The 53,940-nt window shown below is 65.8% G+C and carries 56 protein-coding genes and 1 tRNA gene (1 of these 57 only partly in view); 20 read left to right on the plus strand and 37 right to left on the minus strand.

Features of this window, described 5'->3' with window-relative positions; translation table 11 throughout:
- Nucleotides 1-268: 268 nt before the first annotated feature.
- Nucleotides 269-1,111, minus strand: a complete 843-nt coding sequence (locus ACFOHJ_RS07865) for a ferredoxin--NADP reductase (RefSeq protein ID WP_378219940.1) — start codon at nucleotides 1,109-1,111, stop codon at nucleotides 269-271.
- Nucleotides 1,112-1,480: 369 nt separating this feature from the next.
- Between ACFOHJ_RS07865 and mscL the strand changes: the two genes are divergently transcribed.
- Entirely contained in the window at nucleotides 1,481-1,903 is a 423-nt protein-coding gene (gene mscL, locus ACFOHJ_RS07870) for a large conductance mechanosensitive channel protein MscL (protein WP_378219941.1), read from the plus strand.
- 98 nt (nucleotides 1,904-2,001) lie between these two features.
- Nucleotides 2,002-3,168 carry a pyridoxal phosphate-dependent aminotransferase gene (locus tag ACFOHJ_RS07875; RefSeq protein ID WP_378219942.1) on the plus strand — a complete coding sequence of 389 codons (1,167 nt, stop codon included), beginning with the start codon at nucleotides 2,002-2,004 and terminating at the stop codon, nucleotides 3,166-3,168.
- 11 nt (nucleotides 3,169-3,179) lie between these two features.
- On the opposite strand, the gene ACFOHJ_RS07880 is transcribed toward ACFOHJ_RS07875, so the two are convergent.
- Entirely contained in the window at nucleotides 3,180-3,614 is a 435-nt protein-coding gene (locus ACFOHJ_RS07880) for a hypothetical protein (RefSeq protein ID WP_378219943.1), read from the minus strand.
- 110 nt (nucleotides 3,615-3,724) lie between these two features.
- Between ACFOHJ_RS07880 and ACFOHJ_RS07885 the strand changes: the two genes are divergently transcribed.
- Both ACFOHJ_RS07885 and ACFOHJ_RS07890 read left to right on the plus strand, forming a co-directional pair.
- The gene (locus ACFOHJ_RS07885) at nucleotides 3,725-4,075 is read left to right on the plus strand and encodes a DUF952 domain-containing protein (RefSeq protein ID WP_378219944.1); all 351 of its coding nucleotides are present in this window, start codon (nucleotides 3,725-3,727) and stop codon (nucleotides 4,073-4,075) included.
- Nucleotides 4,072-5,145 carry a quinone-dependent dihydroorotate dehydrogenase gene (locus ACFOHJ_RS07890; protein ID WP_378219945.1) on the plus strand — a complete coding sequence of 358 codons (1,074 nt, stop codon included), beginning with the start codon at nucleotides 4,072-4,074 and terminating at the stop codon, nucleotides 5,143-5,145. Before ACFOHJ_RS07885 ends, ACFOHJ_RS07890 begins: the two co-directional genes overlap by 4 nt.
- Here the strand turns inward: ACFOHJ_RS07890 and ACFOHJ_RS07895 are convergent.
- Nucleotides 5,142-6,464, minus strand: coding sequence for an MATE family efflux transporter (locus ACFOHJ_RS07895; protein WP_378219946.1), 1,323 nt, complete (start codon nucleotides 6,462-6,464; stop codon nucleotides 5,142-5,144). The two genes, ACFOHJ_RS07890 and ACFOHJ_RS07895, sit on opposite strands and share 4 nt — an antisense overlap.
- Before the next feature lie 131 nt (nucleotides 6,465-6,595).
- On the minus strand, nucleotides 6,596-6,859 hold the full coding sequence (locus tag ACFOHJ_RS07900) for a DUF6460 domain-containing protein (protein ID WP_378219947.1): 264 nt from the start codon (nucleotides 6,857-6,859) through the stop codon (nucleotides 6,596-6,598).
- A gap of 115 nt (nucleotides 6,860-6,974) precedes the next feature.
- Here ACFOHJ_RS07900 and ACFOHJ_RS07905 point away from each other — a divergent pair.
- Nucleotides 6,975-7,048 (plus strand) — tRNA-Gly (locus ACFOHJ_RS07905).
- Nucleotides 7,049-7,141: 93 nt separating this feature from the next.
- Nucleotides 7,142-7,861, plus strand: a complete 720-nt coding sequence (locus ACFOHJ_RS07910; protein WP_378219948.1) for a pyrimidine 5'-nucleotidase — start codon at nucleotides 7,142-7,144, stop codon at nucleotides 7,859-7,861.
- 12 nt (nucleotides 7,862-7,873) lie between these two features.
- Here the strand turns inward: ACFOHJ_RS07910 and ACFOHJ_RS07915 are convergent, their stop codons facing one another.
- Nucleotides 7,874-8,713, minus strand: coding sequence for an LOG family protein (locus tag ACFOHJ_RS07915; RefSeq protein ID WP_378219949.1), 840 nt, complete (start codon nucleotides 8,711-8,713; stop codon nucleotides 7,874-7,876).
- A 139-nt stretch (nucleotides 8,714-8,852) separates the two neighbouring features.
- Here ACFOHJ_RS07915 and dapD point away from each other — a divergent pair, with 139 nt between their 5' ends.
- From dapD to ACFOHJ_RS07935, 4 genes are all read left to right on the plus strand, one after another.
- Complete coding sequence (gene dapD, locus ACFOHJ_RS07920; protein WP_378219950.1) at nucleotides 8,853-9,707, plus strand: 2,3,4,5-tetrahydropyridine-2,6-dicarboxylate N-succinyltransferase; 855 nt, start codon at nucleotides 8,853-8,855, stop codon at nucleotides 9,705-9,707.
- A 68-nt stretch (nucleotides 9,708-9,775) separates the two neighbouring features.
- Entirely contained in the window at nucleotides 9,776-10,162 is a 387-nt protein-coding gene (locus ACFOHJ_RS07925; protein WP_378219951.1) for a DUF805 domain-containing protein, read from the plus strand.
- Between the two features lie 72 nt (nucleotides 10,163-10,234).
- Nucleotides 10,235-11,428 carry a succinyl-diaminopimelate desuccinylase gene (gene dapE, locus ACFOHJ_RS07930; RefSeq protein ID WP_378219952.1) on the plus strand — a complete coding sequence of 398 codons (1,194 nt, stop codon included), beginning with the start codon at nucleotides 10,235-10,237 and terminating at the stop codon, nucleotides 11,426-11,428.
- 13 nt (nucleotides 11,429-11,441) lie between these two features.
- On the plus strand, nucleotides 11,442-12,053 hold the full coding sequence (locus ACFOHJ_RS07935) for a transporter (RefSeq protein WP_378220222.1): 612 nt from the start codon (nucleotides 11,442-11,444) through the stop codon (nucleotides 12,051-12,053).
- On the opposite strand, the gene truA is transcribed toward ACFOHJ_RS07935, so the two are convergent.
- The 5 genes from truA to ACFOHJ_RS07960 all read right to left on the minus strand — a co-directional run bounded on the left by truA (nucleotide 12,038) and on the right by ACFOHJ_RS07960 (nucleotide 15,685).
- Nucleotides 12,038-12,790 (minus strand): tRNA pseudouridine(38-40) synthase TruA, encoded by a 753-nt coding sequence (truA, locus tag ACFOHJ_RS07940; protein ID WP_378219953.1) that lies wholly within the window; start codon nucleotides 12,788-12,790, stop codon nucleotides 12,038-12,040. The genes ACFOHJ_RS07935 and truA overlap by 16 nt on opposite strands.
- Nucleotides 12,791-12,805: 15 nt before the next feature.
- Nucleotides 12,806-13,312, minus strand: a complete 507-nt coding sequence (locus ACFOHJ_RS07945) for a GNAT family N-acetyltransferase (RefSeq protein WP_378219954.1) — start codon at nucleotides 13,310-13,312, stop codon at nucleotides 12,806-12,808.
- Nucleotides 13,309-14,244, minus strand: coding sequence for a methionyl-tRNA formyltransferase (fmt, locus tag ACFOHJ_RS07950; RefSeq protein WP_378219955.1), 936 nt, complete (start codon nucleotides 14,242-14,244; stop codon nucleotides 13,309-13,311). The genes ACFOHJ_RS07945 and fmt overlap by 4 nt, the downstream gene beginning before the upstream one ends.
- 6 nt (nucleotides 14,245-14,250) lie before the next feature.
- Complete coding sequence (gene def, locus ACFOHJ_RS07955; RefSeq protein ID WP_378219956.1) at nucleotides 14,251-14,781, minus strand: peptide deformylase; 531 nt, start codon at nucleotides 14,779-14,781, stop codon at nucleotides 14,251-14,253.
- A 112-nt stretch (nucleotides 14,782-14,893) separates the two neighbouring features.
- Complete coding sequence (locus tag ACFOHJ_RS07960; RefSeq protein WP_378219957.1) at nucleotides 14,894-15,685, minus strand: glutathione S-transferase family protein; 792 nt, start codon at nucleotides 15,683-15,685, stop codon at nucleotides 14,894-14,896.
- A 155-nt stretch (nucleotides 15,686-15,840) separates the two neighbouring features.
- Here ACFOHJ_RS07960 and ACFOHJ_RS07965 point away from each other — a divergent pair, with 155 nt between their 5' ends.
- Both ACFOHJ_RS07965 and ACFOHJ_RS07970 read left to right on the plus strand, forming a co-directional pair.
- Nucleotides 15,841-17,091: a DNA recombination protein RmuC gene (locus tag ACFOHJ_RS07965; RefSeq protein ID WP_378219958.1), complete on the plus strand. Its 1,251-nt coding sequence runs from the start codon at nucleotides 15,841-15,843 to the stop codon at nucleotides 17,089-17,091.
- Between the two features lie 148 nt (nucleotides 17,092-17,239).
- On the plus strand, nucleotides 17,240-17,668 hold the full coding sequence (locus tag ACFOHJ_RS07970) for a DUF6481 family protein (RefSeq protein ID WP_378219959.1): 429 nt from the start codon (nucleotides 17,240-17,242) through the stop codon (nucleotides 17,666-17,668).
- Between the two features lie 126 nt (nucleotides 17,669-17,794).
- Here ACFOHJ_RS07970 and sugE read toward each other — a convergent pair whose 3' ends face one another.
- The 12 genes from sugE to ilvD form a co-directional block, all read right to left on the minus strand.
- A complete protein-coding gene (gene sugE, locus ACFOHJ_RS07975) occupies nucleotides 17,795-18,109 on the minus strand; it encodes a quaternary ammonium compound efflux SMR transporter SugE (RefSeq protein ID WP_378219960.1) in 315 nt (104 codons plus the stop codon).
- Nucleotides 18,110-18,290: 181 nt separating this feature from the next.
- Nucleotides 18,291-18,419, minus strand: a complete 129-nt coding sequence (locus ACFOHJ_RS07980; protein WP_378219961.1) for a hypothetical protein — start codon at nucleotides 18,417-18,419, stop codon at nucleotides 18,291-18,293.
- Nucleotides 18,420-18,585: 166 nt separating this feature from the next.
- The gene (locus ACFOHJ_RS07985; protein ID WP_378219962.1) at nucleotides 18,586-20,013 is read right to left on the minus strand and encodes a gamma-aminobutyraldehyde dehydrogenase; all 1,428 of its coding nucleotides are present in this window, start codon (nucleotides 20,011-20,013) and stop codon (nucleotides 18,586-18,588) included.
- Between the two features lie 11 nt (nucleotides 20,014-20,024).
- A complete protein-coding gene (locus ACFOHJ_RS07990; RefSeq protein ID WP_378219963.1) occupies nucleotides 20,025-20,840 on the minus strand; it encodes an ABC transporter permease in 816 nt (271 codons plus the stop codon).
- Nucleotides 20,830-21,798: an ABC transporter permease gene (locus ACFOHJ_RS07995; RefSeq protein WP_378219964.1), complete on the minus strand. Its 969-nt coding sequence runs from the start codon at nucleotides 21,796-21,798 to the stop codon at nucleotides 20,830-20,832. The genes ACFOHJ_RS07990 and ACFOHJ_RS07995 overlap by 11 nt, the downstream gene beginning before the upstream one ends.
- Nucleotides 21,798-22,796: an ABC transporter ATP-binding protein gene (locus ACFOHJ_RS08000; protein WP_378219965.1), complete on the minus strand. Its 999-nt coding sequence runs from the start codon at nucleotides 22,794-22,796 to the stop codon at nucleotides 21,798-21,800. The genes ACFOHJ_RS07995 and ACFOHJ_RS08000 overlap by 1 nt, the downstream gene beginning before the upstream one ends.
- A 164-nt stretch (nucleotides 22,797-22,960) precedes the next feature.
- Entirely contained in the window at nucleotides 22,961-24,121 is a 1,161-nt protein-coding gene (locus tag ACFOHJ_RS08005; protein WP_378219966.1) for an ABC transporter substrate-binding protein, read from the minus strand.
- Nucleotides 24,122-24,232: 111 nt separating this feature from the next.
- Complete coding sequence (locus ACFOHJ_RS08010; RefSeq protein WP_378219967.1) at nucleotides 24,233-25,162, minus strand: LysR substrate-binding domain-containing protein; 930 nt, start codon at nucleotides 25,160-25,162, stop codon at nucleotides 24,233-24,235.
- A gap of 73 nt (nucleotides 25,163-25,235) precedes the next feature.
- Nucleotides 25,236-26,150 carry a DMT family transporter gene (locus ACFOHJ_RS08015; protein WP_378219968.1) on the minus strand — a complete coding sequence of 305 codons (915 nt, stop codon included), beginning with the start codon at nucleotides 26,148-26,150 and terminating at the stop codon, nucleotides 25,236-25,238.
- Between the two features lie 114 nt (nucleotides 26,151-26,264).
- Entirely contained in the window at nucleotides 26,265-26,534 is a 270-nt protein-coding gene (locus ACFOHJ_RS08020) for a hypothetical protein (RefSeq protein ID WP_378219969.1), read from the minus strand.
- An 82-nt stretch (nucleotides 26,535-26,616) separates the two neighbouring features.
- Nucleotides 26,617-27,894: an amidohydrolase family protein gene (locus ACFOHJ_RS08025; RefSeq protein ID WP_378219970.1), complete on the minus strand. Its 1,278-nt coding sequence runs from the start codon at nucleotides 27,892-27,894 to the stop codon at nucleotides 26,617-26,619.
- Between the two features lie 181 nt (nucleotides 27,895-28,075).
- Entirely contained in the window at nucleotides 28,076-29,911 is a 1,836-nt protein-coding gene (ilvD, locus tag ACFOHJ_RS08030; RefSeq protein ID WP_378219971.1) for a dihydroxy-acid dehydratase, read from the minus strand.
- A gap of 197 nt (nucleotides 29,912-30,108) precedes the next feature.
- On the opposite strand from ilvD, the gene ACFOHJ_RS08035 reads away from it, so the two are divergent.
- Nucleotides 30,109-30,582: a VOC family protein gene (locus ACFOHJ_RS08035; protein ID WP_378219972.1), complete on the plus strand. Its 474-nt coding sequence runs from the start codon at nucleotides 30,109-30,111 to the stop codon at nucleotides 30,580-30,582.
- A 78-nt stretch (nucleotides 30,583-30,660) separates the two neighbouring features.
- Here ACFOHJ_RS08035 and ACFOHJ_RS08040 read toward each other — a convergent pair whose 3' ends face one another.
- Entirely contained in the window at nucleotides 30,661-33,744 is a 3,084-nt protein-coding gene (locus ACFOHJ_RS08040; RefSeq protein WP_378219973.1) for an efflux RND transporter permease subunit, read from the minus strand.
- Nucleotides 33,741-34,976, minus strand: a complete 1,236-nt coding sequence (locus ACFOHJ_RS08045; RefSeq protein WP_378219974.1) for an efflux RND transporter periplasmic adaptor subunit — start codon at nucleotides 34,974-34,976, stop codon at nucleotides 33,741-33,743. Before ACFOHJ_RS08045 ends, ACFOHJ_RS08040 begins: the two co-directional genes overlap by 4 nt.
- Nucleotides 34,977-35,123: 147 nt before the next feature.
- On the opposite strand from ACFOHJ_RS08045, the gene ACFOHJ_RS08050 reads away from it, so the two are divergent.
- On the plus strand, nucleotides 35,124-35,702 hold the full coding sequence (locus ACFOHJ_RS08050; protein ID WP_378219975.1) for a TetR/AcrR family transcriptional regulator: 579 nt from the start codon (nucleotides 35,124-35,126) through the stop codon (nucleotides 35,700-35,702).
- Here the strand turns inward: ACFOHJ_RS08050 and ACFOHJ_RS08055 are convergent.
- Complete coding sequence (locus tag ACFOHJ_RS08055) at nucleotides 35,690-36,571, minus strand: D-alanyl-D-alanine carboxypeptidase family protein (RefSeq protein ID WP_378219976.1); 882 nt, start codon at nucleotides 36,569-36,571, stop codon at nucleotides 35,690-35,692. The genes ACFOHJ_RS08050 and ACFOHJ_RS08055 overlap by 13 nt on opposite strands.
- 168 nt (nucleotides 36,572-36,739) lie before the next feature.
- On the opposite strand from ACFOHJ_RS08055, the gene ACFOHJ_RS08060 reads away from it, so the two are divergent.
- Nucleotides 36,740-37,825 (plus strand): hypothetical protein, encoded by a 1,086-nt coding sequence (locus ACFOHJ_RS08060; protein ID WP_378219977.1) that lies wholly within the window; start codon nucleotides 36,740-36,742, stop codon nucleotides 37,823-37,825.
- Nucleotides 37,826-37,901: 76 nt separating this feature from the next.
- A complete protein-coding gene (locus ACFOHJ_RS08065; protein WP_378219978.1) occupies nucleotides 37,902-38,522 on the plus strand; it encodes a nucleoside triphosphate hydrolase in 621 nt (206 codons plus the stop codon).
- Between the two features lie 3 nt (nucleotides 38,523-38,525).
- Here ACFOHJ_RS08065 and ACFOHJ_RS08070 read toward each other — a convergent pair whose 3' ends face one another.
- The 4 genes from ACFOHJ_RS08070 to ACFOHJ_RS08085 all read right to left on the minus strand — a co-directional run bounded on the left by ACFOHJ_RS08070 (nucleotide 38,526) and on the right by ACFOHJ_RS08085 (nucleotide 41,613).
- Nucleotides 38,526-39,230, minus strand: a complete 705-nt coding sequence (locus ACFOHJ_RS08070; RefSeq protein WP_378219979.1) for a glutathione S-transferase N-terminal domain-containing protein — start codon at nucleotides 39,228-39,230, stop codon at nucleotides 38,526-38,528.
- A gap of 190 nt (nucleotides 39,231-39,420) precedes the next feature.
- Complete coding sequence (locus ACFOHJ_RS08075; RefSeq protein WP_378219980.1) at nucleotides 39,421-40,629, minus strand: beta-ketoacyl-[acyl-carrier-protein] synthase family protein; 1,209 nt, start codon at nucleotides 40,627-40,629, stop codon at nucleotides 39,421-39,423.
- A gap of 11 nt (nucleotides 40,630-40,640) precedes the next feature.
- The gene (locus ACFOHJ_RS08080; RefSeq protein WP_378219981.1) at nucleotides 40,641-40,895 is read right to left on the minus strand and encodes an acyl carrier protein; all 255 of its coding nucleotides are present in this window, start codon (nucleotides 40,893-40,895) and stop codon (nucleotides 40,641-40,643) included.
- A gap of 232 nt (nucleotides 40,896-41,127) precedes the next feature.
- Nucleotides 41,128-41,613 (minus strand): hypothetical protein, encoded by a 486-nt coding sequence (locus ACFOHJ_RS08085; protein WP_378219982.1) that lies wholly within the window; start codon nucleotides 41,611-41,613, stop codon nucleotides 41,128-41,130.
- 162 nt (nucleotides 41,614-41,775) lie between these two features.
- On the opposite strand from ACFOHJ_RS08085, the gene ACFOHJ_RS08090 reads away from it, so the two are divergent.
- Nucleotides 41,776-42,375, plus strand: a complete 600-nt coding sequence (locus ACFOHJ_RS08090) for a hypothetical protein (protein WP_378219983.1) — start codon at nucleotides 41,776-41,778, stop codon at nucleotides 42,373-42,375.
- A gap of 75 nt (nucleotides 42,376-42,450) precedes the next feature.
- The gene (locus ACFOHJ_RS08095) at nucleotides 42,451-43,218 is read left to right on the plus strand and encodes a class II aldolase and adducin N-terminal domain-containing protein (protein WP_378219984.1); all 768 of its coding nucleotides are present in this window, start codon (nucleotides 42,451-42,453) and stop codon (nucleotides 43,216-43,218) included.
- Here ACFOHJ_RS08095 and hisG read toward each other — a convergent pair.
- The 4 genes from hisG to ACFOHJ_RS08115 form a co-directional block, all read right to left on the minus strand.
- Complete coding sequence (hisG, locus tag ACFOHJ_RS08100) at nucleotides 43,215-43,919, minus strand: ATP phosphoribosyltransferase (RefSeq protein ID WP_378219985.1); 705 nt, start codon at nucleotides 43,917-43,919, stop codon at nucleotides 43,215-43,217. The genes ACFOHJ_RS08095 and hisG overlap by 4 nt on opposite strands.
- A gap of 139 nt (nucleotides 43,920-44,058) precedes the next feature.
- The gene (locus ACFOHJ_RS08105; RefSeq protein WP_378219986.1) at nucleotides 44,059-45,165 is read right to left on the minus strand and encodes an ATP phosphoribosyltransferase regulatory subunit; all 1,107 of its coding nucleotides are present in this window, start codon (nucleotides 45,163-45,165) and stop codon (nucleotides 44,059-44,061) included.
- On the minus strand, nucleotides 45,162-46,745 hold the full coding sequence (gene hisS / locus ACFOHJ_RS08110) for a histidine--tRNA ligase (protein ID WP_378219987.1): 1,584 nt from the start codon (nucleotides 46,743-46,745) through the stop codon (nucleotides 45,162-45,164). The genes ACFOHJ_RS08105 and hisS overlap by 4 nt, the downstream gene beginning before the upstream one ends.
- Before the next feature lie 107 nt (nucleotides 46,746-46,852).
- Nucleotides 46,853-47,491: a DNA-3-methyladenine glycosylase I gene (locus tag ACFOHJ_RS08115; protein WP_378219988.1), complete on the minus strand. Its 639-nt coding sequence runs from the start codon at nucleotides 47,489-47,491 to the stop codon at nucleotides 46,853-46,855.
- 236 nt (nucleotides 47,492-47,727) lie between these two features.
- Between ACFOHJ_RS08115 and ACFOHJ_RS08120 the strand changes: the two genes are divergently transcribed.
- Nucleotides 47,728-48,486 carry a L,D-transpeptidase gene (locus ACFOHJ_RS08120; protein ID WP_378219989.1) on the plus strand — a complete coding sequence of 253 codons (759 nt, stop codon included), beginning with the start codon at nucleotides 47,728-47,730 and terminating at the stop codon, nucleotides 48,484-48,486.
- A gap of 215 nt (nucleotides 48,487-48,701) precedes the next feature.
- Nucleotides 48,702-49,607: a bifunctional 5,10-methylenetetrahydrofolate dehydrogenase/5,10-methenyltetrahydrofolate cyclohydrolase gene (locus ACFOHJ_RS08125; RefSeq protein WP_378220223.1), complete on the plus strand. Its 906-nt coding sequence runs from the start codon at nucleotides 48,702-48,704 to the stop codon at nucleotides 49,605-49,607.
- A gap of 143 nt (nucleotides 49,608-49,750) precedes the next feature.
- On the opposite strand, the gene glcF is transcribed toward ACFOHJ_RS08125, so the two are convergent.
- From glcF to ACFOHJ_RS08145, 4 genes are all read right to left on the minus strand, one after another.
- Nucleotides 49,751-51,055, minus strand: coding sequence for a glycolate oxidase subunit GlcF (glcF, locus tag ACFOHJ_RS08130; protein WP_378219990.1), 1,305 nt, complete (start codon nucleotides 51,053-51,055; stop codon nucleotides 49,751-49,753).
- A 9-nt stretch (nucleotides 51,056-51,064) separates the two neighbouring features.
- Nucleotides 51,065-52,267: an FAD-binding protein gene (locus tag ACFOHJ_RS08135; RefSeq protein ID WP_378219991.1), complete on the minus strand. Its 1,203-nt coding sequence runs from the start codon at nucleotides 52,265-52,267 to the stop codon at nucleotides 51,065-51,067.
- A 76-nt stretch (nucleotides 52,268-52,343) separates the two neighbouring features.
- Nucleotides 52,344-52,772: an endonuclease domain-containing protein gene (locus ACFOHJ_RS08140; RefSeq protein WP_378219992.1), complete on the minus strand. Its 429-nt coding sequence runs from the start codon at nucleotides 52,770-52,772 to the stop codon at nucleotides 52,344-52,346.
- 79 nt (nucleotides 52,773-52,851) lie between these two features.
- On the minus strand, nucleotides 52,852-53,940 hold the 3' portion of the coding sequence (locus ACFOHJ_RS08145) for an FAD-linked oxidase C-terminal domain-containing protein (RefSeq protein ID WP_378219993.1). 408 nt of this gene lie beyond the right edge of the window; 1,089 of the gene's 1,497 nt are visible here — the last part of the coding sequence; its start codon lies beyond the right edge, outside the window; it ends in the stop codon at nucleotides 52,852-52,854.

Here is a 53,940-nt window from a genome sequence, read left to right on the forward strand (position 1 = left end):
CGTCCGCATCGAGAAGGCCGGGCTTCTCCGACCCCGGCTCGCCAAAACGCAACAGTTTCATCAGAGTCCTCCCAGAGCATTTCCCGCAAAAGTGTGAAACGGTTCTCCGTCCGGAAATGCGGCTAAACCAAAGAGATGGAGCGGTTCTCCTGATTCCGTGGAAACCAGAACCGCTCCAGGTGCGGCGCACCGTACGTAAAGACCGCGCAAAGGCAAGCGGCGAAAACCGCCACAGCCCGCGGCCCTCGCAAAATTTCAGACTATGCGATCAGCCGACGAAGGCGCGCTCGACCACGTAGCTTGCCGGGTTCGCGAGCGACCCTTCCTCGAAGCCGAGGCTTTCGGCCAGTTCCTTCACGTCCTTGAGCATGTGCATCGAGCCGCAGATCATGATGCGGTCGGTCTCGGGATCGAGCTTTTCGATGCCTAGATCGGCGTAGAACCTGCCGGATCCGATGAGCGCGGTGATGCGGCCCATGCGCTCCGTCTGCTCGCGCGTGGTCGAATTGTAGAGCGTGACCCGGCCCTCGGTCATCTCGCCGATCAGCGGATCGTCCTTCAGGGCCGCGACCAGTTCCTGGCCATAGAGCAGTTCGGCGCTGTCGCGGCAGGTGTGGGTCAGCACCACGCGCTCGAATTTCTCGTAGGTGTCGGGATCGCGCAGGACGCTGGCAAAGGGCGCGATGCCGGTGCCGGTGGAGATCATGAACAGGCGGCGCGCCGGTGTCAGCGCGTCGAGCACCAGTGTGCCGGTCGGCTTGGGGCGCACCAGCACGGTGTCGCCCGGCGCGATCTTCTGCAGATGCGAGGTCAGCGGCCCGTCCGGTACCTTGATCGAGAAGAATTCCAGTTCGTCGTCCCAGTTCGGGCTGGCGACGGAATAGGCGCGGTAGACCGGCTTTTCCGCGTTGGGCAGGCCGATCATCACGAACTCGCCGGAGCGGAAGCGCAGCGACTGCGGCCGCGTGATGCGGAAGGAAAACAGCCGGTCGGTGTAGTGCCTGACCGACACCACGGTTTCGGCGTGGACATTGGCCGGAATCGGGAAGCGCGGCGTCTCGCCCGCGACCGCCTCGCCCGCAACCGCCTCGATTGCCGAACTGTGCTGCATGAACCGTTCCTCGTCGTGCCGGCGAACAGTCTTTCGCCGCGTGCCGTCGAACCAAACCGCCAAGCCCCGCCCTGAGCGCGAAGGACGCCTTGTCCGGCGCGCGGGTCAGAATCCGTTTTTGGAGGAGCCTTGCCTGCCCAGTTAGTAGTCCAAAGGGGACAATTGGGTCAAGTTCGCTGACCAAACGCCTTGCGGGAGCCAGTTTTCCGCAGGCCTGCCCATGGTGCCTCCCTCCTACGAAAGCAGCACGGGACAAGGCGGAGGCGCATTTATTTTCCGCATGATGCAACCTCAAGTTTTTGTTATGGTCCGCGCGTTCCGCACGGGGAATCAAGCGGCTTCGCAACCGGCCACGACAAGGAGAGGCTGATGCTGAAAGAATTTCAGGAATTCATTTCCAAGGGCAACGTCATGGACCTGGCGGTCGGCGTCATTATCGGCGCGGCCTTCGGCAAGATCGTCGATTCGCTGGTCAACGACATCATCATGCCGATCGTGGGCGCCATTTTCGGCGGCCTCGACTTCAACAACTATTTCATCGGCCTGTCTTCCGCCGTCACCGCGCCGTCGCTCGAGGCGGCAAAACAGCAAGGCGCCGTGTTCGCCTATGGCAGCTTCATCACCGTGGTGCTGAACTTCCTCATCCTGGCCTGGATCATCTTCCTGATGGTCAAGGGCGTGAACAACATCCGCAGGCGCCTCGAGAGCGAGAAGCCGGCGCCGGCCGCCGCGCCGCCGCCCGCCGACGTGGCGCTGCTCACCGAAATCCGCGACCTGCTTGCGAAAAAGTAGAAACCGCCGATATATCAACCGAAATCCCCGGCCGGTTTCGGCCGGGGATTTTCGTTTCCGGCCCGACAAACGCGGCCGACCGTAGAAATGGACCTTCCATGAACCTGATCGAGACCCTGCGGACCGAAGCACGGGCGGCCCCCGAGAGCGGCATCGTCGAACTGGCCAATCATGGCCGCGACCGAAAAGGGCTGATCCCGCTCTGGGTCGGCGAAGGCGACATGCCGACGCCTTCCTTCATCACCGATGCCGCGACGGCCGCCCTTGCCGGCGGCGAGACCTTCTACACCCGGCAAAAGGGCATTACGGAACTGCGGCAGGCGCTCTCGCGCTACTACCAGCGGCATTTCGGCAGGCAGTTCCGCGAGGAGGAGTTCATCGTCACCGGCTCCGGCATGCACGCCATCCAGCTGGCGCTGGCCGCCCTCGCCGGCAAGGGCGAGGAAGTCGTCTACCTGTCGCCGGCCTGGCCCAATTTCGCCGCCGCCGCCGAGGTCGCCGGCGCTAGGGCGGTGCCGGTCGTGCTCGATCATTCGGACAACGGCTGGTCCTGCGACGTCGACAAGATCAGTGCGGCCGTCACCGAGCGGACACGGGCGATCTTCGTCAACACGCCGTCCAATCCGACCGGCTGGACCGCCGACCGGCAGACGCTGCAGGCGATCCTCGACCTGGCGCGCAGCAAGGGGCTGTGGATCATCGCCGACGAGATCTACTCGCTCTTCCACTACGGCCACGGCCGGGCGCCGTCCTTCCTCGACATCGCGCAGGACGACGACCGCATCCTGTTCGTCAACAGCTTTTCGAAGAACTGGGCGATGACCGGCTGGCGGGTCGGCTGGATGAAGGTCCACCCCTCGCTGCAGCAAGTATTCGAGAACCTGATCCAGTATTCCACCTCGGGCGTCGCCCAGTTCATGCAGCGCGGTGCCGTCGCCGCCCTCGACCAGGGCGACGGCTTCATCGCCGAGCAGGTGGAGCGTGCGAGGAAGGCGCGCGACCTTCTGTGTGCGACCCTCGCCGATACCGGGCGGGCGCGCTTCTCCGCGCCGCCCGGGGCGTTCTACCTGTTCTTCTCGGTCGACAGGATCAGCGATTCGCGCGCGGCCGCCTTCGACATCGTCGACCACGCCAATGTCGGGCTGGCGCCCGGAACCGCCTTCGGCCCCGGCGGCGAAGCCTGTTTCAGGCTGTGCTTCCATCGCCGCCTCGACCAGGTCGAGGAGGCCGCGCACCGGCTGGCGAAATGGATCCGGACGACCTGACCGGCGTCAGGTCACGTCCGTTGCGGCAGGGGCTTGGCCGTGTCGGGCTCGTCCTTGTTCATGTCCCGCACGATATCCATGAAGCCGCGGAAGAAGCGCTCCATGTAGCCCATGGTCTTGTTGAACTCTTCCTCGGACGGAAGCTTCGATTCCAGCCGTGCCGAAAGCGAGTTCTCCAGCCTGTCCACGCGCTGGTTGAGCGCGCTGACCGACACCTGCAACCGGTCGACCTCGTCCTGGAATGCCGTGCGTTCGTCCGCCGCCATGCGGCAGACAAGCTGCCCGTCCATGTCCCGGCATTTCGACATCGCGCCGGTCTGGGTGTCCATGCGGACATAGCCGTCCGGGGTTTTCTCCAGCCGGTAGCGGCCGGTGTCCTCGGCCGAGGCCGATGTCGTCGCGAGGCAGGCAAGCAGGGCGGGAACAGCGATATGCTTGAAGCGCATGGTTTCCTCCATCAGCCGTCATGCTTCCCTTATCGCATGTTTGCGCCTGAAATGGGGACGAACACGGCCTTGGCCTTTTACCCGCCCTCTATTGGGACTATAGCGCAGCCATGGCACGAACCATCTACAAGATCTGCCCGCAGGAACTTTGGCGCGAAGCCGAGCAAAACGGCCGCTTTACCGGCGCGCCAGTCGACCTTGCCGACGGCTTCATCCATTTCTCCACCGCCGCGCAGGCGCGCGAGACGGCAGGGAAGCATTTTGCCGGACAGGCGGACCTGCTTCTGATCGGCGTCGACGCCGGCAGGCTGGGCGAGGCGCTGAAATACGAGGTCTCGCGCGGCGGCGCGCTGTTCCCGCACCTCTACGGCCCGCTCGAACTCGATGCGGTGACTTCGGTCCAGCCGCTGCCGCTCGGTGCGGACGGCGTGCATATCTTTCCTGAAATGGACAGCCAATGAGCGTATTCGACCGGCTCGGCCAGAAATTCCTGTTCTGCCTCGATCCCGAGGTCGCCCACGGCCTGTCGATCAAGGCGCTGAAAAGCGGCCTCGTCCCGGCTGTCGCTCCGCGTACCGACAAGCGCCTGAAGGTGCAGCTGTGCGGGCTCGACTTTCCCAACCCGCTCGGCATGGCAGCCGGCTACGACAAGAACGCGGAAGTGCCGGACGCCCTTCTTGGCCTCGGCTTCGGCTTTGCCGAGGTCGGCACGGTGACGCCGCTGGCGCAGCCCGGCAATCCCCGGCCGCGCATCTTCCGCCTCACCGGGGACGAGGCGGTGATCAACCGGCTCGGCTTCAACAACGAGGGCCATGAGGCCGCCGAGCGCGGCCTTGCGGCCCGCACCAGCCGCGGCGGCATCGTCGGCGTCAACATCGGCGCCAACAAGGACAGCGCCGACCGCACCCACGACTACGAGCTCGGCGTTCGCCGCTTCGCCGCCCTTGCCTCCTATCTCACCGTCAACATCTCCTCGCCCAACACGCCCGGCCTGCGTTCGATGCAGGCGCGCGACCAATTGGCCGAACTGCTGTCGCGCGTCGTCGCCGCCCGTGCCGAAGCGGCTGCGAAGCCGCCGATCTTCCTCAAGATCGCGCCGGACCTTGCCGAATCCGAACTGGAGGACATCGCCGCCGAGGTCAGCGAAAAGCGGATCGACGGCCTCATCGTCTCCAACACCACGCTCTCGCGGCAAGGGCTGCGCGACGGCAATTCGGGCGAGGCCGGCGGGCTGTCGGGCAAGCCGCTGTTCGAGCGTTCGACCATCGTCCTCGCCAAGATGCGCAAGCTGCTGGGGCCGGATGCGGTTATCATCGGTGTCGGCGGCGTCAATTCGGCCGAAACCGCGCTCGACAAGATCCGGGCGGGGGCCGATCTCGTCCAGCTCTACACCGGCATGATCTATGCCGGGCCGGGCCTGCCGGCGCGCATCGTCTCGGGCATGATCGACTTCGTCGGCCGCGAGGGCCTGCCTTCGATCCGCGACCTGCGCGACAGCGACCTGTACCTCTGGGCGGCCAAGCCTCTTTAGAGCCGGAACGCCGTCTGCATCCGCAGGCGCAGAAGCGCGAAAAGGCTGAAACCGCGCACCAGCAGAAAGACGTGCAGCGCCGCCCACAGGCCATGGTTGCCGAGCGGCGCCAGTACCGTCATGGCCGCCACGAAAGCTGCCAGCGCCAGGAGCATCATGTTGCGCATGTCGCGCGACCAGGTTGCGCCGATGAACACGCCGTCCATCTGGAAGGCAAGGACGCCGCTGATGGCCGTGAAGGCTGCCCATGGCAGGTAGCTCGCGGCGATCGCCCGGACATCCGGTGCGGTGGTGATGAGGTCGATCAGACGGTCGCCGAACAGAAGAACCACCAGCGTGGCCGTGGCCGCGAGCCCGAAACCCCACAGCACGGTGAGCGAGACCGCCCGGCGGAAAGCCGCCTTGGCGTTGGCGCCGACCGCCCTTCCCGCCAGTTGCTCGGCTGCCGTGGCAAAGCCGTCGAGAAAGAAGGCCGAGGCCATGAAGAAGTTCATGAGCACGGCGTTGGCCGCCAGCGTGACCGTCCCGAACTGCGCCCCCTGCCGGGTGAACAGCGCAAAGGCCGCAAGCAGCGAGAATGAGCGGATCATGATGTCGCGGTTGAGCGCCATCATGCGCAGGAAGGCGCCGAGGTCCAAGAGATGGTCTCGCGGCAGGCGCGGCATCCGGCCGAAGCGGCGGATCACGATCGCCAGCCCCACCAGCGTGGCGCAGAATTCGCCGCCCACCGTGCCCCAGGCGACGCCGGACACGCCCCAGCCCAGTTCTAGGCCGAGCAGGATGGAGAGCCCGATGTTGACGCCGTTCAGCACCAGTTGCAGAAACAGGCCTAGCCGGCCCTCCCCGCGCCCGAGCACGTAGCCGAGGATGGCATAATTGACGAGCGAGAACGGCGCGCCGAGCAGGCGGATGCGGATATAGACGTCCATGGCGTCGTTGACGCTTCTCTCGGCATCCATGAACCATTGGCCGCCGAGCGAGATCAGCGGCGCCAGCGCCGCCAGAACGATGCCTATGACGCAGGCAAGCATGACGGCGCGCCAGAACACCGCCTGTTCCTCCAGGATATCGCCGCGCCCGAAGGCTTGCGCCACCAGCCCGGTGGTGCCGGAGCGCAGGAAGTTGAAGGTGGTGAACACGACGTCGAAAACGAGCGCACCGGCCGCGAGGCCGCCAAGCAGGGCAGCGTTGCCGAACTGGCCGATCACCGCCGTATCGACCAGCCCGAGCAGGGGCGTCGTCAGATAGGCAAGCGTCATCGGCACCGCAATCGCCAGTACCGAGCGGTTGGTGACCGCGAAAGCGCGCGTTCCTGCCATGGAAGACTGGGTCAGGGCTTTTTCCTCAGGCGATTTCTACCGCAACGACGATGTGCGCCGGTTCGAGGGTCCGGCGCAACATCCCGGTCGGCGCGGACAACCGAAAATCGGCGCTGGCGCAGGCCGGCGGCCTATTTGCGATAGCTGGCCAGACGCAGCAGGATAAAGGCCGGGATCACGATCGCGCCGCCCAGCAGCAGATAGCCGAAGAACCGGTCGAGCGCATGGAAGCCCAGGTTCCAGATATCGATGAAGAACTGCTCGACGCCGTAAAGAACGTCCAGCGGCGACCAGCCGAAGGCGTTCATGACGATGCCGACGAGGAACGACACGACGATCAGCTTCAGGAACACCCGCAGGGGGCTGTCGCCGAGGAAGCGGTTGAGTGCGGACAAGGCGTGGCTCCTAAAACGGTTCGGTCGAAATCAGATACGTAGTTGTCGCGGCGGCTTCAACCCGGTTGCTTTACGATTGCCCGACGCCCCGGCTTCGTGGTAACAGCTTCGCAGCGCGGGTATGGTGAAATGGTATCACAGGAGCTTCCCAAGCTTCTAGCGCGGGTTCGATTCCCGCTACCCGCTCCAGACAGCCCCTTTTTCAGCCAGCAATGCTGATCGGCGCAAAGGTCGCGGCGGAATCAGCCTGTCTTGCCCGGCGTTTCATGCCATAAGGGCCGCATGACCGAGCTTCCCGATCCCGATCGCTTCGCCCATGTCACCGACTGGGTCTTCGACCTCGACAACACGCTCTATCCGCACCACTCGAACCTGTTTTCCCAGGTCGACGTGCGGATGACGGCCTATGTGTCGGAACTGCTGAGGCTGCCGCGCGAGGAAGCGCGCGCCCTGCAAAAGGAACTCTACCAGAAATACGGCACCACGCTGAAGGGCCTGATGACGCTGCACGGCATCGACCCGGACGACTTCCTCGCCAAGGTGCACGACATCGATTACTCCTGGCTGGTGCCGGACCCAGTGCTCGGCACCGCCATCCACCAGCTTCCGGGGCGCAAATTCATCTTCACCAACGGCGACCGCGGCCATGCCGAGCGCGCCGCGCGGCAGCTCGGAATCCTCGATTATTTCGACGCCATTTTCGACATCGTCGCCGCCGGCCTGACGCCGAAACCGGCGCGCCAGACCTACGAGAAATTCACCGAGCAATATGCGGTGACCGGGGCCAACGCGGTGATGTTCGAGGACCTGGCACGCAACCTGATCGAGCCGAAGGCGCTCGGCATGACGACCGTTTTGGTGGTGCCGCGCAATTTCGAGCCCACCTTCTCCGAAATCTGGGAGAGCGACCCCGCCTATGACGATGCGGTGGACTTCGTCACCGACGACCTGGCGGGCTTTCTGGGCGCGATCACGGCCGGCGCCACGGGCGAGCCGCGATAAAGAGCGCCGCTCCTACAGCTTGTAGAAGCGGCGGATGATCTCCCAGGCCTCGCCGGCCGTCTCGACATAGTCGATGATGTCCTGGTCACCGGGGGTGATGGTTCCCTGCTCGGCGAGAAAATCGAGGTCGAGCGCGCGCTGCCAGAACGCCTTGCCGAACAGGATCACCGGCACGCGCTCCATGCGGCCGGTCTGGATCAGCGTCAGCGTCTCGAAGAACTCGTCCATCGTGCCGAAGCCGCCGGGGAACACCGCGACCGCCTTGGCGCGCATGACGAAATGCATCTTGCGGATGGCAAAGTAGTGGAAATTGAAGCACAGTTCCGGCGTCACATAAGGGTTGGGCGCCTGCTCGTGCGGCAACACGATGTTGAGGCCGATCGAGGGCGCGCCGACATCGTCGGCACCGCGGTTGCCCGCTTCCATGACACCCGGGCCGCCGCCCGTGACCACCACGAACTCGCGGAAATAGGAGGAAGCCGATTGCTGCGAGCACAGGCGGGCAAATTCGCGCGCCTCGTCGTAATATCTGCTGTTTTTCTCGAGGTTCTTCTTCTGCGTCTCGTTCTTGGCCGCCCAGGCGTCGCCGCCCGGTTCGGGAATGCGGGCGCCGCCGAACAGGATGACGGTCGAGCGGATGCCGCGCTCGGCCAGGGTCATCTCCGGCTTGAGCAGTTCCAGTTGCAGGCGGACCGGGCGCAGTTCGCGCCGCGTCATGAAGTCTTCGTCGTTCCAGGCCAGGCGGTAGGTCGGGGCACGCGTCTGCGGCGTATCCGGCACGCTTTTGACCCGTTCCAGATCCTCGTCCGAATGCGGAAGCGGCGTCCAGCCCGACTTTTCATCAACGTCCATGCACTTTTCTCGACTCTTGCCTGCTTGCGTCGTCCGACGACGTCGAGTTGATTGACCCGGCCCGGACCTTAACATAGGGTCCGCGCGGTTTTGAAACAGGCTTTAGCCTAAGGCCTGCCACTTGGAAATGGATCAGCGCATGGCAAACCCCGATCTCGAAAGCCTCGAAAAAATCATCGACAAGGCGTTCGACGAGCGGGAAGGCATTTCCACCGCCACGCGCGGCGAAGTGCGCGACGCCATCGAAACGGCGCTCACCCTGCTCGACAAGGGCACCGCCCGCGTCGCCGAGCGGCAGGCCGACGGCAAGTGGCATGTCAACCAGTGGCTGAAGAAGGCCGTGCTTCTGTCCTTCCGGCTCACCCCCATGGAGATCATCGGCGGTGGCCCCGGCCAGGCGGTGTGGTGGGACAAGGTGCCGTCGAAATTCGACGGCTGGGGCGCGGTCGATTTCGAGCAGGCGGGTTTCCGCAGCGTTCCCTCCTCGATCGTGCGCCGCTCCGCCTATGTGGCGCCGGGCGTGGTGCTGATGCCGTCCTTCGTCAATGTCGGCGCCTATGTCGATTCGGGCACCATGGTGGACACCTGGGCTTCGGTCGGCTCCTGCGCGCAGATCGGCAAGAACGTGCACCTGTCCGGCGGCGTCGGCATCGGCGGCGTGCTGGAGCCGATGCAGGCCGGCCCGACCATCATCGAGGACAACTGCTTCATCGGCGCGCGCTCGGAAGTGGTCGAGGGTTGCATCGTGCGCGAAGGCTCGGTGCTCGGCATGGGCGTTTTCATCGGCCAGTCGACGAAGATCGTCGACCGCGCCACCGGCGAGATATTCTACGGCGAGGTGCCGGCCAATTCGGTGGTGGTGGCGGGTTCCATGCCCGGCAAGCCGCTGCCCGGCGGCGAGCCCGGCCCGAGCCTCTATTGTGCCGTCATCGTCAAGCGCGTGGACGCCAAGACCCGCTCCAAGACCTCGATCAACGAACTGCTGCGGGATTGACGGCGGGCCGGGACCCGTCCATCTGTCAGCCCGGCTGAGCCCACCGGGCTTGGCCGCCGCCCAAAACCATGGATCGGATCGTCGTGCCTGCAACACCGCAACTCATCTGGCTGTTCTTCAAGACATCGGGCCGCGTCAGCCGGCTGGTCTATTTTCTCGCCGGCCTGCTGGTGGCCATCGTGCAGGCCTTCCCGCTCTACCGCTTCACGCTGGTGGAGGAAGGGACGCCCGAAAGCCAGGTGTGGTCGGTGCTGTTCCTCATCGCCTTCCTCGCCTCGCTATGGTCGAATATCGCGCTGGCGGTGAAGCGGCTGCACGACTTCGACAAGGCGGGGTGGGCGGCCGGCATGCTCTTCGTGCCTATCATTTCGTTCGTCGCCCTGTTCGTCTTGTGCCTGTTTCCCGGCACCCCCGGGCCCAACCGCTACGGCAAGCAGACCAACGCGCCGCAGTAGCCGGGCGGCCCAACCTTCTGGCGCATCGGTCCGCTGATGACAGGCCGCCGCCTTTCGACTATCGGTTGGGCCATGATGCTGCCTACCGATCCTGCCGAAAACCTCGCCACGCTTATCCGCTGCCCCTCGGTCACGCCCGCTGAAGGCGGCGCGCTATCCGCCCTGGAGGCGATGCTGGTGCCGCTCGGATTCGCCGTCGAGCGCCCGACCTTTTCCGAGGACGGCACGCCTTCCATCGAGAACCTTTACGCGCGCCGCTCCGGCAACGGACCGCACCTGATGTTCGCCGGTCACACCGACGTGGTGCCGGTCGGCGACGAGGCGGCATGGAAGCACCCGCCGTTTTCCGCAACCGTCGCCCATGGCGAAATGTACGGGCGCGGCGCGGTCGACATGAAGGGCGGCATCGCCTGCTTCGTCGCCGCCGTCGCCCGCCATATCGAGAAGAAGGGGGGGCCGAAGGGCTCGATCTCGTTCCTGATCACCGGCGACGAGGAAGGCCCCGCCGTCAACGGCACCACCAAGCTGCTCGACTGGGCGGCCGCCCGCGGCGAGACGTGGGATGCCGCGATCGTGGGCGAGCCCACCAACCCCGACGCGCTGGGCGACATGATCAAGATCGGCCGGCGCGGCTCGTTGTCGGGCATCGTCACCGTCAACGGCCGGCAGGGCCACGCGGCCTATCCGCATCTGGCGGACAATCCGGTGCGCGGCCTGATGGCGCTGCTCGACGCGCTGCTCTCTCCGGCCTTCGACAAGGGCACGAAGGACTTCCAGCCGACCAACCTCGAAGTCACCAGCGTCGATGTCGGCAACCCGGCCACCAACGTCATCCCGGCCAGGGCGACGGCTTCCTTCAACATCCGCTTCAACGACAGCTGGAGCGCCGAGACCATCCAGGCCGAAATCCACAACCGCCTCGACCAGGGCGCGCGCCGCAAGAAATACCGGGCCGGCCGAAAAGAGGCGGTGGACTATGAACTCACCTGGCGCGAGCGCCCGAGCCATGTCTTCCTGACGCGCGACGACAAACTGATCCGGACGCTGGGCGGCTCGGTCCGGGCAGTCGTCGGAAAGACCCCGGCGCTGTCGACTTCCGGCGGCACTTCCGATGCGCGTTTCATCAAGGATTATTGTCCCGTGGTCGAGTTCGGGCTGGTGGGCAAGACCATGCACATGGTGGACGAGCGCGTGGCCCTTGCCGACCTCGAAGGCCTGACCCAAATCTACGAGCGCTTCCTCGACGACTGGTTCGGGGAGGCGTGAGGACAGGTCGATGCTGGTCACGGCGGATGAAACGCAGGCTTCGCTGGCCGGTGCCTGGCGTCTGATGCTGGGCAAGGCCGATGGCCAGCGCCTGCTCGACCTCAGCGCCGACGGCTTCTGGAACTCCTTCTATGCCATGGTGGTCGCCGTTCCCGCGCTCGTCGTCGGCTGGGTCGGCATCGCCAACGAGATCGGTGATCCGGGCGCCTTCTCCACGCGGCTTTCCCTGCTGGTGCGGCTGGCCGCCGTCGATTTCGGCGCCTGGGTGCTGCCGCTGGCCGGCCTTGCGCTCGTCGCTCCGCGCGTCGGCATCGGCGGGCGTTTCGTCGCCTACGTGGTGGCCAGCAACTGGGCTTCGGCCATCATCGCCTGGCTGATGCTGCCGGCCGCCCTGGCCCGTCTGCTGCTGCCGGAAGGCAGCGGGGTGGCGGGCTTCGTATCGGTGGCGTGTTTCCTGCTGTCCATGGTGCTGACCTGGCGCATGACCAACGCCGTCATCGGCAAGGGCCCGGCGGTGGCCACCGCCGTCTTCTCCGGCATGTTCGCCGGTTCGCTGGTGGTGCTGTTTGCCTTGCAGGGACTGCTCGGCATCACCATTCCGCAGGACGCCTATACGTCCGGATAATCGACCTTCGTCAGGAACAGGCCGTCCGGCGGGGCGACCTGGCCGCAGGCAGCCCGGTCGCGCGCATCGAGTGCTGCCCGCAGGTCGGCGGCCGACCAGGCGCCGTCGCCGACCCGCTTCAGCGACCCGACCATCGAGCGCACCTGGTTGTGCAGGAAGGAACGCGCCGAGGCGCGTACCTCGATGAGGTCGCCGTCGCGCGTGATGTCCAGCCGGTCGAGCGTCCGAACCGGGCTTGCCGCCTGGCACTGCGTGGAGCGGAAGGTGGTGAAATCGTGCCGGCCGAGCAGCTTGGCGGCGGCTTCGTGCATGGCCCCGGCGTCGAGCCGCTTCGGCACCCACCAGACCTTGCCGGCCTCGAGCGCCGCCGGCGCGCGCCGGTTGAGGATGCGGTAAAGATAATGGCGGCCGAGCGCCGAAAAGCGGGCGTCGAAATCTTCCGCGACCGGCGTCGCCTTCAGGATCGAAACCCGTTCGCCCGCCATCTGCAGATGCGCGTTGACGGCATCGCGTACCTTGTCGCCCGTCCAGGCCTTGGCGAGGTCGGCATGCGCCACCTGGCCGGTGGCATGGACGCCGGCGTCGGTGCGGCCGGCGCCACGCAGCGAAATGACGTCGCCGCAGAATTTCGCGATCGCCTGCTCTATCGCCTGCTGCACCGTGGGCAGGTCGGCCTGTCGTTGCCAGCCGGCATAGGCGCTGCCGTCATATTCGATGTCGAGGCGAAAACGCGGCATGCCGGGGCGACGGGGTCAGGCGGCCAGCGCGTCGAAGGCCGTGGCGTAGACCAGCCGGCCCGTCTCCGGCGCCTCGCCCCATGCCAGCGCCTGCAAGGCCTCGCCCTGCCAGGGGCTTTCGAAGCCGGCGGCACGCGCATGGCTGTAGCCGAAGCGGCCGTAATAGGCGGGATCGCCCAGGACGATGGAAAGCCGCTCGCCGGCTGCCTTCAGGCGCACATGCGCCTCGCGGACCAGCGCGCCGCCGATGCCCGTGCCGTGGAAGGACGGATCGACCGCCAGCGGCGCCAGCGCCACCGCCGCAAACTCCTTGCCGGCGTGGTGCACATAGAGCCGCGAAAACAGGATGTGGCCGATGACCTGGCCGTCTTCCTCGGCGACCAGTTCGACGATCGCGTCGCCATCGGTCACCAGCGCGTCGACCAGTCCCGCCTCTGCAGACTGACCGAAAGCGTGTTCCTCCACGAGCCGGATCGCATCGCGATCGCGCGGCGTAGCCGGCCGTATCGACATCATGCTCATGATAGTTTCGTTCCTTCTTGCATGCGTGTACCGCGCAGGAATTCCGACGCGCTGACCGCCTTGCCGCCCGCCCGTTGCAGTTCCACCAGCCTGACCGCGCCCGCAGCGCAAGCCACCGTCAGCCGGTCGTCGAGAATGCTTCCCGGCTCGCCCGAACCCGTGGCAAGCGCCGAGCGCAGCAGTTTCAGCCGTTCCTTGCGCCCGCCGATTTCCCCTTCGCACCACGCGCCGGGAAACGGCGACAGGCCGCGAATGTGGTTATGGACGGTGACGGCGGGAAGCGTCCAATTGACGCGGGTTTCCGCCTTTTCGATCTTTTTAGCGTAGGTGACGCCCTCGTCCGCCTGCGGCGTAAACGCAAGCTCGCCGGCTTCCAGGCGCGCCAGCGCCGCCGTCATCAGTTCGGCGCCCGCCGTCATCAGGGCATCGTGCAGGTCGCCAGCGGTCATGTCGGGCGCTATCGCGACCCTTTGCACGGCCGCCACCGGCCCGGTGTCCAGGCCCTCCTCCATCCGCATCACCACCATGCCGGTCTCGGCGTCGCCGGCCATGACGGCGCGCTGGATCGGGGCGGCCCCGCGCCAGCGCGGCAGCAGCGAGGCATGGCCGTTAAGGCAGCCGAGGCGCGGTGCATCGAGTACGGGCTTCGGCAACAGCAGGCCGTAGGCGACGACCACGGCGACATCGGCAGCAAGGGCGCGGAACGCCGCCTGCTCGGCCTCGCCCTTGAGCGAAACCGGGGTACGGACCTCGAGGCCGAGCCTCTCGGCCTCGCGCTGCACCGGAGAAGGCGTCAGTTCCAGCCCGCGGCGGCCGGCGGCGCGGGGCGGCTGCGTATAGACGGCGGCGATCTCGTGCCCGGCCTCGACTAAGGCGCGCAGCGTCGGCACGGAAAATTCCGGCGTGCCCATGAAGACGACGCGCAGCGCCATGGCCGGTCAGCCGACCATCCTGCCGGGGACCTTGTCCCGCGCCAGTTTCTTGAATTTCTTGACCACCATGTCGCGCTTGAGCTTGGAAATGTGGTCGATGAACAACACCCCGTCGAGATGGTCGATCTCGTGCTGCAGGCAGGTCGCCATCAGGCCTTCGGCCTCCATCTCCTGCATCTTGCCGTCGCGGTCGAGATAGCGCACCCGCACCGTCGCCGGGCGCTCGACCTCGGCATAGTAATCGGGGATCGACAGGCAGCCTTCCTCGTAGACCGAGCGCGCGTCGGCCTTCTCCAGGATTTCGGGGTTGATAAAGACGTGAGGCGCCGGCTCCTCGCCCTCCTTGGCGAGGTCGATGACCAGTATGCGCAGCGGCTCGCCGATCTGGATCGCGGCAAGACCGATGCCGGGCGCGTCATACATGGTTTCCAGCATGTCGTCGGCCAGCTTGCGCAACGGCGCGTCGACCCGCTCGATAGGCTTTGAAACCTGGCGCAGGACCGGATCGGGGAGAATGATGAGCGGCTTGATCGACATGCGCTTCACCTAAGACCTCGGACAAACAGCGTCAACCAGCCGCAGCGTGCAGGAACGAATTTCCAAAGGCGGTTGATCACCGCCGGCCCCATGCCCTCGATGACAGCCCTGGCTACAGCAGCCCGAGTTCGGAATCCGTGGCGGCGGGACCGTATTTGGCGCGAGGCGGCCACGGGCGATCCTGCCAGCGCGGATCGAAGGCGAAGCTGGACAGCTTGCGCCCCGGCAGCAGCGCGCCGTTTCCCGCGCCCATGGCATAGTCGTAGTAGAGCTTGACGATCTCCTCCCTGGAGACCTGCTGGACGGCGGGATGCGCCAGGCAGGCATCGCGCCAGCGGCACACGCGTTCCAGGCCCGGTTCGGCAATGTCGAAATCCTCGTAATAGTCCAGGAACCAGAAGCGCATGAACATCGGCGTGAACACGGCCTCGGCCAGCCCGAACCGGTCGAACAGCCAGGTTCCGGCCGGATTCTGCCATTCGAGGAAGTCGTCGAGCCGGCGGTACTGGGCGATCATCGCCTGGCGGCAGGCTTCGCGCTTTTCCCGGTCCTGGTTCATCACGAAGCGATAGCCCGCCCCGGTGAAATCGCCTTCCATGGCGACCAGCATCGCCTCCACGGCGCGCTCGTAGGGGTCGGCCCGCGCCACCGGCTTTTCCGCGAACAACTCGTCCAGATAGCGCAGGATGACCAGGCTCTCCTTCAGGATGCCGCGTGGTGTGTGCATGATCGGCAGTGCCGTCGTGCCGCGCGACAGCGCCAGCAGCGCGGGATCGCGCGGCCGGGTGATGTCGACCACCGAGAAGCGGACCGCGTCGCGTTTTCCCTTCAGTTCCAGCAGGATTTCCAGCCGCTGCGAAAACGGGCAGACGGGGATGTGATAGACGACGATGTCCGTTTCCATGGTGCTTCCCTCAAGCCGAACCGGTTATGCCCGCGCTAGTTCGGCATCTTTCGTCGCGCTTCGCAACTGAAATACCGGTGCGCCGAGTACAGTCGACCGGCTGTTTGTTCCCTTTTTGATCTGGTGAGCGGCCGCGAATCGGCTATGTTCGCCGCATGAATGAAACGGCATCCTCCCTGTCCGAACCTTTCCTGCGGCTCGGCGCGACGACGATCACGCTAGGCCAGGCGATGGCGGTTGGCGCGGTCCTGTTCCTGCTTCTGGCTTGCGCATTGGTTGCCGCCCTGTGGCGGTCGGCCAAGGCCCGCGAGCAGGCCGCCGCAGAAGCCGCCGCGCAGGCACGGGAAGCCGGGGCGCGCATGGCGGCCATCGTGCAATCCCAGGCCGAGATGCAGGGCCGCATCGGCGCCATCGCCGAGGTGTTCGGGGCCCGGCAGGCCGAGCTTACGCAATCGATCGGCCAGCGGCTCGACGCCATGACCGGTCGGCTCGGCCAGACCATGAGCGAGCAGACGAAGTCCACCCACGAAAGCCTGGCGAAACTGCAGGAACGGCTGGCCGTCATCGATACGGCGCAGAACAACATCCAGTCGCTGGCCGGCCAGGTGGTGCAGCTACAGGCGATCCTGTCCAACAAGCAGACGCGCGGCGCCTTCGGCCAGGCGCGCATGGAGGCGATCGTCGCCGATGGCCTGCCGATGGGCGGCTACGAGTTCCAGACGACGCTGTCGAACGGCAACCGCCCCGACTGCCTGATCCACATGCCGAACGGCGCGCCGGCGCTCGCCATCGACGCGAAATTCCCGCTGGAAGCATGGAACGCCATCCGCGCGGCCGAAGGCGCGGAGGCGCAGAAGATGGCCGCGCAGGCCTTTCGCCGGGACCTGGAAGTGCATATCCGCGACATCTCGGAAAAGTACCTGATCCAGGGCGAGACGCAGGACACCGCCTTCATGTTCGTGCCGTCGGAATCGGTGTTCGCCGAGATCCACGAGCATTTCGAGGCGATCGTCCACCGGGCGCACCGGGCGCGCATCGTCATCGTCTCGCCGTCGCTCTTGATGCTGTCCATCCAGGTCATCCAGGCGATCCTCAAGGATGCGCGCATGCGCGAGCAGGCGCATCTCATCCAGGGCGAGGTGGTGCGGCTGATGGAGGACGTGGCGCGCGTGGACGAGCGGGTGCGCAAGCTGCAAACCCATTTCGGCCAGGCCACCAAGGACATCGACGACATCCTGATCTCGACCGCCAAGGTGACCCGGCGCGGCGAGAAGATCGAGGCGCTGGAGTTCGGCCTGCCGGACGCTCCCGACAGCGCGGCCGGCGCGGCGGCAAAGCCGGACAAGCATTCGGTGGATTCCAAGACCGGCCAGCTTCGGCTGCGGGTCGTCGAGCGCGACGACTGAAAACAACGCCTGGTCGCGCTCAGGCGGGCGGGCGATGTCTTATTGCCGCAACACTAGCAGATTTCATGCCAGTTATGCGGTTTTGACGCTTGAAATCCCGGTTTCCGGGCGTATGTAAGCGTCGCAGATCGACTACAGGGAACTAGACTTGGCTATCTATAGGGAAAAAGACATTTTCGAGCGGCGCAATGCCGCGAACGAGGCGAAGAAGGCACTTCTGGAGCGTTTCAAGGCAAGACCGGCAGACGACGATCCGGCGGTGCTGGCACGTAAGGCGGAACGCCAGGCCATTCTGGAGGCCCGTGCAATACGCGAAGCCGAGAAGGCAAAGCTGAAGCAGGAGCGGCTGGCACGCGAAGCGGCCGAACGCGCCGCACGCGAAGCAGCCGAAGAGGCGGCGCGCCTCGCTGCCGAAGAGATCGCGCAGGCCGAGGCCAAGCGCAAGGAAGCCGAAGAGAACGAGCGCATCGCCCGCCTCCTGGCCGACGAAGCGGCCCGCAAGGCCAAGCGCGATGCGCGCTACGCCGCGCGCAAGCAGCGCGTCGGCAGGGCGCCGCCCGGCTTTACGGCCCGCTAAGGCCACGAACGTTCTTCGCCGAAGCGCGAGCCAAGAACATACGGCTGGAATGGCCCCTGCCCCAGCCCTGAACAAAAAGCCGGAACGACCGCAGGGTCGCCCGGCTTTTTTCGTGCGTCGTGCTTGTCAGGCCGCCAGCTTGAGCCCGATAATGCCGCAAACGATCAAGGCAATGCAGCCCAAGCGGGCGGCTGTCGCGGGTTCGCCCAGAAGCCAGATACCGAGCAGCGCTGTGCCGACGGTGCCGATGCCCGTCCATACCGCGTAGCCGGTACCGACCGGCAGCGTCTTCAGCGCCAGGCCGAGCAGGATCACGCTGACGAGCATCGACAGGGCGGTGAAAACCGTCGGCATCAGGCGCGAAAAGCCCTCGGTGTATTTCAGGCCTATCGCCCAACCGACCTCGAACAGGCCGGCAAAAAACAGGTACGTCCACGCCATTTGAAGACTCCATCAAGTGGGCGGGTCGTCCCGGCCGGATTTTACGGGAACGGCAAGGTCGTCCTTGCCGGCAGGCTGGAGCGGCTCTGGTTTTACTATGGAACAGCAAAACCGCTCTATCTCACTGGTTAGTCGCATTTCCAGCAAAACCGTTTCACGATTTCCCCGGAAACGCTCTGGCCTATTTTTCCTTCAGCCGCGTCGCCTGCACAGGAGGAGCCTTGAACGCCGGAGTCGCCGGTGCCGGCTTCTTCGCGTCCTTCTTGGGTTTGCGAGGCTCCTTGCCCGGCTTCATCGCACCCTTGGCCATGATTCGCTCCTGCGTTTGGCTGTCGCAGCACTCAACCAAGTCTTGCAGCGCACCGCAAGACCCATCGCGACAGGCCTTGCATATAGGTAATTACCGGGCGCTTTGAAGGCTCGGGCAGGCCCGGCCGGGGAAACCGGCCAGCATTTTCCCGCAGCGCGCGGCGACGCTAGCCGTGCGCGATCATGACGTGGCGGACGGCGGTGTAGTCCTCCAGCGCGTAGAGCGACATGTCCTTGCCGTAGCCGGACTGCTTCAACCCGCCATGCGGCATTTCATTGGTCAGCATGAAATGCGTGTTGATCCAGGTGCAGCCATATTGCAGGCGCGCGGCCGTGGCCATGGCGCGCGAAATGTCCTTCGTCCAGACGGACGAGGCCAGCCCGTAGTCGCTGTCGTTGGCCCAGTTGACCGCCTCGTCGGCATCCGAGAAGCGCGTGACCGAAACGACCGGGCCGAAGACCTCGCGGCGCACGATCTCGTCTTCCTGCAAGGCGCCGGCGACGACGGTCGGCTGGTAGAAGAAGCCCGAGCCCTCGCCTGGCTTGCCGCCGGTGGTGATCTCGATGTGCTTCAGTTCCGAGGCGCGCTCGACGAAGCTGGCGACGCGGTCGCGCTGGCGGCGCGAAATCAGCGGGCCGATCTCGTTCTCGGTATCGTCGGGGAGGTTGTAGCGGATGGTCGAGACCGCCGACGTCAGGTCGGCGACCAGCCGGTCATACACCTTCTTGCCGGCGTAGATGCGGCAGGCGGCGGTGCAGTCCTGCCCGGCATTGTAGTAGCCAAAGGCGCGCAGGCCGTTCACTACCGCTTCCATGTCCGCATCGTCGAAGACGATGACAGGAGCCTTGCCGCCCAGTTCCAGATGCGTGCGCTTCACCGATTTCGCCGCCGCCTGCAACACCTTCTTGCCGGTGGCGACGTCGCCGGTGATCGAGATCATGTTGACGCGCGGATGGTTGATGAGCGGGCTGCCGACGCTCTCGCCACGGCCCAGCACCACGTTGACGACGCCTTCCGGCAGGACCTCGCCGAAGATTTTCGCCAGTTTCAGCGCCGTCAGCGGCGTCTGCTCGGACGGCTTGAAGACGACCGTGTTGCCGCCGGCGATGGCCGGCGCCAGCTTCCAGGCCATCATCATCAGCGGGTAGTTCCACGGCGCGATCGAAGCGACGATGCCGATCGGATCGCGGCGGATCATCGAGGTGTGGCCGGGCAGGTATTCGCCGGCCACCTGCCCCGGCAGGGTGCGCACCGCGCCGGCGAAGAAGCGCCAGCAATCGACGATGGCCGGAATCTCGTCGTTCAGCACCGCGTTGATCGGCTTGCCGCAGTTCAACGCCTCCAGCGCGGCGAAGCCTTGCGCCTCCGCCTCGATGCGGTCGGCGATCTTCAGCAGATAGCCCGAGCGCTCGGCCGGCGTGGTGCGCGACCAGGTGGCGAACGCCTTTTCGGCCGCGGCGACGGCGGCATCGATCTGCGCCGGCGAGGCCTCGGGCAGGTCGAGGATGGCTTCCCCGGTCTTGGGATTGAGGACCGCTTCCTCGGCCTCGGTGCCCGCTTCGAATTTCGAGCCGATCAGCATCTGGGTGTCCATGAGAATCTCCCTTATTTGCCCGATCCGGCGATCTGGTCGCCGTCGCGGGTCAGGTAGTAGGCAAGAAGGATCGGCAGCAGGGTGACCAGCACCACCACCATGGCCACGACGTTGGTGACCGGGCGCTGGCGCGGACGGATCAGTTCCTCCAGCATCCAGATCGGCAGCGTCTGCTGCTGGCCGGCGGTAAAGGTGGTGACGATGACCTCGTCGAAGGACAGCGCGAAGGCGAGCATGCCGCCGGCCAGCAGCGCCGTCGCGATGTTGGGCAGCACCACGTAGCGGAAGGTTTGCAGCCCGTCGGCGCCGAGATCCATCGACGCCTCGATCATCGAGCCCGAAGTGCGGCGGAAGCGGGCAACGGCGTTGTTGTAGACCACCACCACGCAGAAGGTGGCGTGGCCGAGCACGATCGTCCAGAACGAGAACGGAATGTCGGCCAGCGAGAAGGCCGAGCGCAGGGCGATGCCGGTGATGATGCCGGGCAGCGCGATCGGCAGGATGACGAGCAGCGAGATCGTCTCGCGGCCGAAGAATTTGGTGCGCGACACGGCCGCCGCGCACAGCGTGCCCAGCACCAGCGCGATGACGGTGGAAATGCAGGCGACGCGCACCGACAGCGACAGCGCCTCCCACACGTCGGGGCGGTTCCAGGTGACGGCAAACCACTGCGTGGTCAGCCCCGGCGGCGGCCACTGGTAGCTGCGCTCCTCGGTGGTGAAGGCGTAGACGAAGATCAGCAGGATCGGCAGGTGCAGGAATAGCAGGCCGCAGGCGGCGGCTATCTTGAGGCCGAGCGGCGTGCGCTGGGAGCGGTCAGAGCGCATCGAACGCCCCCAGTTTCTTCGCACCCCACAGATAAAAGCCCATGATGACGATCGGCACGACCGTGAAGGCGGCGGCAAGCGGGATGTTGCCGGCGGTGCCCTGCTGGGCATAGACGGCTTGGCCGATGAACAGGCGTGAGGTGCCGACGATCTGCGGCACGATGTAGTCGCCGAGCGTCAGCGAGAAGGTGAAGATCGAGCCGGCGACGATGCCGGGCAGCGCCAGCGGGAAGATCACGTTGCGGAACGTCTGGCGCGGCGAGGCGCCGAGGTCGGAAGACGCCTCGACCAGATTGGCGGGCACGCGCTCCAGCGCCGCCTGCATCGGCAGGATCATGAACGGCAGCCAGACATAGACGAAGACGATGAAGGTGCCGGTGAAGGAGACCGACAGCGAATTGCCGCCGACATAGGGCAGCGACAGCCAGGCGTCGAGCACCCACAAAAGATGCAGCTTGGCCAAGAGCCAGTTCAGGATACCTTCCTTGGCGAGAATGAGCTTCCAGGCGTAGATCTTGACCAGGTAGCTCGACCACAGCGGCAGCATGACGCCGAGATAAAACAGCGCCTTCCAGCGGCCGCGCGCATAGCGCGCCGCGTAATAGGCGATCGGGAAGGCCACCACGATAGAGGCGAGCGTCACGCAGGCCGCCATCACCACGGTGCGGATGATGATGTCGACATTGGCGGGCTGGAGCAGGTCGCCATAGGTCTTCAGCGTCAGTTCGTGGTTGATGAGGCCCGAAAACTCGTCGATCGAAAAGAAGCTCTGCGCCAGGAGCGCGATCAGCGAGCCGATATAGACGATGCCGAGCCACAGCACCGGCGGCAAAAGCATGATGAGCAGCAGCAGCGTCGGCTTGCGCCAGAAGGCGTCCGACAGCACCCCGCGCACGCCGCCCGAAGGCGGCAGGATGGCCCTCCGGACATCGATGACGGGAGCGGAAACGGCCGTCATCACGCCCCTTCCTCCATCAGGTGCAGCTGCTCGCGGTTGAAGGTCAGCGTCACCTCCTCGCCGGCCTCCGGCAGGGCCGCACCGGCGGGGACCGTGGCATGCAGGCGCAAGCCTTCGGCTTCGAGCAGCAGCTTCGTGGTCGCGCCGAGGTAGTTGGTGGAAACGAGCCGTGCCGGCACGCCCTCGCCGGCGACCTTGCGGCCGACGCGGATCGCTTCCGGCCGCAGGCTTGCCCAGCGATGCTGGCCCGACCATCGCTGCACGAAGTCCGGCGGCAGGACGTTGGAAGAGCCGACGAAGTCGGCGACGAAACGGGTGGCGGGGCGCTGGTAGATTTCTTCCGGCGTGCCCACCTGCATGATCCTGCCGTCGTTGAAGACGGCCACGCGGTCGGCCATGGACAGGGCTTCACCCTGGTCGTGGGTGACGAAGACGAAGGTGATGCCGAGCGCCTTCTGCAACGCCTTCAACTCTTCCTGCATGTTCTCGCGCAGCTTGAGGTCGAGCGCGCCGAGCGGCTCGTCGAGCAACAGCACCCTCGGCTGGTTGACCAGCGCGCGGGCGAGCGCGACGCGCTGGCGCTGGCCGCCCGACAACTGGCCGGGCCGGCGTGCGCCGTAGCCGGGCAGTTGCACCAGCGCCAAGGCCTCCTCGGCCGCCTTGTAGCGCTCGGTCTTGCCAATTCCCTTGACCATCAGCCCATAGGCGACGTTGTCGAGGATGTTGAGGTGCGGAAACAGCGCATAGTCCTGGAACACGGTGTTGACGTTGCGCCGATAGGGCGGAACGCCTTCGGCCCGCTCGCCGAAGATGGAGATCGAGCCGGACGTCGGCTGCTCGAAACCGGCGATCAGCCGCAGGCATGTCGTCTTGCCGGAGCCGGACGGCCCCAGCATGGCGAAGAACTCGCCGGCCCCGACATCGAGGTCGACCGCATCAACGGCGCGCACGCTGCCGAAATGGCGCGAGACTTGTCGGAAAGAAACAGCTGAGGTCATGGGTTCACTCTCGAAAGTCAGCGCTGCCCCTCACCGCCCTGCCGGGCACCTCTCCCCGCAAGAGGCGGGGAGAGGAAGACAGCTTCGACGCCGGTTCCCCCTCTCCCCGTTTCATGGGGAGAGGGTAGGGGTGAGGGGCGGCACGAGCCTGGGAGGCTTGTCGCCTAGCGGCCGCCGATCACGCCGATATAATCGGACACCCAGCGGTAGTAGGGCACGCACTGGTCGTTCTGGGTGGCGCACTGGGAAACCGGCGTCTTCCAGAACTTGATCTTGTCGAAATTGTCGAAACCGTTGGTGGCGCAGCCTTCGTCGGTCAGCAGTTCGTTGCCCTTGCAGGCGGCGGGCACCACCGGCACCGAGCCGAACCAGGCGGCGAGATCGCCCTGCACCTTCGGCTTCAGCGAATGCTCCATCCACATATAGGCGCAGTTGGGGTGCGCCGCCTCGGCGTGCAGCATGGTGGTGTCCGACCAGCCGGTCGCGCCCTCTTCCGGAATGGTCGAGGCAATCGGCTGCTTGGCGGCAACCAGCGTGTTGACCTGGAACGGCCACGACGAGGAGGCGACCACGCCCTCGTTCTGGAAATCGTCGACCTGGATCGCGGCGTCGTGCCAGTAGCGGCCGACCAGCGTGCGCTGGAAGCGCAGCAGGTCGAGCGCGGCCTTGTACTGGTCCTCGTTCAGCTCGTACGGGTCCTTGATGCCGAGTTCCGGCTTGTGCGCCATCAGGTAGTTGGCGGCGTCGGCGATATAGATCGGGCCGTCATAAGCCTGCACCCGGCCCTTGTTCGACTTGCCGTCGGACAAGGTCTGCTCCTCGAACACCACGTTCCAGCTCTTCGGCGCTTCCTTGAAGATGTTGGTGTTGTACATCAGCACGTTCGGCCCCCACTGGTAGGGCACGCCGTAATGAACGCCCTTGACGGTGTACCAGGGCGCGTTCTGCAGGCGCTCGTCCACCGTCTTCCAGCTCGGGATGAGGTCGACATTGACCGGCTGCACGCGCTTGCCGGCGACCAGCCGCAGCGAGGCGTCGCCGGAGGCGGTGACGAGGTCGAAGCCGCCCTCGTTCATCAGCGCCACCATTTCGTCGGAAGTGGCCGCGGTCTTGACCGTCACCTTGCAGCCGGTCTCCTTCTCGAAATCGCTCACCCAGTCGTAGGCCTTGTCGGTCTCGCCGCGCTCGATGTAGCCGGGCCAGGCGACGATCGACAGCGCGCCCTCGCCCTTGCCGATCTCCTTGAGCATTTCCTGCGCGCTCGCCTGGCCGACAAAAGCCAGCGCCATCGTAAGAGCCGTGCATGATTTCAGAAACGATTGCATGTCGAACCTCCCGTTTGGCAGGGGCCGACCCTCCCGGCTCCCCCCTTGAGCCAAAGGTGTCGCAAATTTTTCGCATTCGCAAATTCATTTATGGGAAGGTCGCTATCGGTTTTACCGATAGGAAACGCTCCCCAGCCGCTGGCGCAGCACGCGCTGCGACTGGGCGATCCCGATGAAGTCGCGCGCCGATTGCGGCAAGGTCGAGCCGCGCCGCCACACCATGCCCACCTGCACCACAGGCAGGGCGCCGGAAATGTCGCGGCTTTCGATGCGGTCGCCTTCCAGCGACCAGGGGCGATAGACGAGGTCGGGCAGCAGCGCGACGCCGGCGCCGGTGGCGACGAGGCTGCGCACCGCCTCCACCGAGCGCGTGCGGAAGGCGACGTTGGGCTTGGCACCGATCGCGGCCAGCAGCGGCCCGGCGCTTTCCTCGATCTCGTCCACCGTCAGCATGATCAGCGGCTCGCCGGCAAGGTCGCTGATGCCGATGATCTCGGTCGAGGCGAGGCGGTGGCTGAGCGGCAGCCACAGCCGGTAGGCCGATACTTCGAGGATTTCCGATTGCAGCGCCATGCGGTCGCGCAGGTTGGAGGTGACCATGACGGCGATGTCGAGCTTGCCGCCGACCAGGAGGTGTTCGAGATAATCGCCATTGTCCTCGATGGCCGACACTTCCACGCCCGGATAGGCGCGGCGGTAGCGCGCCAGGAGATCGGACAGCACATAGCCGGCGACCAGCGAGGTGACGCCCAGTTGCAGGCGGCCGCCGACGACGGTCTGCTCGCCGGAAAAGGCGCGGCGGGCGTCCGACACATTGGCCAGTATCTTGGTGGCGTGGCGCAGGAACTGGTGGCCCTTGTGGGTGATGTTGAGGCCGCGCGAATGGCGCTCGAACAACTCCACGCCGAGATCGCGCTCGAGTTCCCGGATCGCCTCGGTGACCGAGGATTGCGAGATCGACAGGTGTTGCGCGGCGCCCGACACGGTGCCCTGCTCGGCCACCGCGACGAAGAACTGCAACTGCCTGATCGAAAACGCCATCGCCCGATTAAGCACGGATCGGCGGGAACGCGAAAGAGCCCCCGGAACGGGCCGCGCCGCCTCGCGTCTGCCTCTAGCTGACGCCCTTGGGCACGTTCTCCGGCGGCACCGTCGCCACCGTGTTCTGGCGGTGGAAGATGAACAAGCCGGCGAGCACGACGACGCCGGCGCCGATCAGGATACGCGGGCCGGGCACGTCGCCGAAGAAGATCAGGCCGAAGACGATCGCCCACAACAGCAGCGTGTAGTGCAGCGGCGCCAGCGTCGAGGCGGGCGCCAGCTTGAGGGCGCGCGTGATCAGGAGATGGGCGACGCAGGAGACGATGCCGAGAAGGGCCATGGCGCCGACATCGAAGGCGGTCGGCGTCTGCCATGTGCCGATGGTCAGCACGCCGCCGGCTACCAGCGTGCCGACCGTCTGCCAGGTGACCAGCGAGGTGTCGCTGGTGCCGCGCAGCCGGCGGTTGAGGACGATGCCGAAGGCAAAGGACAGGCTGCCGACCAAGGCGAAGATCGACGGCAGCGAAAACGCCGAGGACGACGGCTTCAGCATGATCAGCACGCCGCAGAAACCGACGAGGATCGCCGTCCAGCGCCGCCAGCCGACCTTCTCGCCAAGCAGGAGGTGCGACAGCGCCGCGACATAGATCGGCCCGGCCATGTAGAAGCTCATGACATCGGCAAGCGGCAGATAGACCACGGCGGCGTAGAAGAGCATCGTGTCCAGCGTCATGGCCAGCACGCGCAGGAACTGCAGGTCGCGCCGCTCCATATGGAACAGCTTGGCGCTGCCCTGCCGGGCCAGCATCGGCCCGAGGACGACGAACGCGCCGATCGAGCGGATCAGCACCACCTGCCCGACCGAGAAGGAGGCGACCAGCCATTTGCCCATGGCGTCGTTGAGCGCGAACATGAAGTCGCCCGCCAACATCAGCAGGATGCCGACGACAAGCACGTTACGGACTGGAATTTGAGTGACCGAGGTCATCGATGCTGCATCTCACAGAATGAACGGGTCCTGCCCAAGTCCGCACACCGCCGATGGCGCGCTTTAGCCGGACAGCACAGCATTAGCGAGGAAATTCGATTGGCGCAGGCTTGGTTACGACGGCCGGTGCCGTGGCGGCCGCACGATTATCGGCCGGTAGATGACGGGCGGCCCCCAGAACGGGTCGTAGCTCTGCATCGCGCGCAGGTCCGCGCGGCGGTCGAGTTCGATGCGCTGCAGGCATTCGGCGAAGGCGTCGTTGTCATGCCGGAACCCGTAAGACCGGCACGTCGCCTCGTCGGCGGCGCGCTGCTCCTCTGCGGTCACGCAGCCAGACAGCGTGAGGGCGAGGACGGCGACGGCAAGGGAAGAAACCGCACGCATTTTCGATGCCTCCGCACCGGTCGTGAAGCCATATCAGCGCTGCGATAGCGCCCGATCGTGGCAAAACTTATATCGGCGCCGCCTACGCCTTGTGCCGGCGATTGACGCTTGCCGGCCGCGACGGCAGCGACAGGGCGGCGTCGCGCTTTTCGCGCCGCGAGACCACCCTGCCGCGCGCGACGACGCAAAGCCGGTCTGGCCTGAGCCGCACCGCCTCGATGGCGTTGCCGGCGTCCAGCACGACGAGGCTGGCGCGCTTGCCGACCGCGAGCCCGAGATGATCGAGCCCCATGATGGCGGCGTTGACGTTGGTCACCATGTCGAAGCAGCGCGCCATGTCGGCGGGGCTCGACATCTGGGCGGCGTGCAGCCCCATGAAGGCGACGTCGAGCATGTCGGCCGTGCCCAGCGAATACCACGGGTCGAGCACGCAGTCCTGGCCCCAGCCGACGCGGATGCCGAGCTTCAGCATTTCCGGCACGCGGGTGAGACCGCGCCGCTTCGGATAGGTGTCGTGGCGGCCCTGCAGCATCATGTTGATGAGCGGATTGGGGATCACCGAAAGGTCGGCCTCGGCGATCAGCGGCAGCAGCTTGGAGACGTAGTAATTGTCCATGGAGTGCATGGAGGTGAGGTGCGAGCCGGCCACCCTGCCCTGCAGGCCGAGGCGCTGCGTCTCATAGGCCAGTTGCTCGATATGGCGCGAATGCGGATCGTCGCTCTCGTCGCAATGCATGTCGACCATCAGGCCGCGCTTTGCAGCAATCTCGCACAGTTCCGCCACCGAGCGGGTGCCGTCGGCCATGGTGCGCTCGAAATGCGGAATGCCGCCGACGATCTCGACGCCCTTGTCCAGCGCGCGGATGGTATTCTCGCGCGCGGTCGCCGAGCGGTAGAAGCCGTCCTGCGGGAAGGCCACCAGTTGCAGGTCGATATAGGGAGCAACCTCCTTCTTGACCTCCAGCAGCGCCTCGACCGCCAGCAGGCGGTCGTCGCAGACGTCGACATGGGTGCGGATGGCGAGCAGGCCCATCGATACCGCCCAGTCGCAATAGGCCAGCGCGCGTTCCTTCACCGCCTCATGGGTGAGCAGCGGCTTCAGTTCGCCCCACAGCGCAATGCCTTCCAGCAGCGTGCCCGACGCGTTGATACGCGGGATGCCGTAGGACAGCGTCGCGTCCATATGGAAATGCGGGTCGACGAAGGGCGGAGAGACGAGATCGCCGGAAGCCTCGACGACGGTGCCGGCCTCGGCCTCGATCTTTGGTTCGATCGCCGTGATCGTCTCGCCCTTGATGCCGATATCGGCCACGCGCCCGTCCGGCAGGGTGCCGCCAGCAACGATGATGTCGAAGCTCATTTTTCCCGTCTCCCCATTTTGGCGCCGCCAGTATGTGCGGGCGCTCGTGGGCTTCAGTACCCCCACCCCTGACCCCTCCCCTCAAGCGGGGGGAAGCGGAAGCGCGGTGCGCAATCCCCCTCCCCTTGAGGGGAGGGGTCAGGGATGGGGTAAATCCAGCGCGCTGTGCCTCAGCCCTTTTTCACTCCGGAACGTGGCGCACCGCGCCCTTGTCGGCGCTGGTGGCGAAGGCGGCGTAGGCGCGCAGCGCCTGGGTGACGTTGCGCTTGCGCGGCTCGGCCGGCTTCCAGCCGGCCTTGTCCTGCGCGGCGCGGCGCGCTTCGAGTTCCGCCTCCGGCACCGCCAGGTTGATGGTACGGTTCGGAATATCGATCTCGATGATATCGCCGTCGCGCACCAGTCCGATCGCGCCGCCGAGCGCCGCTTCCGGCGAGGCGTGGCCGATGGACAGGCCCGACGTGCCGCCGGAGAAGCGTCCGTCGGTCAGCAGCGCGCACTCCTTGCCCAGCCCCTTCGATTTCAGGTAGCTGGTCGGATAGAGCATTTCCTGCATGCCCGGGCCGCCGCGCGGCCCCTCGTAGCGAATGACGACGACGTCGCCGGCCTTCACGGCGTTGCCGAGAATGCCCTTCACCGCCGCGTCCTGGCTTTCGAACACCACCGCAGGTCCCTTGAACTTGAGGATCGATTCATCGACGCCCGCCGTCTTCACGATGCAGCCGTCGAGCGCGATGTTGCCCTTCAGCACCGCCAGGCCGCCGTCCTTGGAGAACGGATGCTCGGCGCTGCGGATCACGCCCTTCTCGCGGTCGAGGTCGAGGTCGTCCCAGCGCCGGTCCTGGCTGAACGCCACCTGCGAGGGCACGCCGCCGGGTGCGGCAAGGTAGAAGTCGCGCACCTTCTGGCTATGGGTGCGCGACACGTCCCAATGCTCGATGGCTTGCCCGAGCGTCGCGGTATGCACGGTCGGCAGGTCGCGCTTGATCAGGCCGGCCCGGTCCAGCTGGCCGAGGATCGCATAGATGCCGCCGGCGCGGTGCACGTCCTCCATGTGCACGTCGGCCTTGGCTGGCGCCACCTTGCACAGGCAAGGCACGCGGCGCGACAGCCGGTCGATGTCGGCCAGCGTGAAATCGACGCCGGCCTCGTGCGCGGCGGCAAGGATGTGCAGCACCGTGTTGGTGGAGCCGCCCATGGCGATATCCAGCGTCATGGCGTTCTCGAACGCGCCCTTGGAGGCGATCGCGCGCGGCAAGGCCGTCTCGTCGCCCTGCTCGTAATAGCGCTGGGCAAGGTCGACGATCAGATGGCCCGCCTCAACGAACAGGCGCTCGCGGTCGGCATGGGTGGCGAGCGTCGAACCGTTGCCCGGCAGCGACAGGCCGAGCGCCTCGGTCAGGCAGTTCATGGAATTGGCGGTGAACATGCCCGAGCAGGAGCCGCAGGTCGGGCAGGCCGAACGCTCGATCACCTTGACGTCGTCGTCGGAAATCTTGTCGTCGGCCGCCGCCACCATGGCATCGACCAGGTCGAGCGCCTGCTTCTTGCCGGAAAGCACGACCTTGCCCGCTTCCATCGGCCCGCCGGAAACGAACACGGCGGGAATGTTGAGGCGCATCGCGGCGTTCAGCATGCCGGGGGTGATCTTGTCGCAGTTGGAGATGCAGACCATGGCGTCGGCGCAATGCGCGTTGACCATGTATTCGACCGAGTCGGCGATGATTTCGCGCGACGGCAGCGAATAGAGCATGCCGTCGTGGCCCATGGCGATGCCGTCGTCGACGGCGATGGTGTTGAACTCCTTGGCGACGCCACCCGCCTTCTCGATCTCGCGCGCCACGAGCTGGCCGAGGTCCTTCAGGTGCACGTGCCCCGGCACGAACTGGGTGAACGAATTCACGACCGCGATGATCGGCTTGCCGAAATCGCTGTCCTTCATGCCCGTGGCGCGCCACAGGCCGCGGGCGCCGGCCATGTTGCGGCCATGGGTGGTGGTGCGTGAACGATAGGCAGGCATGAAATTTTCCTCGATCCAAACGCCGTGCCGCAGCGACACGGAAAACCAAAAAAGGGAGCCGCAGGCGTTATATACGCGCTCGCATGGTCTTGCCACGTTTTTGCGATACGCCACAGTGGGGAGCCATCAGCAGAAGCAAGCAAGCCGGCCCGCAAGCCTGCCGGAACCGACCGACACGACCAGCGAGGAGCAAGACAATGCAGAAGATCAGCCCATGCCTGTGGTTTCGCAACGAGGCCGAGGAGGCCGTCGATTTCTACGTCTCGATTTTCCCCGGCGCGAAGAAGGGAAGCGTGCTGCGCAGCGACGACGTCGAGGTCCGATCCTCCGGCGGCGTCGTGATGGTGAATTTCGAGTTGTTCGGCCAGTCGTTCCAAGCGCTGAACGGCAACCAGGAAGACCCGTTCAACCACGCCATATCGCTTTCCGTGGACTGCAAGGACCAGGCCGAGGTCGACCATTACTGGGACAAGCTGATCGGCGACCGCGGCAAGGGCATCGCCTGTAGTTGGCTGAAGGACCGCTACGGGGTTTCCTGGCAGATCGTGCCGGAAATCCTGCCACGGCTGCTCAACGACCCGGACAAGGCCAAGGCCGCCCGCGTCATGCAGGCGATGATGAAGATGGTCAAGATCGACGTCGCCGCGATCGAGGCGGCGGCGCGAGGCTGAAGCGCCGGCATCCCGGACCCCTGGAAAAGCGAAGGGCGGCGGATCGCTCCGCCGCCCTTCGAAGGCTTCAGGCCGGGGTCAGTCCAGCGGCGCCGGCATTAGCGCCGGGTCAGGCTTTTCGGCATGTAGCGGCACGTCCTTGCTGGCGATGAACGTATAGAACATCGGCACGACGAACAGCGTGAACATGGTGCCGATGAGGATGCCCGTGAAGATCACCAGGCCCATCGAATAGCGCGCCGCCGCACCCGCGCCGCTGGAAGTGATCAGCGGCACCACGCCCAGCGCCATCGCCGCCGTGGTCATCAGGATCGGCCTGAGGCGCACCTTGGCCGAAGCCACGATGGCGTCGCGCCTTCGCAGGCCATTCACTTCCCGCTGCTGGTTGGCGAATTCCACCAGCAGGATGCCGTGCTTGGTAATCAGGCCGATCAGCGTGATCAGGCCCACCTGCGTGTAGATGTTAAGCGTCCCCAGCCCCAGGTTGAGCGGCACGATGGCGCCGAAGATCGACAGCGGCACCGCCATCATGATGATCAGCGGATCGCGGAAGCTCTCGAACTGCGCCGCCAGCACCAGGTAGATGACGAGGATGGCCGCGGCGAAGGCGATCAGGATGGTGTTGCCCTGCTCCTTTTCCTGCCGGGACTGGCCGGAATAGTCGACGAAGAAGGTGTCGGAGAGCGTCTGGTTGGCCAGGTCCTCCAGCGTCTTGAGGCCGTCACCGGTGGTGACGCCGGGCACCGGCAGGGCCGAGATGGTCGCCGAGTTCAACTGGTTGAACTGCTCGATCGCCGCCGGCGAGGCGTTGGTGGAAACCTTCACCACGGAAGACAGCGGCACCATGGCTCCCGTCGAACTGCGCACGAAATAGTTGCCCAGCTTCTCCGGGTTGTTGCGGAACTCCTGCGGCACCTGCGGGATGATGTCGTAGCTGTTGGAATCGCGGTCGAACTGCGCCACTTCCGCGCCGCCCACCAGCAGGGTGAGCGTGCGGCCGATATCGCTGATCGGGATGTTGAGCGCGGCCGCCCGGTCGCGGTCGATCGTGACCGTCACCTGCGGGGCGTCAAACGACATCGAGTTCTGCACGACGATGAAGCGGCCCGAAGCCTGCGCCTTCTGCTTGATCTGCTCGGCGGCCTGGAACACCTCGTCGGCGCCGCCGGTCGAGCGGACCACCATGGAAATCGGCAGGCCGCCGCCGGAACCGGGCAGCGTCGGCGGGGCGAACACGAAGGCCTCGACGCCGGCGACCTTGGCCAGACGGCCCTGGATGTCGGCCTGGAGTTCCTTTTGCGAACGGTCGCGCTCGGCCCAGTCCTTGAACGCGAAGCCGACGAAGGCCTGGTCGGTCGCGCCGCCGAAGGCGGTAGCGGCGAACAGCGCGCGGGTCTCCGGCACGTCATGGACCAGACCGAGGATCTGGTTGACGTAGGTCTCGGTATAGTCCGAGGTCGCGTAGCGCGGCGCGGTGACCAGCGACAGCAGGAAGCCCTGGTCCTCTTCCGGCGCCAGTTCGCTGGAGGTCTTGGTGAACATGAAGCCGGTCAGCGCCACCAGCACCAGGACGATCAACAGCGTCACCGGGCGGTATTTCAGCGAGCCGGCGACCAGCTTCTCGTAGATGTGCTCGACGCGCTCGAAGGTGCCGTCCACGATGCGCTGGAAGCGGCTTTGCGAGCCCTTCTTGAGCAGGCGGGCCGACATCATCGGCGTGATGGTGATGGCGACCAGGCCCGACAGCACGACCGCGCCGGCGAGCGTCATGGCGAATTCGCGGAACAGCGCGCCGGTGAGGCCGCCGGTGAAGGCCAGCGGCGCGAACACGGCGGCCAGCGTCATCGTCATGGCGATAATGGCCGAAGCGATCTCGCGCATGCCGCTGAAGGCCGCCTGCATCGGCGCCATGCCGTCTTCCTCGATGTGGCGGTGGATGTTCTCCACCACCACGATCGCGTCGTCGACGACAAGGCCGATGGCGAGCACCATGGCCAGCAGCGACAACAGGTTGATCGAATAGCCGACCGTATAGAGCAAGAAGCAGACGCCGATCAGCGACAGCGGTATGGTGACGATCGGCATCGCCACGGACCGGAACGAACCGAGGAACAGCAGGATCACCACCACGACGATCGCAACCGCTTCGCCGATGGTCTTGAACACCTCGTCGATCGAGGCCGAAATCTGTTCGGTCGAGTCGTAGACGATCTCGATCGTCATGCCCTTCGGCAGCGATTCCTGGATCGAGGGCACGATCTTGTGGATGGCCTCCGCCGTGCTCAGCGGGTTGGCGGCCGGCGTCGGGAAGATCGCCAGGAAGGTGCCCGGCTTGCCGTTGAAGTTGACCCTTGTGTCCGTGCTTTCGGCGGCGAGTTCCACATTCGCCACGTCGCGCAGCCGCACCACCTTGCCGTCCTGCGAGCGCAGCGGAAGCTGCGAGAACGCCTCGGGCGTCTGCAGCGTCGAGCGCACGGTGATCGAGGAGGTCACATATTTGTTCTCGGTCTTGCCGGGGGCCGACAGGAAGTTCGAGCTGTTGATGGCGTTGAGCACGTCGGTCGCCGTCACGCCGCGCGCGGCCAGCCGCACCGGATCGATCCAGACGCGCATCGAATAGTCGGCCGCGCCGAAGATCTGCACGTCGGCGACGCCCTCGACCGTCGTCATGCGCGGCCGCACCACGCGCTCGATATATTCGGTGAGCTGCTCGGGCGTCATGTTCGGATTCTGCATCGACAGATACATCATCGCGAACTGCTGGCCGGTGCCCTTGACGATGACCGGGTCCTTGGCCTCGGTCGGCAGCGTGCCGCGCACGCCCTGCACCTTGGACAGCACTTCCGTCAGCGCCACGTCGGGGTCGGATCCGAGCTTCATCTGCACGGTGACCGTGCTCGAGGAAGGCCGGCTCTGCGACGTGACGTAGTCGACGTTCTCGGTCGAGGAAACGGCGCGCGCGATCGGGGCCGAAATGAAGCCCTGGATCAGGTCGGCGCTGGCGCCCGGATACACCGTGGTGATGGTGATCGCCGTCTCGTCCACCTTCGGGTACTGCCGGATCGACAGGTTGAAGATGCCCTGGAAGCCGAGAAGCAGGATCAGACAGGCAAGCACGGTCGACAGGACCGGCCGGCGAATGAAGAGATCTGAGATACTCATTGGGCGGGCGCCTGCGGGTTGGCGAGCTTGGTCGGGTCGATGGTGTTGTCGACGTGGACGGACATGCCGTTGAACAGGCGGTTCTGGCCGGCGGTGACGACTTCGTCACCCTCGGACACGCCCTTCACGATCTCGACGAGGTTGCCGTCGCGGCGGCCGGGCGTGACGAAGACCTGCGACAGCACCAGAGCGGGCTGCTCGCCTTCGGCTGGCGCGGCAGGCTTGACCGCATCCGCTTCCGGCTTCTTCTCGGCGTCGGCGGCCGGCTTGCCGGCGTCGGCTGCGGGCTTCTCCGCCTCCGCTGCAGGCTTCTCGGCCGGCTTCGCCGGCTGCACCACATAGATGTAATCGCCGTAAAGGCTGGTCGTCAGCGCCGTCTGCGGCACCGCCAGCACGCCCTTCTGTTCCGGCAGCTCGACACGGACCTGAACGAACTGGCCGGGAGAAAGCTTGCCTTCGGGATTGTCGACCTCGGCCCGCACCGAAACCAGCCGGCTCGAGGGGTCGATCTTCGGGTTGATGCCGCGGATGGCGCCCGCATAGGGCATCTCGCCATTGCCGATGCCGATGCGCACCGTCTGGCCGATCTTCAACAGCGGAAGCTGCTGTTCCGGCACCGTGAAATCGACGCGCATCGTCTCCAGGTCCTGCAACGTCACCACGACGGTGCCGGGCGCGAGATACTGGCCGAGGTCGATCTGCGGGATGCCGGCGGTGCCGGCGAAGGGAGCCTTGAGCTGCTTTTGGTCGAGAATGGCCTGAAGCTTGTTGACCTGCGATTCGGAAGCGGAAGCGGCCGCGCGCGCATTGTCCAGCGTGACGTCCGAGCCGACGCCGCGCCGCTGCAGTTCGAGGGCACGCTTGAGCGCGACCTGGTCGAGCGCCGCCTGCGCCTTCTGCGCCTCGAGGTCGGCGCGCTGCACCGCGTCGTCCATCTGCACCAGCACCGCGCCGGCATCCACCTTCTGGTTGGCGCTGAACAGGACGTCCTTGACGATACCGGCCGTTTCCACCGTGAGGTCGACGCCGCGCACCGCGCTCACCGTGCCGATCGCCTCGATGCCCGGCGTCCAGTCGGCCGGCTTGACGACGACCGTCGAGACCGTCGCCGCCGGCGGCTTCATGGTGGCGAAATACTGCTTGATGGCGTTTTCGCGGAAGAGGTTGAAGCCGACGATGCCGCCGCCGATCAACACGAGCAGGATAAGGGCAATGATAAAGCGCTTGATCACGGACAGTCCCCTAGGGCGCAATAGTAACAGTGGCAAAAATGCGGGCACGGCTCGTCGCAGCCCGCCAGGCTGGAATCTCCGGCGCTTACTGTACCGTCTGGACGGTCTTGTCAATTGGGTTTAGGTACAACCGAGCCGGAGAACGCAATGAAGCTGACAAGATCCAAACCCAACTCGCGCGAGAAAATCCTTGCCGCCGCCGTGGCCGTGGCGCGCGAGGCCGGTCCCGGCAGCCTTTCGCTCGAGGCCATCGCCGTGCGCGCCGGCGTGTCCAAGGGCGGATTGCTATACAATTTTCCCACCAAGGCCAAGCTGATGCAGGGGCTGGTGGAGCGCTACCTCAGCGAGTTCGAACAGGCGCTGGAGGACGCGCGCGCCAACGAGACGGCCGGCGAGAGCCTGCTTTCGACCTATATCCGGCTGGCGGCGAGGGAATGCGAGGAAACCAAGCCCTCGCCCTCATGGATATTCTCGGCCATCGCGGAAGACCCGGATTTCCTCAAGCCGATCAAGGCTTTCCGTCGCCAGCTGTTCGAGCGCCTGAAGGCGCAGACGCCGGACAAGAAAGCCCTCTTGGTCAGCTACCTGGCGATAGAGGGGCTGCGCAGCATGAACCTTTTCGATTCCGATGTCCTTACGCAGGAAGAACGCCAGACGCTCGTCTCCGCGCTCATGGACATCGCCGACACGCCGGCCGGCCGGCGCGACACCGATCAGAGCGGCTGATCGGCGAAGACCACCCGAGCATTTCCCGGCGAACCCGTGAGCGCCCGCTGCAACAGGGCTTCGGCATGGGCGTTGCGCTGGCGCGCGCTGTCGGCCCCCATCACCACGACGACGAGGCGCCGGCCGTCGGCATCGTAGGACGTGACGATGTTGAAGCCCGAAGCACGGATATAGCCGGTCTTGATGCCGTCGACGCCGCGGACCCGGCCAAGCATATCGTTATGGCCGCGCACCAGCTTGCCGCGGAACATGAAGTCCCCGTCGGAGAAATAGTGATAATGGTGCGGGAAGCGCTGGCGCAGCGCCATGCCCAGCACCGCCATGTCGCGCGCCGTGGTGTGCTGGCCGTCGTCAGGCAGGCCGGAAGCGTTGCGGAAGACGGTGTCGCGCATGCCGATCTGGCGCGCCTTCGCCGTCATCGCGGCGGCAAACCCTTCCTCGCTGCCGCCGAGATATTCCGCCACCACCACGGCCACGTCGTTGGCCGACTTCACCGCCAGCGCCCGGATCGCGGTATCGACGTCGATCGTCTCGCCGGGCTTCAGGCGCATCTTGGTCGGCGGCTGCGAAGCGGCATGGGCCGAGACCGGAAGCTGCGTGTCTCTGGCGATGCGGCCGGCGTCCATCGCCTCGAACACCAGATAGAGCGTCATCATCTTGGTCAGCGAGGCGGGATAACGCTGCGCCGTCGAGTTCACCTCGAACAGTTGCTTGCCGGTTCGGGCATCGACGACGATGGCGGCGTATTTCCCGGGCGTGGCCGGAACCGCCAGCACCTGCTCGGGCGGCGTCATCGTCGTGCAGCCGGCGACGAGCCCCAGCAGGGCGACGAGGACAAGACATTTGCGGAAGAAGGCAGGGAGGCGCAAGGCTAGTCTGTTTCGAGATTCGCGGTTGGCAAGGTCCAGCGTGTCTACAGCAAGCGGATGGCCGCGTCCATTTGGCGAGGCCGCCGTCCACCGCACAATCCCGCCGGGCCCTTGCGCGCCGTCTACCGGGACGCTTTGCTTCGGGCTGACGAATCGACGGTGGCCGAGATGGACCAGATCACATTCGCCGCAAAAGGCATTTCGGTAACGCTCGACCTCGCCGTCGGCCATATCGCCGAGCTGCGGATCGAGGCCGGGGGCCGCACCCTCAAGCCGCTGCACCGCGCGCCGTGGCTCGGCGAGCCGGCCGACCGGCTGCCGCCCAACCTTCCCGACGGGGTGGTGCGGCTTTCCGGCGATTTCCTGTGCGCGCCGTTTTCGCGTAGCGATGTCGAGGAAGCCCCGCTGCATGGCTGGCCGGCCAATAGCGGCTGGGACGTGATGGACAGCACGGCCACCGCCGATGGCTGGCGCGCGCGCTTTCGCCTGCGCCGCACGGTGATGGGCGCGGTGGTGGAAAAAACCCTGACCCTGCGCGACCACCACCCCTTCCTCTACCAGGAACACGCCTTTTTCGGCGGAGCCGGGGCGATTTCCGTCGCCCACCACGCGATGACGGTCATGCGCGAAGGCGGGCGACTGGCGTTTTCGCCCAAGCGCCTCGCCGCGACACCGGCCGACCCGCTGGAACCCGATCCGGCGCGCGGGCGCTACCTGCTCGCTTATCCGGGGCGTTCCGCCGACCTGTCGCGGTTCCCGATCGCCGAGGGCGGCACCACCGACCTGCGGGACTACCGCGCCGAGCAGCACCGGGAGGACTTCGTCACGCTGGTCGAGGCCGACCATGGCGGGCCGGGCTGGACAGCGGTCGCGCGCAAGGCGGAAGCCGACCTGGTGCTGGTGCTCAAGAACCCGGCCGAGCTGCCGGTCACCATGCTGTGGATCTCGAACGGCGGGCGCGACTATGCGCCGTGGAGCGGCCGCCATCTCGGCGTGCTCGGCATCGAGGACGGCCGCACGGCCATCGGCCACGCCGCCTCGATCGGCGACAACTGGCTGAAAAAGGAAGGCGTGGCGACCGCGTTCGACCTCGGCGGCCATGTCGCGTTCCGCCAGGTGATCGGGGCATGTCCCCTTGCCGGCGGCGAGCCGCCTGAGGATGTCGCCAGCGAATCCGGCCGCCTTCGCCTCGCCCTGCCCGACGGGTCTGAACACGCAATCCCGTTCGACAGCGATTTTCTGCGGACCGATTGAACCTTTTCACTCCCCATGGCGTTTGGAATAATGCCAGTTCGCCGGCACCATCGCCGCGAAGAACCTGGGGTACCCCATGTCCGAGATCGCCCACATCGCCGCCGCCATCTTCAAGCGCGCAGGCAAATCGGAACGCATCGTCGTGGCCATTGCCGGCCCGCCGGGTGCAGGCAAGTCGACGCTGTCGTCGGCGCTGCATGAACTTTTGCCTGAAGGGCAGACGGAAGTCGTGCCTATGGACGGCTTCCACTATGACGACGCCATCCTGGTGGCGCGTGGCCTGCGCCCCCGCAAGGGCGCGCCTGAAACCTTCGACTTCGCCGGTTTCGAGGCGCTGCTGAAGCGCATCCGCGCCAGCGAGCCGGAAATCGCCATCCCCGTCTTCGACCGCAGCATGGAACTGTCGCGGGCCGGCGCTGCCATCGTCTCGAAGGACACGAAGTTCGTGCTGGTCGAAGGCAACTACCTGCTACTCGACGAGGAACCCTGGTCGCGGCTGGCGCCGCTGTTCGACTTCACCATCTTCGTCGATGTGCGGCGCGCCGAACTGGAGCGGCGGCTGATGCAGCGCTGGCGCGAGCATGGCCGCAGCGACGAGGACGCCCGCGCCTGGATTTCGTCCAACGACATGCCCAACATCGAACGCGTGCTGGCGCGCCGGCGCACCGCCGACATGATCGTCGGCGATCCCGGCTGAGCGTCAGACTTTGGCCGGGATCGCAAGGCCGCGCTGCACGGCGGGGCGGGCAAGGCCGCGTTCCAGCCAGGCGGCAACCTGGCCGAAATCGTCGAAGCCGACCAGTTCGCGCGCGCCGTAGAGGCCGATCAGGTTGCGCACCCAGCCGAGCATCGAAATGTCGGCGATGGTGTACTCGTCGTCCATGATCCACTGGCGGCTGGCAAGGCGGGTTTCCAGGACGCCGATCAGGCGGCGCGATTCGACGCGGTAGCGCTCCAGCGGCCGCTTGTCGGCAATCTCGCGGCCGGCAAACTTGTGGAAGAAGCCGACCTGGCCGAACATCGGCCCGATGCCGGCCATCTGGAAGAAAACCCACTGGATGGTTTCATAGCGGCGCGCGGGATCGGCCGGGATGAATTTCCCCGTCTTCTCGGCGAGATAGAGCAGGATCGCGCCGGACTCGAACAGGCCGAGCGGCTTTCCGCCCGGACCGTCGGGATCGATGATCGCCGGAATCTTGCCGTTCGGGTTGAGCGAAAGGAACTCGGGCGTCCAGCTCTGGTCCTTGCCGATATCGACGTAATGGGCCTCGTAGGGCAGGCCGAGTTCTTCGAGCAGGATCGAAACCTTCACCCCGTTGGGCGTCGTCGCCGAATAGAGCTGGAGGAGATCGGGCTGTTTTGCCGGCCACCGCCTGGTGATGGGAAAAGCGGACAGGTCGGTCATGGCAGGCTCCAGCAATCTTAACGATGCAGCCGATCTAGGCGCGGCGGCCGCTGGCTTCAATGGGACGAGGTGGCGCGCCCGACCTCACTAGGCGTTGCCGTCACAGACGATTCTCCGCTTCTCAGCCAGCCGCATCTCTTTAGCCGCATTTCCGGACGCAAAACCGTTTCACGCTTTTGCTGGAAGGGCTCTAAACGCCCTTGAAGGCCAGCACCGCGTTGGTGCCGCCAAAGGCGAAGGCGTTGCTGAGGGCGACCTTTACCTGGCGCTCGCGCGGCGTGTTCGGCGTGATGTCCAGATCGCATTCCGGGTCCGGCTCGCGGTAGTTGGCCGTGGGCGGCACGATGCCCTCGCGAATGGCGTTGACGCAGGCGATCATCTCCAGCGCGCCGGAAGCGCCGAGACAATGGGCATGCATGGACTTGGTCGAGGAGACCGACAGGTCCTTCACATAGGAGCCGAAGACCCGCTTGACGGCCTTGGTCTCGATCATGTCGTTGGCCTTGGTGCCGGTGCCGTGGGCGTTGAGGTAGTCCACGTCCTCCGGGTTCAGGCCGGCGTCGGCCAGGCAGGCGCGCATGGCGTTTTCCGGTCCCTCGACGGTCGGCGCGACGATGTCGGAAGCATCGGCGGAAAAGCCGACGCCGGCGATCTCGCCGAGAATCTCGGCGCCGCGCGCCGTGGCGTGGTCGAAGCTTTCCAGCACCGCCATGCCCGCGCCCTCGCCCAGCACCAGCCCCTGGCGGTCGGCGGAGAATGGCCGGCAGGTATCGGGCGCCAGCACGCGCAATGCTTCCCAGGCCTTGAGCACGCCCCAGGAAAGCGGCGCATCGGTGCCGCCCGCCAGCATCACGTCGGCGCGGCCGAGCCTGATCTGGTCCACCGCCGAGGCGATGGCATGATTGGCTGACGAACAGGCGGAGGTGACGCCGAAGGTCGGCCCGCGCAGTCCGAGATCCATGCTGACCTGCCCCGCCGGCGCTCCCGGCATGACCTTCGGCACGGTGAAGATGCCGGCGCGGTTCTTACCCTCCAGCAGCAGCGCCCGGTAATTCTCCTCGATCGCCTCCCAGCCGCAGATGCCGACGCCGACGACGGCGCCCATCCGGTAGCTGTCGGCATCGCCCTCGACCAGGCCCGACTGGCGCATCGCCTCGCGCGCGGCGATCACCGCGAGCAGGCTGAAGCGGTCCATGGAAACGGTCTGCCTGTGGGGAATGCCGTGGTCCGGCATCTCCTTGACCTCGCAGCCGACCTTGACCTTCAGGTTGTGCAGGTCGTGGGTGGTGACCTCGCCGATGGCGGAGCGGCCGGAGCGCAGTCCGTCCCATATGGCCGAGGCATTGGTGCCAAGGCCGCAGATGCCGCCAAGGCCGGTAATCACGACGCGGTTGCGCATGGGCGGTTCGCTCAGGCTTTCTTTGCGATCAGGGCGCGAACGGCCGCAACGATGTCGCCGACATTCTTCAGGTTGGCCCAGGCATCGACCGTGTTCATCTCGATCTCGATGCCATAGTCTTCCTCGAGGTCGAAGATGATCTCGGTCAATTCGAGCGAATGGATGCCCAGTGCTGTCAGTTCGGTCGCGGCCGTGATCTCCTCGCCGCCCGGTTCGGCATGCGCCTTGATCTTCGCAATGATATCCGTCGTCAGCGCGTCAGCCATTCGGTTCCTTTCCCACCTGCATACCGGCACCGAAGGCCTTGCCTCGTCCCCGCTCGGGCTGTGCCGTCACCGCCCTCCGCCGGTTGCCGGTGAGCCATCACATGGTTTCTCTATAGAAACGGAAACGACACGTGGCAACAAGCGATATGTCGATCATGGAAGCACCGCCGTCAAACGACCGCAAGGCCCCGCGCTCCACCCGGTCCCGCTTTCGCCCCACGAACGGCGCGCTTCAGCCCGCCGGCCGGGACGCCGCATAGACGATCACCGTTTCCGGGTCCGGGAACTCGACGGCCAGTATATCCTTCATCATCACCCGCTTTGAATCGATGGCGTGGAACAGAAGCGCATTGCCTTCGACTTCCTGACGAAGGACGAGGACGTCGCTCTGGTGCTCCTTGAGCTTGCGCTCGATCGCCGGCGGCGGCCCGCCCTCCGCAGGCACCGCGTCGGCGAGGAAGACGATGTCGACCTGCCTGGCGGCCGTCAGCTTGCGCACGGTGCTGATGTTGTCGGCGGTCTTGTCGATGGCGGCGAGCACTCGCTTCTCTTCCGCCGAGGCGGTGGTCTTTTCCTGGCGGATGTCGGAATCGCCGACGATCCCCTCGATGGCCTTTTCCCCGCCCGGCCCCTGGCTCAGGCCCTGGCTCGCGGCGGGGTGGGCGGCCGCCAGGCCCAGCATGACCGTCATGGCGAGTTTGGTGGTTGTACGATGCAATTTCCATTCCTTCGACGTCGCGCACCCTTCAGGTCCGAAACGGAGGTTCCCATGCAAGGTTCCACGACGAGGCAAAAGACGCTACATAGCGGACGTCGCGCACGGGTGATGCGTTCCGGCTCTGCGGGAGCCATTGCCCTGCAACGCAATAACGGGGGAAAGATGGCAGTCCAGGAAACGGCGGTTTCGGCGCACGACGTTTTCCCGCATATCCGCATCGTCATGGGCATGGTGATCGGCCTCGGCGTCACCCGCCTTCTGTCCGGGGTGGCGCGCATCGTGCAGCATCCCCGCCAGTTCAAGCTCTATCCGGTGCATCTCGCCTGGGTCGCCTCGGTCCTGCTGCTGCTGGTTCATTTCTGGTGGTGGGAATTCGGCCTCTACCACATCCAGACCTGGACGTTCGGCATCTACCTGTTCCTCATCGGCTACGCGATCGTGCTGTTCCTGCTATGCGCGCTGCTGTTTCCCGACAGCATGCAGGACTACCAGGGCTACGAGGACTATTTCTATTCACGCCGCGGCTGGTTCTTCGGCCTGCTGGCCTCGACCTACGTCCTCGACATCATCGACACGCTGCTGAAGGGCGAGGCGCATTTCGCCCATTTCGGCAACGAATACCTCATTCGCACGCCGGTCTTCGTGGCCTTGTGCGTCGCCGCGATCTATGTGCGCGACCGCCGCTTCCACGTCGCCTTCGTGCTGTTCGCGCTGGTCTACCAGGGCTGGTGGATCCTGCGGCTGTTCGACAACATCACCTGACGGCCTGTACCAACGAAATCCGATTGCCTCGGGAGTGCCCGCAGGCCATTCTTCGCAGCATCGAGGAGTATTGCCATGAGCGTCACAGCGCTGAAGAACGAGAACCGGACCAACCTGCCCTTCTACGAGGAGCGCGTCGATCTTGCCTGCGCCCTGCGCTGGACGGCGCGGCTCAACATGCACGAGGCGGTGGCCAACCACTTCTCGCTCGCCGTCAACGAGGACGGCACCCACTTCCTGATGAACCCCAACCAACGGCATTTCTCGCGCCTGAAGGCGAGCGACCTTCTGCTCATCGACGCCAACGACCCCGACACGCTTTCCGGCCCGAACGCTCCGGACCCGACCGCCTGGGGCCTGCACGGCTCCATCCATCGCAACGTGCCGCATGCGCGCTGCATCATGCATGTGCATTCGATCCACGCCACGGTTCTCGCCTCGCTGGCGGATTCGACGCTGCCGCCGATCGACCAGAACACCGCCACCTTCTTCAACCGCACCGTGGTCGACAGCCACTATGGCGGGCTGGCTTTCGAAGAAGAAGGCGAGCGCTGCGCGAAGCTGCTCACCGATCCCAAGCAAAAAGTCATGATCATGGGCAACCATGGCGTGCTGGTGATCGGCGACAGCGTCGCCGACACCTTCAACCGCATGTATTATTTCGAGCGCTCGGCCGAAACCTACATCAAGGCGCTGTGGACGGGCCGGCCGTTGCGCGTGCTTTCCGACGAGATCGCCGAAAAGACCGCGAAGGAAATGGAAGTGTTCCCCGGCTTCGCCGAAGGGCATCTGGCGGAACTGAAGGCGATCCTCGACGAGGAAGAGCCGGCCTACCGGAACTAGGCTTCCGCCGCGCGCCTGATCTTTTCAGCCACGCTGCGCAGCAGGGCCTCGTCGGCCTCGCTGCGCGCCCGGCGCGAGGCCGCAAGACAGGCCTGCGAGCGCAGGATGACGCCGTCGCCCAGCACTTTCAGGCGGTTGGCGCGCAAGGTCGAGCCGCTGGAGGTGATGTCGACGATGATGTCGGCGGAACCGGCCGCCGGCGCGCCCTCGGTGGCGCCGAGGCTTTCGACGATGCGGTAGACCTGGATGCCGTGCTTCTGCGAGAAGAACTGCTGGGTCAGCCGCCAATATTTGGTCGCGATCCTCAGCCGGCGACCGTGGCGCTGGCGGAAATCGGCGGCGACGTCGTCGAGATCGGCCATGCCGTCGACATCCAGCCAGATTTCCGGCACCGCCACCACCACATCGGCATGGCCGAAGCCAAGCCGCGCGGCGATCTCGATGCGCTTTTCCCAGTCGGCGATGTTCTCGCGCAGCAGGTCCTCGCCGGTGACGCCGAGATCGACCGCGCCCTGCCCGACCTCGCCGGCAATCTCGGAGGCCGACAGGAACGCCACTTCGAGCCCGGCACAGCCCTCGATGCGCGCGCGGTAGGTGCGCTCGTCATCCGGCAGGCTGACGGCGAGCCCGGCCTTGGCCAGCACCGCCAGCGCCTGCTCCTTCAGCCGTCCCTTGGACGGCAGGGCAAGGGTGATGGTCATCGAATGGCCTCATCCGATCGAGCCGGAATACCCCCACCCCTGACCCCTCCCCACAAGGGCAAGGGGGATTCGGAGAGATGCCCGCCGGATTCCCCTCCCCCTTGTGGGGAGGGGCTAGGGGTGGGGGTCACGGCGTTCATCACTTGGCTCCCCTTACCGACTCGATACGGTCCAGCCACACCGAAAAGCCGACGCCGGGAATCGGCTTTTTCGCGCCGAGCAGGGTCAGGAGCCGGTCGTAGCGGCCGCCGCCGACCAGCACCTGCCGCGCGCCGGCGATTTCGAACACCATGCCGGTGTAATAATCGAGCGGGCGGCCGAAGGCGGCGTCGTAGCGGATGGTTTCCACCGGCAGCCCGTGGCCGGCAAGCGCTTCGGCGCGGCGGCTGAAATTCTCCAGCGCCGGGCCGAGCAGCAGGCCAGCCCCCTTGGCGAAGGTTTCCAATGCGGCGGCGGCCTCGACAATCGGCGTATCGATGGCCAGGAAGGCTTTCAGCGCGGCGAAGGCTTCGTCGGACAGCCGCACCGAGCGCAGCTGCGCCTTTTCGATCAGGCGGCGGGCGATGTCGGCGGGCGAACGGCCTGCCGAAGCCTGCAGGCCGGCCTGTTCCATGCCTTCGGCGATGTGGGCGGCCAGCCCCTCGGCGTCGCCGTCAAGCGCGAGCAGCGCGACCGGCGCCGGCAGCGCGGTGTTGCGCGGCGGGTTGGCGAGGTCGGCAAGGGCCGCCTCCAGCATCACATCGGAGCCGAAGGCGCGCGCCAGGCGCATGCGCCAGCCGCGCGGCAGGCCGAGTGCGGCCAGCACCGCCTCGAACACCGACTGGTCGCCGAGCGTGACGGAGAGCGGGGTATCCGGCAGGGCAAGAGAAAGCAGCGCGTGGGCATCGGTCACCAGCCGCGCATCGGCGGCGGCGATATCCGTCTCGCCCAAATCCTCTATGCCCGCCTGGTAGAACTCGTTCTCGCCCTCGCGGCGCTGGCGGAACACCTCGCCCAGATAGGCATAGCGGCGCGGCGTCCCGGCCTGGCGCGCGATATGGTCGAGGCAGACGGGAATGGTGAATTCCGGCCGCAGGCACAGGCTCTCTCCCGTCTCGCTTTCGGTCAGGAAAATACGCCGGCGCAGATCCTCGCCGGCCATGTCGAGGAACGGATCGGCCGGCTGGATGATCGCCACGTCGACCATGTTGGCTCGCTCGGCCAGCAGGCCGGCAATGGCGTCGGCAAAGGCGGGGCGGGCGGTCATTGGCCGCCCCTGGCCCTTTCCTGCGCCTGCGCGTCGAGAATTTTCCGCACTTCGGCCACCAGGTCGGCCTCGGCGACCGTGACCTGACCCGGCCGGGCTTCCTTGTATTCGGCATGATCGGCGATCGCCGCCGCCTGCCTGGCGCCCTCGATCAGGTCCTTCAACTGAACCTGCCCGGCCTCGCGCTCGTTACCGCCCTGAATGACGGCGACGGGCGAGCCGCGGCGGTCGGCATATTTCAACTGCGCTTTCATGCCAGCGCCCCCGAGATATATTTCGGCGCGGATGCCGGCCCTGCGCAGGTCCGACACTATCTTCTGGTAGCGGCCAAGGCTCTGCGTGTCCTTGTCCATCACCAGCACGACGACCGGCTGGATGACGTCGGAGGTATCGAGCTTGCCCAGGTTCTTCAGCGCCGTCATCAGGCGCGAGACGCCGATGGAAAAGCCGGTGGCCGGCACCGGCTCGCCCCGGAAGCGCGACACCAAACCGTCATAGCGCCCACCGCCGCCGACCGAGCCGAAGCGCACGATCTTGCCGTCCTCGTTGGGAATTTCGGCGAGGAGTTCAGCCTCGTAGACCGGGCCGGTATAGTATTCGAGGCCGCGCACCACGGAGGGATCGATCTTCACACGGTCGGGGCCGTAGCCTGCCCGAGCGCAGAGTTCTTGGATTTGAGCAAGTTCATCCTCACCTTGAATGAACTTGGGATTCTCAAGCACGCTGTGCCCAGGAAACTGCGTTATCGACCAAGCAAACTGACCAGCGATGCCGCCTCGCCGAAGCACGGCGCGACGCAAGTATTCCGTCTCTGTCAATTCGGCGCCAACTGCCGACAGTGAGTTTGTCATGCTGATCACGACCTCGATTTGATCAGCGTTTAGGCCGGCCCCTCTTGTGAAATCGCCTTCCTCGTTTTCTTCGCTCCAACGACCATCGCCCAACAGCTTTTTCACCTCAGAAAGGGGAAATTTATCGGCTTTGTCGATGGCTCTCAGGACCGCAAGCTTCTGCCAATCCTGTGTGACTCCAATACCTTCCAGCACGCCGTCCAGAATCTTGCGGTTGTTGACGCGGATGACGTAGTCGCCGCGCGCGATACCCAGCGCCTCCATAACGTCGGCCATCATCATCGCCATTTCGGCGTCCGCCGCCACGCCGGGCGTGCCGACCGTATCGGCGTCGAACTGCATGAACTGGCGGAAGCGGCCCGGCCCCGGCTTCTCGTTGCGGAACACCCAGCCCGCGCGGTAGCTGCGGAACGGTTTTGGCAGGCGGTCGTAGTTCTCGGCGACGAAACGCGCCATCGGCGCGGTCAGGTCGTAGCGCAGCGAAAGCCACTGCTCGTCGTCGTCCTGGAAGGAAAACACGCCCTCGTTCGGCCGGTCCTGGTCGGGCAGGAACTTGCCCAGCGCGTCCGTGTATTCGATCAGCGGCTGGTCGGCGGGCTCGAAGCCGTAAAGCTCGTAGACCGCCCGGATTTTCGCGATCATCTCGTCGACGGCGCGGATGTCCTGCGGGCTGCGGTCCACCAATCCACGCGGCAGGCGAGCCTTCATCTTTTCCGATTTATCGGCCATGGATCTGTACTCGGCAATTCAGGACATGCCGCAGCGGCAAAACTACCGCCTTACGCGACGCGGCTGTCCTAACCGATGCCGCCCGAAGCGGCAAGGGCAGGTTGCGTTCAGGCCGGGCGCCTGAAGGCCTTGCGCTCGGCCTCGACCTTGTGCCGGCATACGCAGCCCTCCAGATGGTCATTGACCAGCCCCATCGCCTGCATGAAGGCGTAGACCGTCGTGGGGCCGACGAAACTCCAGCCGCGCTTTTTCAATTCCTTCGACAGCCGTACCGACACGGCGGTGGTCGGGTTGGCCCTCAGATGCGCGAGATCGACCGTTTCCGGGCGCTCGGCGGGGCCGGGCTCGAAGCCCCAGAAGAAGGCCGCGAGCGATCCGGCCTCGTCGGCCAGTTCGCGGGCGCGCTGGGCGTTGTTGATGGTGGAAACGATCTTGCCGCGATGGCGGATGATGCCGGCATTGCCGACGAGGCGCTCGACATCGGCCTCGGAGAAATTCGCCACCCGCTCGAAATCGAAGCCGTCGAAGGCCTCGCGGAAATTGTCGCGCTTCCTCAGGATGGTCAGCCAGGACAGGCCGGACTGGAACCCTTCCAGGCAGATCTTCTCGAACAGCCGCGTGTCGTCGGCGACGGGCCGGCCCCATTCATGGTCGTGATAGTGCAGATAGTCCGGCAGGTTGCCGTGCCAGAAGCAGCGCTTCTGCCCGTCCGGGCCGGCAATTAGGCCCGTTTCCTTATCGTCCATGACCGAACTCCCGCCCGTTAACGCGCTTTGCCGCCTCTTTTACCGGCGCTTTACCAGATTCCTGCACCGGCCGGTAACCACACCGGAAAGTTTCCTGACAATCGCGCATTTTAAGCATTTCGATTCACCTTCCGGTTGCGGGCCGCTGTCCATGATCGCGCAAGCCGGGCCATAACCACCCGGTTTCAGTGACGATCAGTTCGCCAGATATTCCGAACCGAAAAGAGTACGTCCCGATGAAGCTGTTTCTACTGCCCCTGCTCGGCGCGGCCGCGATGGTGGCAACAGGCCTCACCACTGCCAGCGCCAACGACCGTTATGTCGAGCGCCCGCCGGTGACGGTCAGCCCCGATCTTTCCGCGCCGTGGGTGATCCAGCTCGGCCGCCAGCCGGGGGTGGTGGTGCGCCCAAGCCGGCAGGCGCCAACCTTCCAGCGCCAGCAGGTGCGCGGCCTGCAAAGGCCGGCGCAGCCCGCCCCGGACGGCATGCGCACCGCCGCCGTCCCCGCGCCGGCGAAGAAGGCCGCCAGGCGGCAGATCAACCCGATCTACCTGCCGCAGGAAGTCGCCTATGACGGTTCGCGCAAGCCCGGCACCATCATCATCGATACGCGCGAGAACTTCCTCTACCTGGTCGAGAAGAACGGCAAGGCGCGGCGCTACGGCGTCGGCACCGGCAAGCCCGGCTTCGAATGGGCCGGCACCCACAAGGTTTCGGCCAAGCGCGAATGGCCGGACTGGCGCCCGCCGGCCGAAATGATCGCCCGCGAGAAGGCCAAGGGCCGCTACCTGCCGACGTTCCTGCCCGGCGGCATCGAAAATCCGCTCGGCGCACGCGCGCTCTATCTCGGCTCGACGCTCTACCGCATCCACGGCACCAACCAGCCCTGGACCATCGGCGGCGCGGTGTCGTCCGGCTGCATCCGCATGCGCAACGAGGACGTGGTCGACCTCTACGAGCGCGTCCCGGTCGGCGCCACCGTGGTGGTGATGTAGCTTTCCTAACAACGGGGGACGGGCCTTGTGGGGACAGGGCTCGCCAGGAAGGCCAGCGCCGGTTCGCCGCGCTGGCCTTTCGCTTTTGGGCGGTAACGGCGCGTCCACACATGCCGCGCGGTCGCATCGAAACCGGACGTGTCGCTTTCGCACTGCCGCTATCGCCGCCGGCCTGCTATGTCGGCGGCCGGATCAACACCGGCATAAGGTTCGCCATGTCTCTTCCCGACGATACCCGCTACCTCAAGGGCGGCCCGGTCGCCAAGCGCATCATGGCCGAGGTCGCGCGCGACGCGGCCAAGGCGACGGCGGAAGGTTTTCCGCCCAAGCTGGTGTCGATCACGGTCGGCGACGTCGAGGCGGTCGGCGTCTATGTGCGCAACCAGCGCGCCAAGGCCGAGCAGGCCGGCATCGGCTTCGAGGAACGCAACTTTCCGGCCGACCTTACCGCGGCCGAGCTGGAGGCGGCGATCCATGGTATGAACGCCGATCCGCGCGTCACCGGCATCATCATCCAGCGCCCGGTGCCGCGCCATATCCCGATCAAGGCGATCCAGGCTGCCGTGCATCCGCTGAAGGACGTGGAGGGCATGCACCCGGCCTCCATCGGCAACATCGTCTACAACGAACTCGACCTTGCCCCCTGCACTGCCGCAGCCTCCGTGGAACTACTCAAGGAAACCGGCCTCGACCTGAAGGGGCTGGAAGTGGTGGTGGTCGGCCATTCGGAAATCGTCGGCAAGCCGATCGCCTTCCTGCTGATGAGCGAGGGGGCGACCGTGACCGTTTGCCACCACATGACGCGCTCGGTGGCGGCGCATGCGCGGCGCGCCGACGCGCTGTTCGTGGCCGTCGGCAAGCCGCGGCTCATCAAGGCCGACATGGTCAAGCCCGGGGCGGCCGTCATCGACATCGGCATCAATACCGAGACCGGGCCGGACGGCAAGGAGCGCATCGTCGGCGACGTCGACACCGACAGCGTCAAGGAAGTAGCGTCGTGGATCACGCCGGTGCCGGGCGGCGTCGGGCCGATCACGGTTTCCATCCTGCTGCGCAACACCATGGTGGCGCTGGCCCGCCAGCGTGCGCTCTACCAGGCGACCTACGGCACGGCGGAGTAGGGCTGAGAAAATAAGAAGCCCCTCTCCGTCTCCCCAAAGGGGCGAGGAACGCAGGTTCGGCTTGACCAACTTAAAACCAACAGCCTGAGGGACGCGAACGCCTGCGGGTTCGCCGCCGGTTCGGACGCGCGCTATTTCCGCCGTTACGCCAGCCCTTCCGGTTTCGGCCCGCCATAGGCCCAGTCGAGCAGCTTTATCGTGTGCACCACAGGCATGTTCGCGGCCGAGGCGATCTGGGTGATGCAACCGATATTTCCGGTAGCGACCACCGCCGCCCCGGTCGCGGCGATGTTCTTCACCTTGCGGTCGCGCAGCCGGGCCGAAATCTCCGGCTGCATGATGTTGTAGGTGCCGGCCGAGCCGCAGCACAGATGCCCCTCGCGCGGCTCCTTCACCACGAAGCCGGCCTTGGCCAGCAGTTCCTTCGGCTGGCGCACGATCTTCTGGCCGTGCTGCATGGAACAGGCCGAATGATAGGCGACCACGGTGCCCGGTTTCCGCGCCGGTTCCGGCAAATCGAGCGTGGCGAGATACTCGGTAATGTCCTTGGCCAGCGCCGACACATTCGCCGCCTTTTCCGCATAGGCGGGGTCCAGCCGCAGCATGAATCCGTAGTCCTTGATCGTCGTGCCGCAACCCGACGCGGTGATGATGATGGCGTCGAGCCCGCCATTCTCGATCTCGCGCGTCCACGCATCGACGTTCTGGCGGGCCGAAGCGAGCGCCTGCTCCTCGCGCCCCATATGGTGCACCAGCGCGCCGCAACAGCCCTCGCCCTGAGGCACCACCACCTCGACGCCGAGCCGGTTGAGCAGCGAGATCGTCGCCTCGTTGATGCCGGGGTCGAGCACCGGCTGCGCGCAGCCGGTGAGGATGGCGACACGGCCTTTTTTCGCCGCCCCCTGCCCGGGATGAGCGCCGGGCAAAGCCATCGGCGACACGGCCGGCACGGCGGCAGGCGCCAGCCTCAGCATGGCTGAAAGCGGCTTCAGTACCGGCACTTTCTCCAACAGGCCGGCGAACGGCCGTCCCAGCTTCGCCAGCTTCAGGGCGGCGCGAAAACGCTGCGGATAGGGCAGCACGGCAGCCAGCAGCGCGCGGATCATCCGGTTCGCCAGCGGCCGCCTGTAGGTCTTCTCGATATGGGCGCGCGCGTGGTCGACCAGATGCATGTAGTTCACGCCCGACGGGCAGGTGGTCATGCAGGCGAGGCAGGACAGGCAGCGGTCGATATGGGTGACGATCTCCTTGTCGGCCGGGCGTCCGCCCTCCAGCATGTCCTTGATCAGGTAGATCCGGCCGCGCGGCGAATCCAGTTCGTTGCCGAGCGTCACATAGGTCGGGCAGGTGGCGGTGCAAAAGCCGCAATGCACGCATTTGCGCAGGATTTTCTCCGATTCCGCCACATGCGGATCGGCAAGCTGGGCAAGGGAAAAATTGGTCTGCATGATGCGTGCCTAGGCCATCCGGCCGGGGTTCAGGATGTTCTTGGGGTCGAACTGTTCTTTCAGCCGCGCCGACAGGGCGGCGAGCGCCGGTTCTTGCGGCTGGAACACGGCAAGGGCGGCGCGAATGGCGGGCGCGGCGCGCACCAGCGTCGCATGGCCGCCGCCGTGCCTTTTCACCAGCGCGCGGACCAGTTCGGCTTCCGGGTCGCCATGTTCCATCTGCAGCCAGATCAGGCCGCCCTGCCAGTCGTAGAACGCGGAAACCGCCGTCTGCATCCTGAGCGCCATCACCATTTCATGGCCGGCGGAGGGCGCCATCGACACACGCCACAGCGGCTTGTCGCTGCCGGCGAAGGGCAGGCAATCGCGCACCTCGCGCCAGATCTTCCGCGACAGGTCGGCCGCCAGTTCATCCAGGCGGCCGGCATTCTTCAGCAGGCCCTTCAGCGCCTCCATGCGATAGGCGACTGAGGGCCCAAAACCCTCGACGCGCAGCAGCGTCGCGGCTTCGTTGCCGAGTTCGCCACCGGCGATGCGGCTGACCGCCGGATAAGGCAGGTGCGCCGCGCTCGACACCTCGGCGCTGGAACCGAGCGCCAGGGCCATGGCGGCCACCGCATGGTCGTCAAGCAGGCCGCGCACCGCCAGCGTTGCCTCGGTTTCGGCCACCGGCAGCACCTTGAAGGTCACGTCGGTCACCACCGCCAGCGTGCCCCAGCTGTTCGCCATCGCCTTGGAAAGATCGTAGCCGGTGACGTTCTTGACCACGCGGCCGCCCGACTTGAACGCCTCGCCGCGACCCGACACCGCGTGGATGCCGAGGATATGGTCGCGCGCCGCCCCCGCCTTCAGCCGGCGCGGCCCGGAAAGGTTCGCCGCCAGCACGCCGCCGATGGTGCCGCGGCCGGCCTGCCCTCCGAGCAGCGGCGCATAGTCCATCGGCTCGAAGGCGAGTTGCTGATGATTGTCGGCGAGCAGCTTTTCGATTTCGGCGAGCGGCGTGCCGGCCCGTGCCGAAAGGATGAGTTCGGCCGGCTCGTAGAGCGTGACGCCGGTGAGTTTCGACAAGTCCAGCGTATGTTCGGCCTGGGCCGGCCGGCCGATGCCGCGCTTGGAGCCATGGCCCACGGTTTCCAGCGGCGCTTCTTCCGCCACCGCCCACTTGACGGCGGAAAGCACTTCTTCGACGGTAGATGTGGTAAATGTAGTCATAGGCGCACCCTGGTTCCTCTCCCCCGCAAAGCGGGGGAGAGGTGGCTCGCGAAGCGAGACGGAGAGAGGGTATTCGTCATGCCGATACTCCGCCCTTGGCCATAACAAAACGCAGGTCGGCGGAAACAGTATCCTCCGCCAACTTTCCTTCAAGCGCCGCCAGGATCGTCTCGCAGACGCTTGGCAGGTGCTTCAGCGCATCATGGCTCCAGAAGCCCAGTATCGAATAGCCTTGCGCCTGCATGAATTCATCGCGCCGGCGATCGTACTCGCTGTCAGCATGCTGGCTGCCATCCAGTTCAATGATCAGCTTCGCGCTTCGGCAGGCGAAATCCGCGAAATACGGACCGATTGGCACTTGGCGAACGAATTTATGGCCGCCGAGCTTCGAAGCCTTCAACTCGATCCAGAGGATCGCTTCCGCCATGTTGTCGCCATGACGAAGCTGGCGGGCGCGGGCGATCCTATCCGGCGAACGGCGGCTCGGCAGATCGGGAGTTCCCATCTCCGTCTCGGGCTTCGCCCGAGCCACCTCTCCCCCGCTTCGCGAGGGCGAGGAACACCACTCTTGAGAGGCCGTCATTTCAAAACCTCGGAATGTCCGGGAACGGCAGCTTGCCGCCGGAAATATGCATGCGGCCGAGTTCGGCGCAGCGGCGCAGTTGCGGAAAAACCTTGCCGGGATTGAGCAGATGCTCCGGGTCGAAGGCGCATTTGACGCGCATCTGGTGGTCGAGGTCCGTTTCGTTGAACATTTCCGGCATCAGGTCGCGTTTCTCGACCCCCACCCCATGCTCGCCGGTCAGCACGCCGCCGACCTTGACGCAAAGCCGCAGGATGTCGGCGCCAAAGCTTTCCGCCGTGTGCAACTCGCCCGGCACGTTGGCGTCGTAGAGGATGAGCGGATGCAGATTGCCGTCGCCGGCATGGAAGACATTGGCGACGCCGAGCCCATACTGTTCCGACAGCTTCCGCATGCCGGCCAGCACCTTCGGCAGTTGTTGGCGCGGAATGGTGCCGTCCATGCAGTAATAGTCCGGCGAAATGCGCCCGACGGCCGGGAACGCCGCCTTGCGGCCGGCCCAGAAGGTCAGCCGCTCCTCCTCGCTCTGCGAGATGCGGCAGGTGGTGGAGCCATTGCCAATGGCGATCTTTTCCACCGCCGAAATCAGGTGGTCGACTTCGACCGCCGGCCCGTCTAGTTCGACGATCAGCAGCGCCTCGCAATCGAGCGGGTAATCTGCATGGACGAAATCCTCGGCCGCATGGATCGCCGGCCGGTCCATCATCTCCATGCCGCCCGGGATGATGCCGGCGCCGATGATGTCGGCGACGCACTGGCCGCCCTGCTCGCTGGTCGGAAAGCCGATCAAAAGCGCGCGCGCCGTTTCCGGCTTCTTCAGGATGCGCACCGTGACCTCGGTGACGACGCCGAGCAGGCCTTCCGAGCCGGTCATGATGCCGAGCAGGTCATAGCCCTCGGCGTCCAGATGCTTGCCGCCAAGGCGCACCACCTCGCCGTTCATCAGCACCATCTCGATGCCGAGCACGTTATTGGCGGTGAGGCCGTATTTCAGGCAGTGCACGCCGCCGGAATTTTCCGCGACGTTGCCGCCGATCGAGCAGGCGATCTGGGAGGATGGATCGGGGGCATAGTAGAAGCCCTCCTGCTC

Source organism: Aquamicrobium soli (genome assembly GCF_042646345.1).
Taxonomy (GTDB): Bacteria; Pseudomonadota; Alphaproteobacteria; order Rhizobiales; family Rhizobiaceae; genus Mesorhizobium; species Mesorhizobium soli_A.

What these genes read in the sequence shown, in the direction of transcription:
- ACFOHJ_RS08040 (WP_378219973.1), bottom strand. Translation starts at nt 33,744, where the DNA reads ATGAGTATCTCAGATCTCTTCATTCGCCGGCCGGTCCTGTCGACCGTG.
- ACFOHJ_RS08000 (WP_378219965.1), bottom strand. Translation starts at nt 22,796, where the DNA reads ATGACCTCAGCTGTTTCTTTCCGACAAGTCTCGCGCCATTTCGGCAGC.
- ACFOHJ_RS08005 (WP_378219966.1), bottom strand. Translation starts at nt 24,121, where the DNA reads ATGCAATCGTTTCTGAAATCATGCACGGCTCTTACGATGGCGCTGGCT.
- ACFOHJ_RS08125 (WP_378220223.1), top strand. Translation starts at nt 48,702, where the DNA reads ATGTCTCTTCCCGACGATACCCGCTACCTCAAGGGCGGCCCGGTCGCC.
- ACFOHJ_RS07960 (WP_378219957.1), bottom strand. Translation starts at nt 15,685, where the DNA reads ATGGAAACGGACATCGTCGTCTATCACATCCCCGTCTGCCCGTTTTCG.
- ACFOHJ_RS08135 (WP_378219991.1), bottom strand. Translation starts at nt 52,267, where the DNA reads ATGACTACATTTACCACATCTACCGTCGAAGAAGTGCTTTCCGCCGTC.
- ACFOHJ_RS07995 (WP_378219964.1), bottom strand. Translation starts at nt 21,798, where the DNA reads ATGACGGCCGTTTCCGCTCCCGTCATCGATGTCCGGAGGGCCATCCTG.
- ACFOHJ_RS08010 (WP_378219967.1), bottom strand. Translation starts at nt 25,162, where the DNA reads ATGGCGTTTTCGATCAGGCAGTTGCAGTTCTTCGTCGCGGTGGCCGAG.
- ACFOHJ_RS07985 (WP_378219962.1), bottom strand. Translation starts at nt 20,013, where the DNA reads ATGGACACCCAGATGCTGATCGGCTCGAAATTCGAAGCGGGCACCGAG.
- ACFOHJ_RS07895 (WP_378219946.1), bottom strand. Translation starts at nt 6,464, where the DNA reads ATGGCAGGAACGCGCGCTTTCGCGGTCACCAACCGCTCGGTACTGGCG.
- ACFOHJ_RS07915 (WP_378219949.1), bottom strand. Translation starts at nt 8,713, where the DNA reads ATGGACGTTGATGAAAAGTCGGGCTGGACGCCGCTTCCGCATTCGGAC.
- ACFOHJ_RS08140 (WP_378219992.1), bottom strand. Translation starts at nt 52,772, where the DNA reads ATGGGAACTCCCGATCTGCCGAGCCGCCGTTCGCCGGATAGGATCGCC.
- ACFOHJ_RS08020 (WP_378219969.1), bottom strand. Translation starts at nt 26,534, where the DNA reads ATGCGTGCGGTTTCTTCCCTTGCCGTCGCCGTCCTCGCCCTCACGCTG.
- ACFOHJ_RS08025 (WP_378219970.1), bottom strand. Translation starts at nt 27,894, where the DNA reads ATGAGCTTCGACATCATCGTTGCTGGCGGCACCCTGCCGGACGGGCGC.
- ACFOHJ_RS08090 (WP_378219983.1), top strand. Translation starts at nt 41,776, where the DNA reads ATGGCAGTCCAGGAAACGGCGGTTTCGGCGCACGACGTTTTCCCGCAT.
- ACFOHJ_RS08075 (WP_378219980.1), bottom strand. Translation starts at nt 40,629, where the DNA reads ATGCGCAACCGCGTCGTGATTACCGGCCTTGGCGGCATCTGCGGCCTT.
- ACFOHJ_RS07990 (WP_378219963.1), bottom strand. Translation starts at nt 20,840, where the DNA reads ATGCGCTCTGACCGCTCCCAGCGCACGCCGCTCGGCCTCAAGATAGCC.
- ACFOHJ_RS08070 (WP_378219979.1), bottom strand. Translation starts at nt 39,230, where the DNA reads ATGACCGACCTGTCCGCTTTTCCCATCACCAGGCGGTGGCCGGCAAAA.
- ACFOHJ_RS08080 (WP_378219981.1), bottom strand. Translation starts at nt 40,895, where the DNA reads ATGGCTGACGCGCTGACGACGGATATCATTGCGAAGATCAAGGCGCAT.
- glcF (WP_378219990.1), bottom strand. Translation starts at nt 51,055, where the DNA reads ATGCAGACCAATTTTTCCCTTGCCCAGCTTGCCGATCCGCATGTGGCG.
- ACFOHJ_RS08120 (WP_378219989.1), top strand. Translation starts at nt 47,728, where the DNA reads ATGAAGCTGTTTCTACTGCCCCTGCTCGGCGCGGCCGCGATGGTGGCA.
- dapD (WP_378219950.1), top strand. Translation starts at nt 8,853, where the DNA reads ATGGCAAACCCCGATCTCGAAAGCCTCGAAAAAATCATCGACAAGGCG.
- ACFOHJ_RS07875 (WP_378219942.1), top strand. Translation starts at nt 2,002, where the DNA reads ATGAACCTGATCGAGACCCTGCGGACCGAAGCACGGGCGGCCCCCGAG.
- ACFOHJ_RS07945 (WP_378219954.1), bottom strand. Translation starts at nt 13,312, where the DNA reads ATGAGCATGATGTCGATACGGCCGGCTACGCCGCGCGATCGCGATGCG.
- ACFOHJ_RS08065 (WP_378219978.1), top strand. Translation starts at nt 37,902, where the DNA reads ATGTCCGAGATCGCCCACATCGCCGCCGCCATCTTCAAGCGCGCAGGC.
- ACFOHJ_RS07890 (WP_378219945.1), top strand. Translation starts at nt 4,072, where the DNA reads ATGAGCGTATTCGACCGGCTCGGCCAGAAATTCCTGTTCTGCCTCGAT.
- ACFOHJ_RS08060 (WP_378219977.1), top strand. Translation starts at nt 36,740, where the DNA reads ATGGACCAGATCACATTCGCCGCAAAAGGCATTTCGGTAACGCTCGAC.
- dapE (WP_378219952.1), top strand. Translation starts at nt 10,235, where the DNA reads ATGATGCTGCCTACCGATCCTGCCGAAAACCTCGCCACGCTTATCCGC.
- ACFOHJ_RS08035 (WP_378219972.1), top strand. Translation starts at nt 30,109, where the DNA reads ATGCAGAAGATCAGCCCATGCCTGTGGTTTCGCAACGAGGCCGAGGAG.
- sugE (WP_378219960.1), bottom strand. Translation starts at nt 18,109, where the DNA reads ATGGCGTGGACGTACCTGTTTTTTGCCGGCCTGTTCGAGGTCGGTTGG.
- hisG (WP_378219985.1), bottom strand. Translation starts at nt 43,919, where the DNA reads ATGACCATCACCCTTGCCCTGCCGTCCAAGGGACGGCTGAAGGAGCAG.
- ACFOHJ_RS07865 (WP_378219940.1), bottom strand. Translation starts at nt 1,111, where the DNA reads ATGCAGCACAGTTCGGCAATCGAGGCGGTTGCGGGCGAGGCGGTCGCG.
- mscL (WP_378219941.1), top strand. Translation starts at nt 1,481, where the DNA reads ATGCTGAAAGAATTTCAGGAATTCATTTCCAAGGGCAACGTCATGGAC.
- ACFOHJ_RS07965 (WP_378219958.1), top strand. Translation starts at nt 15,841, where the DNA reads ATGAATGAAACGGCATCCTCCCTGTCCGAACCTTTCCTGCGGCTCGGC.
- ACFOHJ_RS08095 (WP_378219984.1), top strand. Translation starts at nt 42,451, where the DNA reads ATGAGCGTCACAGCGCTGAAGAACGAGAACCGGACCAACCTGCCCTTC.
- ACFOHJ_RS07910 (WP_378219948.1), top strand. Translation starts at nt 7,142, where the DNA reads ATGACCGAGCTTCCCGATCCCGATCGCTTCGCCCATGTCACCGACTGG.
- ACFOHJ_RS07925 (WP_378219951.1), top strand. Translation starts at nt 9,776, where the DNA reads ATGGATCGGATCGTCGTGCCTGCAACACCGCAACTCATCTGGCTGTTC.
- def (WP_378219956.1), bottom strand. Translation starts at nt 14,781, where the DNA reads ATGTCGATCAAGCCGCTCATCATTCTCCCCGATCCGGTCCTGCGCCAG.
- ilvD (WP_378219971.1), bottom strand. Translation starts at nt 29,911, where the DNA reads ATGCCTGCCTATCGTTCACGCACCACCACCCATGGCCGCAACATGGCC.
- ACFOHJ_RS07885 (WP_378219944.1), top strand. Translation starts at nt 3,725, where the DNA reads ATGGCACGAACCATCTACAAGATCTGCCCGCAGGAACTTTGGCGCGAA.
- ACFOHJ_RS08115 (WP_378219988.1), bottom strand. Translation starts at nt 47,491, where the DNA reads ATGGACGATAAGGAAACGGGCCTAATTGCCGGCCCGGACGGGCAGAAG.
- ACFOHJ_RS08105 (WP_378219986.1), bottom strand. Translation starts at nt 45,165, where the DNA reads ATGACCGCCCGCCCCGCCTTTGCCGACGCCATTGCCGGCCTGCTGGCC.
- ACFOHJ_RS08015 (WP_378219968.1), bottom strand. Translation starts at nt 26,150, where the DNA reads ATGACCTCGGTCACTCAAATTCCAGTCCGTAACGTGCTTGTCGTCGGC.
- fmt (WP_378219955.1), bottom strand. Translation starts at nt 14,244, where the DNA reads ATGGCGCTGCGCGTCGTCTTCATGGGCACGCCGGAATTTTCCGTGCCG.
- ACFOHJ_RS08050 (WP_378219975.1), top strand. Translation starts at nt 35,124, where the DNA reads ATGAAGCTGACAAGATCCAAACCCAACTCGCGCGAGAAAATCCTTGCC.
- truA (WP_378219953.1), bottom strand. Translation starts at nt 12,790, where the DNA reads ATGCCGCGTTTTCGCCTCGACATCGAATATGACGGCAGCGCCTATGCC.
- ACFOHJ_RS07880 (WP_378219943.1), bottom strand. Translation starts at nt 3,614, where the DNA reads ATGCGCTTCAAGCATATCGCTGTTCCCGCCCTGCTTGCCTGCCTCGCG.
- ACFOHJ_RS07980 (WP_378219961.1), bottom strand. Translation starts at nt 18,419, where the DNA reads ATGGCCAAGGGTGCGATGAAGCCGGGCAAGGAGCCTCGCAAACCCAAG.
- hisS (WP_378219987.1), bottom strand. Translation starts at nt 46,745, where the DNA reads ATGGCCGATAAATCGGAAAAGATGAAGGCTCGCCTGCCGCGTGGATTG.